General features: G+C 71.2%; 59 protein-coding genes and 2 tRNA genes (1 of these 61 only partly in view). 18 read left to right on the top strand and 43 right to left on the bottom strand.

Annotation, left to right across the window (positions count from 1 at the left end; all coding sequences use genetic code 11):
- Window positions 1-127: integrase core domain-containing protein (locus FHP06_RS03510; protein WP_147683896.1), on the top strand; the 127-nt coding region annotated here is incomplete at its 5' end.
- Here FHP06_RS03510 and FHP06_RS03515 read toward each other — a convergent pair.
- From FHP06_RS03515 to FHP06_RS03545, 7 genes are all read right to left on the bottom strand, one after another.
- Window positions 124-1,041, bottom strand: coding sequence for a V-type ATP synthase subunit I domain-containing protein (locus FHP06_RS03515; RefSeq protein WP_147683898.1), 918 nt, complete (start codon window positions 1,039-1,041; stop codon window positions 124-126). The two genes, FHP06_RS03510 and FHP06_RS03515, sit on opposite strands and share 4 nt — an antisense overlap.
- Before the next feature lie 75 nt (window positions 1,042-1,116).
- On the bottom strand, window positions 1,117-1,509 hold the full coding sequence (locus FHP06_RS03520) for a DUF1761 domain-containing protein (RefSeq protein ID WP_147683900.1): 393 nt from the start codon (window positions 1,507-1,509) through the stop codon (window positions 1,117-1,119).
- Between the two features lie 65 nt (window positions 1,510-1,574).
- A tRNA-Glu gene (locus FHP06_RS03525) sits at window positions 1,575-1,650 on the bottom strand.
- Between the two features lie 77 nt (window positions 1,651-1,727).
- Window positions 1,728-1,799, bottom strand: a tRNA-Gln gene (locus tag FHP06_RS03530).
- Between the two features lie 68 nt (window positions 1,800-1,867).
- Window positions 1,868-3,349, bottom strand: a complete 1,482-nt coding sequence (gltX, locus tag FHP06_RS03535; RefSeq protein WP_147683902.1) for a glutamate--tRNA ligase — start codon at window positions 3,347-3,349, stop codon at window positions 1,868-1,870.
- A complete protein-coding gene (locus FHP06_RS03540) occupies window positions 3,342-4,121 on the bottom strand; it encodes a fumarylacetoacetate hydrolase family protein (RefSeq protein WP_147683904.1) in 780 nt (259 codons plus the stop codon). Before FHP06_RS03540 ends, gltX begins: the two co-directional genes overlap by 8 nt.
- 46 nt (window positions 4,122-4,167) lie before the next feature.
- Window positions 4,168-4,998, bottom strand: a complete 831-nt coding sequence (locus FHP06_RS03545) for an NAD(P)/FAD-dependent oxidoreductase (protein WP_147683906.1) — start codon at window positions 4,996-4,998, stop codon at window positions 4,168-4,170.
- 54 nt (window positions 4,999-5,052) lie between these two features.
- On the opposite strand from FHP06_RS03545, the gene FHP06_RS03550 reads away from it, so the two are divergent.
- Entirely contained in the window at window positions 5,053-5,490 is a 438-nt protein-coding gene (locus FHP06_RS03550) for a MerR family transcriptional regulator (RefSeq protein ID WP_147683908.1), read from the top strand.
- Here the strand turns inward: FHP06_RS03550 and FHP06_RS03555 are convergent.
- On the bottom strand, window positions 5,475-6,242 hold the full coding sequence (locus FHP06_RS03555; RefSeq protein ID WP_147683910.1) for an isoprenyl transferase: 768 nt from the start codon (window positions 6,240-6,242) through the stop codon (window positions 5,475-5,477). The genes FHP06_RS03550 and FHP06_RS03555 overlap by 16 nt on opposite strands.
- On the bottom strand, window positions 6,242-6,970 hold the full coding sequence (gene recO / locus FHP06_RS03560) for a DNA repair protein RecO (RefSeq protein ID WP_147683912.1): 729 nt from the start codon (window positions 6,968-6,970) through the stop codon (window positions 6,242-6,244). The genes FHP06_RS03555 and recO overlap by 1 nt, the downstream gene beginning before the upstream one ends.
- Before the next feature lie 48 nt (window positions 6,971-7,018).
- Between recO and FHP06_RS03565 the strand changes: the two genes are divergently transcribed.
- Entirely contained in the window at window positions 7,019-7,417 is a 399-nt protein-coding gene (locus FHP06_RS03565; RefSeq protein ID WP_147683913.1) for a DUF3052 family protein, read from the top strand.
- Here the strand turns inward: FHP06_RS03565 and FHP06_RS03570 are convergent.
- The 9 genes from FHP06_RS03570 to FHP06_RS03610 form a co-directional block, all read right to left on the bottom strand.
- Window positions 7,414-7,851, bottom strand: a complete 438-nt coding sequence (locus FHP06_RS03570; RefSeq protein ID WP_147683915.1) for a VOC family protein — start codon at window positions 7,849-7,851, stop codon at window positions 7,414-7,416. The two genes, FHP06_RS03565 and FHP06_RS03570, sit on opposite strands and share 4 nt — an antisense overlap.
- A complete protein-coding gene (locus FHP06_RS03575) occupies window positions 7,848-10,016 on the bottom strand; it encodes a thiamine pyrophosphate-dependent enzyme (protein ID WP_147683917.1) in 2,169 nt (722 codons plus the stop codon). Before FHP06_RS03575 ends, FHP06_RS03570 begins: the two co-directional genes overlap by 4 nt.
- A gap of 9 nt (window positions 10,017-10,025) precedes the next feature.
- Complete coding sequence (gene amaB, locus FHP06_RS03580; protein WP_147683919.1) at window positions 10,026-11,567, bottom strand: L-piperidine-6-carboxylate dehydrogenase; 1,542 nt, start codon at window positions 11,565-11,567, stop codon at window positions 10,026-10,028.
- Window position 11,568: 1 nt separating this feature from the next.
- Complete coding sequence (locus FHP06_RS03585; RefSeq protein ID WP_147683921.1) at window positions 11,569-12,651, bottom strand: saccharopine dehydrogenase family protein; 1,083 nt, start codon at window positions 12,649-12,651, stop codon at window positions 11,569-11,571.
- A 95-nt stretch (window positions 12,652-12,746) separates the two neighbouring features.
- Window positions 12,747-14,483 (bottom strand): 2-isopropylmalate synthase, encoded by a 1,737-nt coding sequence (gene leuA, locus FHP06_RS03590; protein ID WP_147683923.1) that lies wholly within the window; start codon window positions 14,481-14,483, stop codon window positions 12,747-12,749.
- A 165-nt stretch (window positions 14,484-14,648) separates the two neighbouring features.
- On the bottom strand, window positions 14,649-15,215 hold the full coding sequence (locus FHP06_RS03595; RefSeq protein WP_147683924.1) for a GrpB family protein: 567 nt from the start codon (window positions 15,213-15,215) through the stop codon (window positions 14,649-14,651).
- Window positions 15,216-15,232: 17 nt separating this feature from the next.
- A complete protein-coding gene (locus FHP06_RS03600; protein ID WP_147683926.1) occupies window positions 15,233-17,440 on the bottom strand; it encodes a transglutaminase TgpA family protein in 2,208 nt (735 codons plus the stop codon).
- On the bottom strand, window positions 17,427-18,653 hold the full coding sequence (locus tag FHP06_RS03605) for a DUF58 domain-containing protein (protein WP_147683928.1): 1,227 nt from the start codon (window positions 18,651-18,653) through the stop codon (window positions 17,427-17,429). Before FHP06_RS03605 ends, FHP06_RS03600 begins: the two co-directional genes overlap by 14 nt.
- A 10-nt stretch (window positions 18,654-18,663) precedes the next feature.
- The gene (locus FHP06_RS03610) at window positions 18,664-19,593 is read right to left on the bottom strand and encodes an AAA family ATPase (RefSeq protein WP_230973395.1); all 930 of its coding nucleotides are present in this window, start codon (window positions 19,591-19,593) and stop codon (window positions 18,664-18,666) included.
- 28 nt (window positions 19,594-19,621) lie between these two features.
- Between FHP06_RS03610 and FHP06_RS03615 the strand changes: the two genes are divergently transcribed.
- Window positions 19,622-20,110, top strand: coding sequence for a flavodoxin family protein (locus FHP06_RS03615; RefSeq protein ID WP_147683932.1), 489 nt, complete (start codon window positions 19,622-19,624; stop codon window positions 20,108-20,110).
- A 2-nt stretch (window positions 20,111-20,112) separates the two neighbouring features.
- On the top strand, window positions 20,113-20,784 hold the full coding sequence (locus FHP06_RS03620) for a hypothetical protein (RefSeq protein ID WP_147683934.1): 672 nt from the start codon (window positions 20,113-20,115) through the stop codon (window positions 20,782-20,784).
- Here the strand turns inward: FHP06_RS03620 and FHP06_RS03625 are convergent.
- From FHP06_RS03625 to FHP06_RS15860, 3 genes are read right to left on the bottom strand one after another with little or no spacing between them, the layout of a single operon-like run.
- Window positions 20,781-22,124 carry a class I SAM-dependent methyltransferase gene (locus tag FHP06_RS03625; RefSeq protein WP_147683935.1) on the bottom strand — a complete coding sequence of 448 codons (1,344 nt, stop codon included), beginning with the start codon at window positions 22,122-22,124 and terminating at the stop codon, window positions 20,781-20,783. The genes FHP06_RS03620 and FHP06_RS03625 overlap by 4 nt on opposite strands.
- 49 nt (window positions 22,125-22,173) lie before the next feature.
- A complete protein-coding gene (locus FHP06_RS03630) occupies window positions 22,174-23,235 on the bottom strand; it encodes a PHP domain-containing protein (protein ID WP_230973424.1) in 1,062 nt (353 codons plus the stop codon).
- Window positions 23,190-23,681, bottom strand: coding sequence for a DUF2231 domain-containing protein (locus FHP06_RS15860; RefSeq protein ID WP_187271765.1), 492 nt, complete (start codon window positions 23,679-23,681; stop codon window positions 23,190-23,192). The genes FHP06_RS03630 and FHP06_RS15860 overlap by 46 nt, the downstream gene beginning before the upstream one ends.
- A 61-nt stretch (window positions 23,682-23,742) precedes the next feature.
- Here FHP06_RS15860 and FHP06_RS03635 point away from each other — a divergent pair, with 61 nt between their 5' ends.
- From FHP06_RS03635 to arfB, 4 genes are all read left to right on the top strand, one after another.
- A complete protein-coding gene (locus FHP06_RS03635) occupies window positions 23,743-24,672 on the top strand; it encodes an inositol monophosphatase family protein (RefSeq protein WP_147683937.1) in 930 nt (309 codons plus the stop codon).
- A 36-nt stretch (window positions 24,673-24,708) separates the two neighbouring features.
- Window positions 24,709-25,143, top strand: a complete 435-nt coding sequence (locus FHP06_RS03640; protein ID WP_147683939.1) for a CBS domain-containing protein — start codon at window positions 24,709-24,711, stop codon at window positions 25,141-25,143.
- Between the two features lie 83 nt (window positions 25,144-25,226).
- A complete protein-coding gene (locus FHP06_RS03645; protein WP_187271766.1) occupies window positions 25,227-25,820 on the top strand; it encodes a PadR family transcriptional regulator in 594 nt (197 codons plus the stop codon).
- 16 nt (window positions 25,821-25,836) lie between these two features.
- A complete protein-coding gene (arfB, locus tag FHP06_RS03650) occupies window positions 25,837-26,247 on the top strand; it encodes an alternative ribosome rescue aminoacyl-tRNA hydrolase ArfB (RefSeq protein WP_147683942.1) in 411 nt (136 codons plus the stop codon).
- Here the strand turns inward: arfB and FHP06_RS03655 are convergent.
- A complete protein-coding gene (locus FHP06_RS03655; protein WP_147683943.1) occupies window positions 26,244-26,600 on the bottom strand; it encodes a hypothetical protein in 357 nt (118 codons plus the stop codon). The two genes, arfB and FHP06_RS03655, sit on opposite strands and share 4 nt — an antisense overlap.
- 66 nt (window positions 26,601-26,666) lie before the next feature.
- On the opposite strand from FHP06_RS03655, the gene FHP06_RS03660 reads away from it, so the two are divergent.
- Window positions 26,667-26,933, top strand: coding sequence for an acylphosphatase (locus tag FHP06_RS03660; RefSeq protein ID WP_147683945.1), 267 nt, complete (start codon window positions 26,667-26,669; stop codon window positions 26,931-26,933).
- On the opposite strand, the gene era is transcribed toward FHP06_RS03660, so the two are convergent.
- The 8 genes from era to hrcA form a co-directional block, all read right to left on the bottom strand.
- On the bottom strand, window positions 26,930-27,847 hold the full coding sequence (gene era, locus FHP06_RS03665) for a GTPase Era (RefSeq protein ID WP_147683947.1): 918 nt from the start codon (window positions 27,845-27,847) through the stop codon (window positions 26,930-26,932). The genes FHP06_RS03660 and era overlap by 4 nt on opposite strands.
- A 13-nt stretch (window positions 27,848-27,860) precedes the next feature.
- Window positions 27,861-28,211 carry a cytidine/deoxycytidylate deaminase family protein gene (locus tag FHP06_RS03670; RefSeq protein WP_147683949.1) on the bottom strand — a complete coding sequence of 117 codons (351 nt, stop codon included), beginning with the start codon at window positions 28,209-28,211 and terminating at the stop codon, window positions 27,861-27,863.
- Window positions 28,183-29,499: a hemolysin family protein gene (locus FHP06_RS03675; RefSeq protein ID WP_147683950.1), complete on the bottom strand. Its 1,317-nt coding sequence runs from the start codon at window positions 29,497-29,499 to the stop codon at window positions 28,183-28,185. The genes FHP06_RS03670 and FHP06_RS03675 overlap by 29 nt, the downstream gene beginning before the upstream one ends.
- Complete coding sequence (ybeY, locus tag FHP06_RS03680) at window positions 29,496-29,972, bottom strand: rRNA maturation RNase YbeY (protein WP_147683952.1); 477 nt, start codon at window positions 29,970-29,972, stop codon at window positions 29,496-29,498. Before ybeY ends, FHP06_RS03675 begins: the two co-directional genes overlap by 4 nt.
- Window positions 29,950-30,942: a PhoH family protein gene (locus FHP06_RS03685; protein WP_147683954.1), complete on the bottom strand. Its 993-nt coding sequence runs from the start codon at window positions 30,940-30,942 to the stop codon at window positions 29,950-29,952. The genes ybeY and FHP06_RS03685 overlap by 23 nt, the downstream gene beginning before the upstream one ends.
- A 64-nt stretch (window positions 30,943-31,006) precedes the next feature.
- A complete protein-coding gene (locus FHP06_RS03690; RefSeq protein WP_147683956.1) occupies window positions 31,007-31,342 on the bottom strand; it encodes a histidine triad nucleotide-binding protein in 336 nt (111 codons plus the stop codon).
- Window positions 31,343-31,514: 172 nt separating this feature from the next.
- Entirely contained in the window at window positions 31,515-32,663 is a 1,149-nt protein-coding gene (dnaJ, locus tag FHP06_RS03695) for a molecular chaperone DnaJ (RefSeq protein ID WP_147683957.1), read from the bottom strand.
- A 15-nt stretch (window positions 32,664-32,678) separates the two neighbouring features.
- Window positions 32,679-33,695, bottom strand: coding sequence for a heat-inducible transcriptional repressor HrcA (gene hrcA, locus FHP06_RS03700; protein ID WP_147683959.1), 1,017 nt, complete (start codon window positions 33,693-33,695; stop codon window positions 32,679-32,681).
- Window positions 33,696-33,763: 68 nt separating this feature from the next.
- Between hrcA and FHP06_RS03705 the strand changes: the two genes are divergently transcribed.
- On the top strand, window positions 33,764-34,186 hold the full coding sequence (locus FHP06_RS03705; RefSeq protein WP_147683961.1) for a hypothetical protein: 423 nt from the start codon (window positions 33,764-33,766) through the stop codon (window positions 34,184-34,186).
- Window positions 34,179-35,012: a DUF3097 domain-containing protein gene (locus tag FHP06_RS03710; protein WP_147683963.1), complete on the top strand. Its 834-nt coding sequence runs from the start codon at window positions 34,179-34,181 to the stop codon at window positions 35,010-35,012. Before FHP06_RS03705 ends, FHP06_RS03710 begins: the two co-directional genes overlap by 8 nt.
- Window positions 35,013-35,016: 4 nt before the next feature.
- Here the strand turns inward: FHP06_RS03710 and hemW are convergent, their stop codons facing one another.
- From hemW to lepA, 4 genes are read right to left on the bottom strand one after another with little or no spacing between them, the layout of a single operon-like run.
- Entirely contained in the window at window positions 35,017-36,189 is a 1,173-nt protein-coding gene (gene hemW, locus FHP06_RS03715) for a radical SAM family heme chaperone HemW (RefSeq protein WP_147683965.1), read from the bottom strand.
- Window positions 36,182-38,035: an AMP-dependent synthetase/ligase gene (locus FHP06_RS03720; RefSeq protein ID WP_147683967.1), complete on the bottom strand. Its 1,854-nt coding sequence runs from the start codon at window positions 38,033-38,035 to the stop codon at window positions 36,182-36,184. Before FHP06_RS03720 ends, hemW begins: the two co-directional genes overlap by 8 nt.
- Before the next feature lie 45 nt (window positions 38,036-38,080).
- Complete coding sequence (locus FHP06_RS03725) at window positions 38,081-38,731, bottom strand: MOSC domain-containing protein (RefSeq protein WP_147683969.1); 651 nt, start codon at window positions 38,729-38,731, stop codon at window positions 38,081-38,083.
- Window positions 38,728-40,575 (bottom strand): translation elongation factor 4, encoded by a 1,848-nt coding sequence (gene lepA, locus FHP06_RS03730; RefSeq protein WP_147683971.1) that lies wholly within the window; start codon window positions 40,573-40,575, stop codon window positions 38,728-38,730. Before lepA ends, FHP06_RS03725 begins: the two co-directional genes overlap by 4 nt.
- Window positions 40,576-40,954: 379 nt before the next feature.
- Here lepA and rpsT point away from each other — a divergent pair, with 379 nt between their 5' ends.
- Window positions 40,955-41,215, top strand: a complete 261-nt coding sequence (gene rpsT / locus FHP06_RS03735; protein WP_147683973.1) for a 30S ribosomal protein S20 — start codon at window positions 40,955-40,957, stop codon at window positions 41,213-41,215.
- Between the two features lie 53 nt (window positions 41,216-41,268).
- On the opposite strand, the gene holA is transcribed toward rpsT, so the two are convergent.
- The 7 genes from holA to FHP06_RS03770 form a co-directional block, all read right to left on the bottom strand.
- On the bottom strand, window positions 41,269-42,237 hold the full coding sequence (gene holA, locus FHP06_RS03740) for a DNA polymerase III subunit delta (protein ID WP_230973396.1): 969 nt from the start codon (window positions 42,235-42,237) through the stop codon (window positions 41,269-41,271).
- A gap of 10 nt (window positions 42,238-42,247) precedes the next feature.
- Window positions 42,248-44,416: a DNA internalization-related competence protein ComEC/Rec2 gene (locus FHP06_RS03745; protein WP_147683977.1), complete on the bottom strand. Its 2,169-nt coding sequence runs from the start codon at window positions 44,414-44,416 to the stop codon at window positions 42,248-42,250.
- A 59-nt stretch (window positions 44,417-44,475) separates the two neighbouring features.
- Window positions 44,476-45,213, bottom strand: a complete 738-nt coding sequence (locus tag FHP06_RS03750) for a ComEA family DNA-binding protein (RefSeq protein WP_230973397.1) — start codon at window positions 45,211-45,213, stop codon at window positions 44,476-44,478.
- A gap of 88 nt (window positions 45,214-45,301) precedes the next feature.
- Window positions 45,302-46,144 (bottom strand): DegV family protein, encoded by an 843-nt coding sequence (locus FHP06_RS03755; RefSeq protein ID WP_147683979.1) that lies wholly within the window; start codon window positions 46,142-46,144, stop codon window positions 45,302-45,304.
- 17 nt (window positions 46,145-46,161) lie between these two features.
- Entirely contained in the window at window positions 46,162-48,654 is a 2,493-nt protein-coding gene (gene leuS / locus FHP06_RS03760) for a leucine--tRNA ligase (protein WP_147683980.1), read from the bottom strand.
- 37 nt (window positions 48,655-48,691) lie between these two features.
- Window positions 48,692-48,949, bottom strand: coding sequence for a hypothetical protein (locus tag FHP06_RS03765; protein WP_147683982.1), 258 nt, complete (start codon window positions 48,947-48,949; stop codon window positions 48,692-48,694).
- Between the two features lie 9 nt (window positions 48,950-48,958).
- Window positions 48,959-50,647 carry a sodium:solute symporter family protein gene (locus tag FHP06_RS03770; RefSeq protein WP_222706385.1) on the bottom strand — a complete coding sequence of 563 codons (1,689 nt, stop codon included), beginning with the start codon at window positions 50,645-50,647 and terminating at the stop codon, window positions 48,959-48,961.
- 184 nt (window positions 50,648-50,831) lie between these two features.
- Between FHP06_RS03770 and FHP06_RS03775 the strand changes: the two genes are divergently transcribed.
- The 5 genes from FHP06_RS03775 to FHP06_RS03795 all read left to right on the top strand — a co-directional run bounded on the left by FHP06_RS03775 (window position 50,832) and on the right by FHP06_RS03795 (window position 54,783).
- Window positions 50,832-51,968, top strand: coding sequence for a sensor histidine kinase (locus FHP06_RS03775; protein WP_147683986.1), 1,137 nt, complete (start codon window positions 50,832-50,834; stop codon window positions 51,966-51,968).
- A complete protein-coding gene (locus FHP06_RS03780) occupies window positions 51,965-52,633 on the top strand; it encodes a response regulator (RefSeq protein WP_147683988.1) in 669 nt (222 codons plus the stop codon). Before FHP06_RS03775 ends, FHP06_RS03780 begins: the two co-directional genes overlap by 4 nt.
- Window positions 52,634-52,745: 112 nt before the next feature.
- Window positions 52,746-53,012 (top strand): SHOCT domain-containing protein, encoded by a 267-nt coding sequence (locus FHP06_RS03785; protein WP_147683990.1) that lies wholly within the window; start codon window positions 52,746-52,748, stop codon window positions 53,010-53,012.
- Window positions 53,009-53,926, top strand: coding sequence for an ABC transporter ATP-binding protein (locus FHP06_RS03790; protein ID WP_147683992.1), 918 nt, complete (start codon window positions 53,009-53,011; stop codon window positions 53,924-53,926). The genes FHP06_RS03785 and FHP06_RS03790 overlap by 4 nt, the downstream gene beginning before the upstream one ends.
- Window positions 53,923-54,783 carry an ABC transporter permease gene (locus tag FHP06_RS03795; protein WP_147683994.1) on the top strand — a complete coding sequence of 287 codons (861 nt, stop codon included), beginning with the start codon at window positions 53,923-53,925 and terminating at the stop codon, window positions 54,781-54,783. Before FHP06_RS03790 ends, FHP06_RS03795 begins: the two co-directional genes overlap by 4 nt.
- Here FHP06_RS03795 and FHP06_RS03800 read toward each other — a convergent pair whose 3' ends face one another.
- Both FHP06_RS03800 and FHP06_RS03805 read right to left on the bottom strand, forming a co-directional pair.
- Window positions 54,784-55,422, bottom strand: a complete 639-nt coding sequence (locus FHP06_RS03800; RefSeq protein WP_230973398.1) for a potassium channel family protein — start codon at window positions 55,420-55,422, stop codon at window positions 54,784-54,786.
- Window positions 55,423-55,444: 22 nt separating this feature from the next.
- Window positions 55,445-55,800 carry the 3' portion of a TrkH family potassium uptake protein gene (locus FHP06_RS03805; protein ID WP_147683996.1) on the bottom strand. 991 nt of this gene lie beyond the right edge of the window, so 356 of the gene's 1,347 nt are visible here — the last part of the coding sequence; the start codon falls outside the window, past its right edge; it ends in the stop codon at window positions 55,445-55,447.

Genomic DNA, 55,800 nt, shown 5'->3' on the forward strand with positions numbered 1-55,800 from the left:
AGACGAAGCTCGCGCAGCAACCTACGGCGCCTGGATCCATCACTACAATCACCATCGACCCCACACCGCTATCGACGGCCTTGTCCCCGCAGCCCGCGTCCACAACCTCACGGGGAAGTACAGCTAGGCCGCGTCCTTCACGTCCTTGATCGCGTCGTTGAGGGTGTCGATCGCGCCGCCGCTCGGAGCGTTGTCGACGCCCGTCCAGTCCGGCGACGGCAGGACCTGCTCCTCGCTCTTGCCCTGCTGGACGTCGCGGATGGCGGCCACGATCTCGTCGACGTTGTTGGGCACCGCGCGGTTGCAGGCCTTCAGCTCCGACTCCAGCTTCAGCGTCAGGCGCGGCTTGCCCGCGGCGACTGCATCGGCCGTCTTGCCCGACTCGACGGTGCTGTCGGAGAGGTCGGGCACGTTGCCGCAGACGTGATAGACCTGACCGCCGCCGGCCCAGAAGACCTCGTCCTTGCCGAGCAGCTGGATCACGGCCTGCTTCTCCGCGGTGTACTTCTCCACCGACTCCGGGTTGAAGTCGATGCCCAGGACCACGGCGGCCAGCGCGACGACGATGCCGACCGCACCCGCGACCCCCTTCTGGGTCTTGTCCATGTTCTTGTTCAGGAAGATCAGGATGATGATCGGCAGGAACGCGATGATCGGGATGAACGCGCCCAGCTGGTTCTGCACGAAGAAGCGGACCGTGTCGGCCTTGGACGCCGGGTCGTACTCGTTGGCCTTCTTCCAGAGCATCGAGCCGATCACGACGAGGATGCCGTCGATCACGAGCAGGGCGATCAGCAGCGCGAACGCCCATGTCGGGAACCCGTTGGTGGACGTCAGGACGCCCTTGTCGTCGACGGTGGCCTTCTCGGTGAGGATCGAGTCGTTGAGCAGGAGGCCGAAGATCGCGCCGATCTCGACCGCGATGCCGGCCAGCCAGAGCACGATCGCGTAGATGCGCAGCTTCTTGGCCTTGTCCTTCGACTCGGCGGACGCCTTCCACGTCCCGGAGTCGCCCACCTCACCATCTCCCGGCTTCGTCATGGTGCTCTCCTCGAGGTCGACGACCGACGAGCATGGATGCTACTGCACCGTGCCGCTGTGTCCAGGGCCCCCGAGTCAGGCGCTGATGGCCCCCGCGATCAGTCCGACGACCACCGAGCCGACGAAGGCGTAGCCCGCGTTGATGATCCAGAGTCGGAGCGGCCGGGAGTCGTAGAGCGCGTTCTGACCCATCACCGCGGCGATCGCCGCGCCGACGCCGACGCCGGTCCAGAAGCCGCACGACGTGCCGCCGTCGTCGACGAGCGCCTCGATCACCCCCGAGAGCACGAGCGCCACGACGAACGAGCCGATCAGCAGCTGCGGGCCTGGCGACTGCGGCGGGCCCTCGGCCTGGATACCCATGTCGGCCATCCACGGCTTGCGGAACAGGAAGGTGTACCAGATCGCGCCGATGAAGAAGAACGCCATCGCCGCAATGATGACGGCGAGCCAGGAGAAGTCGTCCATGGCAGCACGGTAGACCGGTCCCCTGTTGAAACGACAGATCCCGGACCCTGAGGTCCGGGATCTGGTGGTAGCCCCGACGGGATTCGAACCCGCGCTACCGCCTTGAGAGGGCGGCGTGCTAGGCCGCTACACAACGGGGCCAGGTGGTCTGGAAGACCGGGTGAAACCGTACCAGAGCGCGTCAGGGAAACTGCTGCTGACCTGCTCGGAAGGCTTCGCTGGGGTACTAGGACTCGAACCTAGAATGGCGGTACCAGAAACCGCTGTGTTGCCAATTACACCATACCCCACAGGCTCCGGGCGTCCCCCGGACCGAGTGATGACTCTACCCGACGGGCCCCCGCCGCTCACAATCGGCTCAGGCCAGGACGGCGGCCAGACGGGCGAGGGTCGAGGGCCGCCCGAGCAGCTCCAGCGACTCGAACAGCGGCGGTGAGATCCGGCTGCCCGTCACAGCCACACGGACCGGGCCGAACGCCAGCCGCGGCTTGAGCCCGAGGCCCTCGACCAGGGCGAGGCGGAGGGCCTCCTCGATGGCCGGGGTGGTCCACTCCCCCACGTCGGCGAGGGCGTCGTGCGCCGCGCGGACGACGCCGAGACCGGCCTCGTCGAGCTGCTTCTCGCGGTCGGCCTCGTCGATCGTGAGCTCGTCGTCGGTGACGAACAGGAAGCGCAGCATGTCGACGGCCTCGGTGAGCAGGCCCATGCGCTCGTGCACCAGCGGCACGGCCGCGGCCAGGAGATCGGTCTGCTCCGCGGTGGGCTCGGCGTCGACGAGCCCGGCGGCCTGGAAGTACGGCACGAGGCGGCCCTGGAGGTCCTCGGCGCACAGCATGCGGACGTGATCGCCGTTGATCGCCTCGCACTTCTTCAGGTCGAAGCGGGCCGGGTTCGGGTTGACGCGGCCGATCTCGAACGCCTCCACCATCTCGGCGAGCGTGAAGACGTCACGGTCCTCCGCGATGGACCAGCCGAGCAGCGCGAGGTAGTTGAGCAGGCCCTCGGGCAGGAATCCCTGGTCGCGGTAGCCGAGCAGGTTCGACTCGGGATCGCGCTTGGACAACTTGCGGTTGCCGGCGCCCATCACGTACGGGAAGTGGCCGAACTCCGGCGTGGAGCCGTCGCCGACGCCGATCTCGGCGAACGCCTCGTACAGCGCGATCTGGCGCGGCGTGGAGCTGAGCAGGTCCTCGCCGCGCAGCACGTGGGTGATGCCCATCAGCGCGTCGTCGGTGGGGTTGGTCAGCGTGTAGAGCGGCTGCCCGTTGGCGCGGACGATCACGAAGTCCTGCACGTTCTCGGCGCCGAACGTGATGTCGCCGCGCACTAGGTCGGTGAACGTCCAGTCCTTCGCCGGCATCTTGAACCGGATGACGGGCTCACGACCCTCGGCCTCGTAGGCGGCCTGCTGCTCGGGCGTGAGGTCGCGGTGCAGGCCGTCGTACCCGCTCGGCCTGCCCGCGGCGCGTGCGGCGTTGCGACGCTCCTCGAGCTCCTCGGCGGTGTCGTAGGCCTTGTAGGCGAAGCCGGCGTCGAGGAGGCGCTGGGCGACGTCGGCGTAGATGTCCATCCGCTCGCTCTGGCGGTACGGGCCGTTGGGGCCGCCGACCTCGACGCCCTCGTCCCAGTCGAGGCCGAGCCAGCGCATGACGTCGACGAGCAGGTCGTACGACTCCTGGGAGTCGCGGCTGGCGTCGGTGTCCTCGATGCGGAACACGAACCGGCCGCCGTGGTGGCGGGCGAACGCCCAGCTGAACAGTGCGGTGCGCGCCATGCCGACGTGCGGGTTGCCCGTGGGGGACGGGCAGAAGCGGGCGACGACGGGCTTGGTGTCAGTCACGCGCCATCACCCGGTTGGTGAGCGTGCCGATGCCCTCGACGGTGACGCTGACGGTGTCGCCGACCTCCATCGGGCCGACGCCGTCGGGCGTGCCGGTGAGGATGACGTCGCCGGGCAGGAGCGTCATGAAGCTGGAGACGTAGGCGATGACGTCGGCGACGGAGAAGACCATGTCCGACGTGCGGCCGTCCTGCATAGTGTCACCGTTCAGCTCGGTCGTCACCCGGACGTTCGAGGTGTCGAGGTCCGTCTCGACCCACGGGCCGAGCGGGCAGAACGTGTCGAAGCCCTTGGCCCGCGCCCACTGACCGTCCTTGGCCTGCAGGTCACGCGCGGTGACGTCGTTGGCGACGGTGTAGCCGAAGATCACCTTGGGGGCGTCCTCGACCGAGATGTCGCGACAGATACGGCCGATGACGACGGCGAGCTCGCCCTCGTAGTGCACGTCCTCGCTCTGCTCGGGGTAGAAGATCGTCTCCTGCGGGCCGATGACGCTGGTGTTGGGCTTGAGGAAGATCAGCGGCTCCGCCGGCACCTCGCCACCCATCTCGGCGGCGTGCTTGGCGTAGTTCTTGCCGACGCAGACGACCTTGCTCCGCGGGATCACGGGAGCCAGCAGCCGCACGTCGTCGAGCGGGACCTTCTGGCCCGTCAGCTCAAACCCCGCGTAGAGCGGGTCGCCCTTCAGGACGGCGATCGTGGCCACTCCGTCGTCGTCGCCGATGACACCGAATCGGGGGTCGTCGTCCCCCGCGAACCTGGCTACACGCACGGTCCGAGACTATCCGGCACGTGAGTGGCCGGATGAGCCGGTGAGGTCACCGCGTGGCCAGCTCCATGTGGCACATCGCACCGGCGACCATGCCGGCGGCCGCGGCGGTCATGATCGAGGCCATCGGCGGCGACGCGGCGGCGTGAGCCATGTCGCCGGCCGCGAAGACTCCCGGCAGGCTGGTGTGGCCGGTCGCGTCAATCTCCACGGCCCCGGACGGCAGGAGGTCGAGGCCGAGCTGCTCGGCGAATGGCGCCGCCTGGGCGACCTGGGTCGCGACGAACATGCCGCCGGCCTCGATCACGGTCTCGTCGGCGCGGTGCACGCGCAGGCCCGGCGACGTGCGCTCGACACGAACGACGTCCTCCTGAGCCATCGTGACGAGCTCGCCCACGATGCCGGCCAGCAGACCGGACAGGTGCTCACTCTGCTGGCTCTCCCCCAGCAGGACGACGCGCTGGCCCGCGAACTCGTGTCCGTGGCAGAACGGGCAGTGCGCGATCTCGCGTCCCCAGGCCTCCTGGACGCCCGGGACGTCCGGCAGGGTGTCGCGGACGCCGGTGGCCAGCACGAGGGTCCGGGCCGAGACGTCCTCGGCGCCGAGGACGGCCTCGAAGCCCTCCTCCGTCTGACGCACGGTGTCGACCCGCCCTTCACGGAGCGACACGGTCGCGTACGCGGCGACGTCCTTGCGAGCGAGCGCCCGCAGCTCGGCCGGATCCCTGCCGTCGTGGGTGATGAAGTTCTGCAGGTGCTCCACCGTCGCGTTGCGGTACTCGCCGGAGTCGAGGAGCAGGACGTCGCGGTGCATGCGGCCCAGGGTGAGGGCGGCCTGCAGGCCGGCGGGCCCGCCGCCGATGACGAGGGTGTCGTGCATGAGGATCTCCTTCGCTGATTGCGTTCTGCGACCAGCGTGTGAGTTCATGTCGACATGAAGTCAAGTCTGCGCTCGATCGGCGACACCGCGGCTCGCTTCGGCCTGAAGACCAACGTGCTGCGCCACTGGGAGGACGTCGGGCTCCTGAAACCCGAGCGGGACGGCGCCGGCCGCCGCCGCTACGGCGACGACGATCTCGTGCGCATCGCCGTCATCCTGCGCAGCAAGGCCGCCGGGATGAGCCTGGAGCAGATCGCCGTGCTCCTCGACGACGACCACGGACCACAGCGCCACCGGGTCCTGCAGGAGCACATCGCCGAGCTCGACCGGCGGATGGAGGAGATGCGGCGCTCCCGTGCCATGACCCTTCACGCCTTCAAGTGCGAGGCGCACGACATCACACGCTGTCCGCACTTCCGCGCCATGGTCACCGACGTGCTCGACGGCAGCGGCACCTGGAGGTCGATGGAGCCGAGTCAGGCCTTGCCGTAGCGACGGGTGCGGCGGGCGTACTCCTCGATCGCGGCCCACAGCGCCAGGCGGTCGACGTCGGGCCAGGCGACGTCGGAGAACACCATCTCGGCGTACGCCGACTGCCACAGCAGGAAGTTGCTGGTGCGCTGCTCCCCCGACGTGCGCCAGAACAGGTCGACGTCGGGCATGTCGGGCTCGTCGAGGTACCGGGTGAACGTGCGCTCGGTGACCCGATCGGGGTCGACCCGGCCGGCCTTGACGTCGCGGGCCAGCGCCGCCGCCGCGTCGGCGATCTCGGCGCGGCCTCCGTAGTTGACGCACATCGTGAGGGTGAGGACGTCGTTGTGCCGGGTCATCTCCTCGGCGACCTCGAGCTCCTTGATGACGCTGCGCCACAGTCGCGGGCGCCGGCCGGCCCACCGGACCCGGACGCCGAGCTCGTGCATCTGGTCGCGGCGCCGGCGGATGACGTCACGGTTGAAGCCCATCAGGAACCGCACCTCGTCGGGCGAGCGCTTCCAGTTCTCGGTGGAGAACGCGTACGCCGACACCGCCTTCACGCCGACCTCGATGGCGCCCTCGACGACGTCGAACAGCGCCGCCTCGCCCATCTCGTGGCCGGCGGTGCGCGGCAGGCCACGCGCCTTGGCCCAGCGGCCGTTGCCATCCATGACAATGGCGACGTGCCCCGGCACGGCGTCGGCGGGCAGGCGCGGTGGCGTGGCGCCGCTGGGGTGCGGCGTGGGCCGGCGTGGGGTGCGACCAGCCATCAGCGGTCGACGTGGCTGAGCGAGCGCAGCCCGCGCTCGAGGTGCCAGGACAGGTAGGCGGCGACGATGCTGCCGGCCTCGCGACGGGACCGGTCGTCGGCGAGCGCGGCGTTCTCCCAGTCGCCGCTCAGCAGCGCGGCGAGCAGGGCCACCGTGGGCGGCGACGGGGCCGCCGAGCCGGGCATCCGGCAGGTGGAGCAGAGCATGCCGCCGGACGCGGCGTGGAAGTCGCGATGCGGGCCCTCGGCGCCACAGCGGGCGCAGGCGTCGAACGTGGGCGCGTAGCCGGCGATGGCCAGGGCGCGCAGCTGATACGAGTCGAGCAGCAGGCTCGGCGTCTGGCGCTGTTCCGACAGCGCGCGCAGGGCGCCGACGAGCAGCTGGAGCTGCTGGACGGCCGGCTCGCCGTCCTCGCTGACCATCCGCTCGGCGGTCTCGAGCATCGCGGTGCCGGCGGTGTAGGCGGCGTAGTCGCCGCCGAGGTCGCGCGCGAACGGGGCGATGGTCTCGACCTGCGTGATGACGTCCAGCGTCCGCCCCTCGGCGAGCTGGAGGTCGACGTACATGAACGGCTCGAGCCGTCCGCCGAACTTCGACGTGGTCTTGCGGATGCCCTTGGCGGCCGCGCGGACCAGCCCGCGCTCGCGGGTGAGCAGGGTGATGATGCGGTCGGCCTCGCCCAGCTTGTGGGTGCGCAGCACGACACCGCTGTCCCTGTAGAGGCTCACCCGACCATTCTGCCGCCTGCCACCCACGAACAGCCGTATCGTCGGCGCATGGCGGACGCCGGGTACTCAGGGACGCCGCAGCTGAAGAAGCTCGGCATCAAGGCCGGCATGCGGCTGTGCGTCCACGGCGCCGATCCGGACTGGCACTTCGACGGACCGCACGAGGCCACGCACGTGGCCGGTGGGCCGTGCGACGTCCTGGTGGTGTTCGTCCGCGCAGCATCGGAGCTCGACGCCATGCCCGGCTGGGGCGAGCAGATCTTTCCCGCCGGCGCCTGCTGGGTGGCGTGGCCGCGCAAGGCCGCGGGTCACGTCAGCGACGTCGACGAGAACGCCATCCGGGACGCCGCCCTCGAGCTCGGCATGGTGGACGTGAAGGTCGCCGCGATCGACGAGGACTGGTCCGGTCTCAAGATCGTCTGGCGCAAGGAGAACCGCGTCCGCTAGTCGAGGCAGAACTCGTTGCCCTCCGGGTCGTGCATCGTGATGAAGCCGGTCTCGAGCGGCGGGGCGGGCTCGATCCGGTAGGCGCGGGTGGCGCCGAGAGCCTCGAGGCGGGTGCACTCGGTCTCGAGGGCGGCCATCCGCTCGTCACCCTGGAGCCCGGGCGCAGCGCGGACGTCGAGGTGCACCCGGTTCTTGGCGGTCTTGCCCTCGGGGACGCGCTGGAAGAACACGCGCGGCCCGCCGCCGTCGGTGGGCAGGATCGCCGAGCGGCTGTTCCACTCCTCGCGCGGGACGCCGAACGCCTCGAGCGCGGCGTCCCAGGACTCGAAGTCGCCCGGCGGCGGCTGGAGGTGGTAACCGAGCACCTCCGCCCAGAACGCGGCCAGCGCGGCGGGATCGGCACAGTCGAAGGTCACCTGGATCTCTCGGGTCATGACCCCACCATGCCCCGGACCGCCGACACGATGTCGTCCTCGCCGAGCAGGACGGCGTCGGCCGCGGGGCCGAGCGGCACGAAGCTGTCGGCGCTCGTGACCCGGTCGACGTGCCCGCGGTACCCGCCGGTGACGAGGGCGGTCACGACGGACTCCGAGACTCCCCCGCTGGCGCGCGTCTCGTCGACCACGAGCACGCGGTCGTACCCGGACGCGACCTCGAGCAGCGCCGTGGTGGGCAGCGGCGACAGCCACTGCAGGTCCAGCACCGTCACGTCGACGTGCTCGGCAGCCAGCCGCAGCGCGGCGCGCAGGCTCATCGGCACCCCGTTGCCGAACGTCACGATCAGGCAGTCACGACCGTCGCCGCTGACGCCGACCTCGCCGACGTGCGCGCCGACGTCGTCGGTCCCGGCGGGCTCGTACGGCGCGGTCCAGACCGCGTCGCCCTCCTCGAACAGGTCGCGCCGGTGGTACAGCGCGATGGGCTCGACGAACACACAGACCCGGCCCTCGTCACGCGCGAGCCGGACGCACTCGCGCAACAACCGGGCGGCCCCGTGCGGGTGGCTCGGCACGGCGAGCCGCAGACCCGGGACGTCCCGCAGCACCGCGAGCGCGTTGTCGTTGTGGAAGTGGCCGCCGAAGCCCTTCTGGTAGGCGAGGCCGGCGACCCGCACGACCATCCCGTTCTCGTACTGCCCGTCGCTGAAGAACGGCAGCGTCGCCGCCTCGCCGCGCAGCTGGTCCTCGGCGTTGTGCACGTAGGCGAGGTACTGGATCTCCGGGATCGGAAGCCGGCCGGCGAGCGCGAGCCCCAGCGAGGTGCCGAGCACGGTCTGCTCGTCGAGCAGCGTGTCGAGGACGCGTTCACGGCCGAACACCTTGGACAGGCCGCGGGTGACGCCGTAGACGCCGCCCTTGCGGCCGACGTCCTCCCCCAGCACGACCGCCTCCGGGTGGGCTGCCAGGACGTCCTTGAGCGCGGCGTTGATGGTCTGTGCGAGGGTGAGCGGCCCGGCGTCCTCGGGCAGGCGGCCCTCGAACGCGGCCCGGCGCGCCTCGTCCTCGGCGACGACGACGTCCGAGGTGACGGAGCGGTCGAGTGGCGCGGTCACCGCCTCGGCCGTGGTGAGACGGGGCGAGCCGATGACCCGCTTGGTGGCCTCCTCGACCTCGACGCGCGCGCTCTCGTAGCGATCGAGCACGTCGGACGGTGACAGCGCACCGGTCTCGACGAGGCGACGCGCGGTGGCGAGCAGCGGGTCACGCTCGAGGTCGTCGGCGATCTCCCGCGACGTCCGGTACGCGACCTCGGCGTCGGACCCGGCGTGCCCCATGAACCGCACGGTGCGCAGGTGCAGCACGGCAGGCTGGCGCGTGGAGCGGACGTGCTGCGTGATCGCGGCCGTCGCCTCCAGGAGCTCGTCGGGACGGCTGCCGTCGACCGCGAGGTGCAGGAACCCCGGCAGGGCGGCCAGACGACGCTCGACCCAGCCGTGCGGGCTGGGCGTGCTGATCCCGAGGGCGTTGTCCTCGCACACCGCGAGCAGCGGCACGGGGACGCCCTGGTGGGCCAGGTAGCCGGCGGCGTTCAGCGCGCCCAGAGTCGTGGAGTGGTTGAGCGAGGCGTCGCCGAAGCTCGTGACCACGACGGCGTCGCCCGGCCACGCGGACCAGGTGCCGGCGTCGCGCCGCCCGAGGGCGTACGCCAGCCCGAACGCGCGCGGCAGGTGCGAGCCGATCGTCGACGTCTGCGGGATGATCGACAGCTCCTTGTTGCCGAACACCTTGTGCCGGCCGCCGGAGATCTGGTCCGCCGCGGCGGCGGCAACGCCGTTGAGGACGTCGGCGATCGGGTCGGTGCCGTCGACCTGCGCGGCCCGGGCGACGTAGAAGCCGCCGGAGCGGTAGTGCAGCAGCGCGGGATCGGTGGGCCGCAGTGCCATCGCGACGGCCGCGTTGGACTCGTGCCCCGACGACCCGATCGTGTAGAAGCCCTCGCCGACCGTCTGCAGCACGCGGGCGGCCAAGTCGAGGTGCCGGCTGACGACCTGGGCGTCGAACAGCGCCAGCAGCGGCGCCGGGTCAGCCGGTGCGGGACCGTCGCCGGGCAGCCAGGACGCGACCGTGGACCGGAAGTGGTCGTCGATCGCGTCGGTCACCGCACGGCCTCAGACGAACTCGACGCCCTGCGCGAGCGGCAGCTCGGTGGAGTAGTTCACCGTGTTGGTGGCGCGGCGCATGTAGGAGCGCCACGCGTCCGAGCCGGACTCGCGGCCGCCACCGGTGTCCTTCTCGCCGCCGAACGCTCCCCCGATCTCCGCACCCGACGGACCGATGTTCACGTTGGCGATGCCACAGTCGGAGCCGATCGCCGACACGAACGTCTCGGCCTCCCGCACGTCGAGCGTGAAGATCGACGACGACAGGCCCTGGGAAACGTCGTTGTGCAGCGCGATGGCCTCGTCGAGGTCGCGGTAGGTCAACACATAGAGGATCGGTGCGAACGTCTCGGCCTTCACGATGTCGGTCTGCTTGGGCATGTCGACGATCGCGGGCCGGACATACTGTCCCCCGGCCACGCCGTCCGCCTTCTCACCACCGGTGACCAGCGTGCCGCCGTCGGCCTGCGCCTGCTCGATCGCGGCGAGGAACGCCGACGTGGCGGACTCGTCGATCAGCGGGCCGACCAGCGTGGACGGCTCAAGCGGCGAGCCGATGGGCAGCGTCTCGTACGCGGCCTTGAGCTTCTCGACGAGCTCGTCGCGGACGGACTCGTGCGCGATGACGCGGCGCAGCGACGTGCACCGCTGGCCGGCCGTGCCGACGGCGGAGAACACGATGCCCCGCACGGCGAGGTCGAGGTCGGCGCTCGGCGCCACGATCGCCGCGTTGTTGCCGCCGAGCTCGAGCAGGCTGCGGCCGAGACGGGCGGCCACGCGCGGCGCGACCTGCTTGCCCATCCGGGTGGACCCGGTGGCCGAGACGAGCGGCACGCGCGGATCGTCGACCAGCGCCTCGCCCACCTCGCGCTCGCCGATGAGCACGGACGAGATCTGCTCCGGCGCGCCGACCCGACGAGCGGCCTCGGTGAGCAGCGCCTGGCAGGCCAGTGCGGTGAGCACGGTCTTCTCGGACGGCTTCCACACCACGGCGTCGCCGCAGACGAACGCGAGCGCGCTGTTCCACGACCACACCGCGACCGGGAAGTTGAACGCCGAGATGACACCCACGACACCCAGCGGGTGCCACTGCTCCATCATCCGGTGACCGGGACGCTCCGTGGCGATCGTGAGGCCGTGCAGCTGGCGCGACAGACCGACGGCCAGGTCGCAGATGTCGATCATCTCCTGCACCTCGCCGAGGCCCTCGGAGACGATCTTCCCGGCCTCGATGGACACGAGGGCGCCGAGGTCCTCCTTGTGCTCGCGCAGGAGCTCGCCGAGCTCACGCACGAGGGCCCCGCGGACCGGGGCCGGCACGGTCCGCCACTGCTCGAACGCGCCCTGGGCGCGGCCGATGACGTCGGCGACCTCCGCAGGCGTGTGCGGCGTCAGGCGGCCGATCTCCTGGCCGTCGATGGGCGAGCGGGAGACGATCACATCTGCCGCCCGCGGCCCGGCACCCCCGCCGGCCTCCCCGTCCGGGTCGAACGGGTCGCCGGCGCCGAGGCGCTCGAGGATCTCGCGGGCACGGGTGGCGGTGTCGGTCATGTCAGATCCTTCCTGACTCGTCGAGCAGTCGGCCGGCGTTGGTGGCGTGCAGGTCGGTGAGGGCGATGTCCTCCTGGCGGATGAACCCCGCGTGGGGCAGGCGGCCGTCCGCCACCAGCTCGACGACGGCGACCGCGGAGGCGGCCGTGGTCCAGGAGATGGCGCGCCAGATGCGTCCGCCGATCTCGATCGGCAGGTAGGCCCGGACGTGGTTCTCGCGGAACGGCTGGCCGTCCTTGCGGCCCTCGACCGCGGCGTGCAGGTAGACGACGTCGTCGTTGACCGGCGGCTTGGCGTCCACCAGCATCCGGCCCACGACGTCGCGCTGGTCGCGCAGGTTGAGCTCGTCGAACAGGAAGTGCATCTGGCGGAAGTGGCCGGGGTACCGCAAGGTCTTGTAGTCGAGCCGGTTGACCCGGCCCTCGTACGTGGAGCACATCGTGCCGAGGCCGCCGGACGTGAGCGCCGCCTCGAGCTCGGTGCCGGCGATGAAGACCCGCTCCTTCTCGGTCATGGCGGGCACCATCTGGCGCTTGCCGGACCGGAGCACCTCGCAGTCGTTGAGGTACTCGTTGACGACGCCCTCCGGCGACCAGTTGAACGCGTAGCCGAGCAGCCCCGTGGGGTTCTGCGGGAGCGCACCGACCTTGAGCTCGATGGACCGGATCTCGTCGAACCCGGCCGCGAGCGAGGCCCCGACGATCCCGATGAGCCCAGGGGCGAGCCCACACTGCGGCGCGAACGTGGCGTCCGGCTTGTCGGCCGACAGCTCCATCACGCGCTGCGTGGTGGGGACGTCCTCGGTGAGGTCGAAGTAGTGCACACCGGTGTCGTGCGCCGCCTCGGCGACGTCGACGTTCAGGTGGTACGGCAGGCAGGAGACGACGGCGTCGACGCCGCGCAGGGCCTCGCGCACGCCGGCCGCGTCCTTGACGTCGAGCGGGCGGGTCTCGAAGTCGAGACCCTCGCGAGGTGCGGCGTCGTGACCGACGACCTTGAACCCCGAGTCGGCCAGCAGGACGGCGACGAGCTCGCCGACCTTGCCCAGGCCGAACACGGCCACCTGGTTGATGATGCGCGCCACGAAACCTCCTCGCTCACGCCGGCCCGGGTGGGGGCCTCACGCGAATCGACAGACCTGCGCCGAAGGGTGATCGGCGTCACGTCGAGGGTATCGGGTCAGGGGCGCGGGTGGTTGATCGCATGGGCGCGGTTCGCGGCCGACACGATCGCGCGCAGCGACGCCATCACGATGTTCGCGTGGACGCCGACGCCCCACACCGTGGTGCCGGCGATCTCGCACTCCGTGTAGGCGGCCGCGAGCGCGTTCTCGCCCGACGACAGCGCGTGCTCGCTGTAGTCCAGCACGCGGATCTCGTCGGACCCCGCGGCGCGGGCGCCGGCGATGAACGCGTCGACCGGTCCGGTGCCCATGCCCTCGAGCGTCTCCGGCTTGCCGTTGATCAGCAGCTCCACGACCTGGCGCTGCTTGCCGTCGGAGTCGGTCTCCGAGCTGAACCCGACGAGCGAGAACGGCTCCTCACGGGTGAGGTACTCCTTCTCGAACGCCGACCAGATCTCGTCCGGCTCGACCTCGCCGGCCTCGCCCTCGGTCATCTCCTGCACGATCCGGCTGAACTCGATCTGCAGCCGGCGCGGGAGGTCGAGCTGGTGCTCCGCCTTCATGATGTACGCGACGCCGCCCTTGCCGGACTGGCTGTTCACGCGGATGACCGCCTCGTACGTGCGGCCGACGTCGAACGGGTCGATCGGCAGGTACGGCGCCTCCCAGGCGACCTCGCGCACCGAGACGCCCTCCTCGGCGGCCTTGCGCTCCAGGTCCTCCAGGCCCTTCTTGATGGCGTCCTGGTGGGAGCCGGAGAAGGCGGTGTAGACCAGGTCGCCCGCGTACGGGTGGCGCGGGTGGACCGGCAGGTTCGTGCAGTACTCCACCGTGCGACGGATCTCGTCGATGTCGCTGAAGTCGATCTGCGGGTCGATGCCCTGGCTGAACAGGTTCATGCCCAGCGTGACCAGGTCGACGTTGCCGGTGCGCTCGCCGTGGCCGAACAGGCAGCCCTCGACGCGGTCGGCGCCGGCCATCATCGCCAGCTCCGTGGCCGCGACGGCGGTGCCGCGGTCGTTGTGCGGGTGCAGCGAGATGGCGACGTGCTCGCGATGGTCGACGTTGCGGCCGAACCACTCGATCTGGTCGGCGTACGTGTTGGGCGTGGCCATCTCGACCGTGGCCGGCAGGTTCAGGATGATCTCGCGGCCGTCCTCGGGCTGCCACACGTCCATCACGGCGTTGCAGACCTCGACGGAGAAGTCGAGCTCGGTGCCGGTGAAGATCTCCGGGCTGTACTGGTAGCCGAACGCGGTGTCGGGCAGCAGCTCCTCGGCGTACTTCATCACCATCTCGGTGCCGCGGGTGGCGATGGCGCGGACGTCGTCGCGCGACGCGTTGAACACGACGCGGCGGAACAGCGGCGCCAGCGCGTTGTACAGGTGGACGTTGGCCCGCGGTGCGCCGACCAGCGACTGCACCGTGCGCTCGATCAGGTCCTCGCGAGCCTGGGTCAGCACCGAGATCGTGACGTTCTCAGGGATGACGTCCTCCTCGATCAGCGAGCGGACGAACGCGAAGTCGGTCTCGCTGGCCGACGGGAAGCCGACCTCGATCTCCTGGTAGCCCATGCGGACGAGCAGGTCGAACATCCGGCGCTTGCGGGCCGGCGTCATCGGGTCGATCAGGGCCTGGTTGCCGTCGCGGAGGTCGGTGGACAACCAGCGCGGCGCCTCGGTGATGCGGTTCGACGGCCAGGTGCGGTCGGGCAGGTCGATGGGGGTGAAGGATCGGTAGCGGCCGAACGGCATGGGCGACGGCTGCTGGGGCGATACGACGTTGTTCTCCATGGAAGGTCCTCGAGTCAGAACGGGGATTTCAGTGGTGGCGGTGCCTACGCACTGGGCGGCCGGTCATGACGAGAACCCGCGACGAGGAGTCCGACCTAGAGGACCTCGGCGCGGCAGCGAAGCAGGAGGTTCGCGTGACGCATGGTGCAACCAATGTAGCAGGCGCTATCCGTCCGTGGACGAGACCGACCAGCTCGTCTCCTCGGCCCACGCCTCCGCGCGAGCCATGATCGCCGCGACGACGTCGTCCTTCGCGTCGGCGTAGTCGTTCATGTCCGCCCAGGTCCGGGTGGCGAGCTCGCGCTTGACTCCTTCGTAGAGCGCGCGGTCGTCGGGGTGCCGGCGCAGGTGGTCGCGGAACAGCAGGTGGCGCCGTTCCCACTCGCTGCCCGCAGCGCAGACGTGCACGTGGACGTCGAGCTCGGGGGTGCGCACCATGCGGTGGCCGGGCTCGCGGACCCGCAGGACGTAGCCCGCGGCCTCCAGGTCGGGCACGTAGGCCGCCTCGTCCTCCACGTCCTCGACGCTCAGGTCGATGTCGACGATCGGCTTGGCGGCCAGGCCAGGGACGCTCGTGGAGCCCACGTGGTCGACGCGGACCGCGCGGGTCCCGAGCGCCTCGAGGATCCGGTCGCGCTCGGCCTCGAACCGGCGCGGCCAGGCCTCGTCGTAGTCGGCGATGACGATGTCGCGCGGCTGCCGCCCGCCGATCAGGACCCCCTCGTCGACCATGCCCCCAACCCTGCCACTCAGATGCCGAGCGGTTCCACCCGCGGCGCCGGCCGGGTCGCACGGGCCAAGGACCGCGGCAGCAGCGCGGCTCGGAGCCGGGCCCGACGGGTCGAGCCGTCGGCCAGCGACTGCAGGACGGCCTGTACGTCCGAGGATCCGCTGGCGCCCGAGCCGGAACCGGGCCGTGCGAAGCGGGTGGTCTCGATCGTGTCGAGCAGGCGGTGCAGGGCGTCGGTGTCGACGCCCGGGCGGGAGGAGAGCCGGCCCGCGAAGCCGCGTGGTGTGTCCGCCAGCGACGTCTCGACGCCGAGGTCGGCGGCCGAGGCCTCGAGCTCACGCCACCAGAGGTCGGGCGACCGCGAACGCAGCCGGTACCGGCGCAGCAGGAGCCGGACCGCGCCCGGCGCCAGGATCACCAGGAGGATCCCGGCACCTACGACGATGGCCGAGCGCGGTGCCGTCTGGTCCTGCGACGCGTTCGGGGCTGCGTCGACCCGGTCGTCCTGGCGCCCCTGCGGGTCGCCGCCGTTCGCCTGGGTCGGCGGGAGGGGCGTCTGGCTGGCGCTGCCCGGCTCGTCGAAGGACGCCGCGGAGCCGACGCCCGGGGTGGGATCGAACCGCGTCCAGCCGATCCCGGAGAAGTAGATCTCGGTCCAGGCGTGCAGGTCGTCGTTCGTGACGGCGTAGAGGTTCTGGCCGCGGGTCAGGCTGACCACCCGCCCCGGCGCGTAGCCGACGGCGATGCGGGCCGGGATGCCGAGCGAGCGGGCCATCACCGCCATCGCGGAGGAGAAGTGGACACAGTAGCCGCTGCGCTTCTGCAGGAAGACGGCCAGGACGTCGAGCCCGTTGCCGTCGTAGTCCTCGGCCACCGGGGCGGTCTCGGAGTAGGTGAACTGCCCGCCCCGCAGGTAGCTCTGCAGCGCCATCACGCGGTCGAAGTCGTTGGTGGCGCCGTCGGTGACCGCCTGCGCGGTGCGCGTGATGATCGACGGGATCTTGTCGGGCAGCGCGACGTAGGGCGCGAGCCGCGGTCCGATGAAGGTCGTGGCCTGGCGCATCTGCGCGGCGGTCGGCTCGATCAGGGTGCTGGTGGCGGTGTACCGCTGGCCGCGGGTGTCGTCGGTCGGCGACCGCCACGTCATGCCGGCGCGCTGCGCGTGCCACTCCCCCTTCAGCCCCGACACGTCCTGCGTCGGGTACGGCACCGGGAGCAGCGAGCTGCGCAGGTCGCGGATGCGGATCGTCGTCTTCTTGTCGCTGGTCTTGACGCCGTCGGCGAGGCCGACCCGGCCCTCGAACAGGTCGTTGTCGGTGGTGTTCTCGATCGGCCGCCAGGTCTTGCCGGTGAAGTCGCGCAGCGTCGCCACCTTCAGGTACGGCGCCTGCGGCAGGTTGGTCGTGTACTGCGCGGCCACCCGGGTGCTGTTGCGCCGCAGGTTCTGGCCGAGCTGGAGCATCGGGTTGATGCCGCGGCCGAACACGTCCGGCGCACCCTTGCCCCAACCGGACGCCACCGCGGTGACGTCGGGCAGCAGCGGCGGCAGGACGAGGCTGGTGAACAGCGCCGCCATGGCGACCAGCAGCGCGGGGATGCGCACCGGCCAGCCCGTGCGGCTCGCCTCACGGGTGCGGGAACGCAGCAGGACGAGCCAGAGGCCGGCCGGCACCGCGAAGAGGAGGAACGGCGGGGTCTCGCCGGAGATGAGCGGCGGCGTCGCGTAGACCGCGAGCAGGAGGATGCCGACCAGGACGGCGGCGCGACGGCGGCGCAGCAGGACGTCGGCGAACACCACGATCAGGCCGAAAGACCCGGCCAGCACGAGCACGACCGACTTCGCCTGGGCGACCGGGGGCAGCTCCTCGATGATGATCGTCTGGGCATGGTCGAGCAGGGACGTCAGCCCCGTGACCGAGGACCAGGTCGGCAGGAGGCCGCCGTACAAGGTCGACGGCACGAAGATCCAGGTCAGCGCGAGGAACTCGACGAGGATCGCGACCGGCGCGACCCAGCGGAAGCCGACGGCGCGCAGCACGGCGCAGGTGAGGCCCACCAGGGCGCACACCAGGAACGTCGTGAACCACCAGTCGGCGCCGCCGATCACCGTGGAGAAACCGGCGAGCAGCACGCCGAGCGCCGTCGCGAGCAGGGCGTGGTCGAGCCACGCGGCCGCAGGGCCCGCGTCGCGGACCGAGCGGAGCGTGGACGACTCAGCGCGCAGCATGCGACCGCGTCCCGTCCAGCTCGGACCACCGCTCGGCGACCTCGTCGTTGGGGTTGTACGTGATGCAGCGCCACCGCGCCGCAGAGAGGACGTCGAGTGCCTCCTCGGAGGTGCCGCGGCCGACGAACGCCAGCACGGTCGACGATGAGGACAGCGCCTGCGCCCACTCGCGGGCCCGGTCGACCGACGGGCGGCCGAGCACGACGAACGTCGTCCGCTCGCCGGTGTCGACGTCGAGGTCCGGCGCGTCGGCCGGCTCGATGGTCGCCAGGTCGATCAGCGCGTCCTCGACGGTGTCGTGCGCCTCCGAGACGTGCCGGTCGAGGGCCCCGCCAGGCGACCGGGCGACGACCACGTAGCCGACCCGGACCAGGTGGACGATCACGGACGCCGTGGCGGTCACCGCCCACTCGAACGCCGCCGAGTACTCCCACTCGCCCTGGCGGTCGCGCACCGTGCCGAACGAGAGGGCGTCCCGGTCCATGACCACGCCGGCGCGCGGGTTCACCTGCTGCTCCTCCTGCCGCACCATCAGCTCGCCCCGGTGGGCGGTGGCCTTCCAGTGCAGCCGCTTCATCGCGTCGCCGGGGAGGTAGGCCCGCGCGATGACGTCGTCGTCGCCGACGCCGACGTGCTGCGGCGCCGGGCGCGACGCGCCGTCGTTGTCGGCGCCGTGCGGCCTCAGGGGCCACAGCTGCACGCGCTTGGGCAGCACGATCAACGCGGCCGAGCCGCCGAACCGGTGCCGCCGGAAGACCAGACCGAACGGGTCGAGCACGTGCACCGACAGCGGGCCGATCCGGTGCCGCCCGCGCCGCAGGCCCTGCAGCCGGTAGGTGAAGCGCACCCGCGACGTGTGCCCGCGGCTGCCTCCGAGCGACGGGAGCGTGCCAGACGCCTCGGCGGACAGGCCGGGCGGCAGGGTGTCCTCCCAGTGCGACTCGAGGCACGGCAGGAGCGACAGGTTGCTGACGGTCACCGTCACCTGTGTGGACTGCCCCGGGTCGATCACCTCGGGGGCGAACGTGCGGTCGATGCGGATGCTCGAGTGGCCGACGAGCACGAAGACCGCCGAGAACACCACGAGGGCGAGCAGCAGGGCCGTCGCGGTCAGGAGCGCGGGCAGGTTCATCATCGGCGCCAGCACGAAGCAGACGAAGGCCGTCACGAGGAAGCCGACACCGCGTCGGGTGAGCACCATGCCCAGCGTCATGCGCACCGCGTCAGCTCGGCTCCACGGCGCCGGCCGGCACCGGCGTCTCGGCGAGGATGCGGCGCACCGTCTGCTCGGGCGTGTCCGCGCCGCGCATCGGGATGAGGCGGTGCGGGAGCACCACGGGAGCGAGGGCGTCGACGTCGTCGGGCAGCACGTAGTCGCGCCCGTGCACCGCGGCCCGGGCCTTGGCGGCGCGGACGAGGTGCAGCGTGGCGCGCGGGCTGGCGCCCAGGCGCAGCGCCGTGTCCGCCCGCGTGGCGCTGATCAGGTCGACGCAGTACTGCTCGACGGCCGGCGCGATGTAGACCGCCCGAGCCGCCGCGATCATCGAGCGGACGTCCTCGATCGAGACCACCGCGTCGAGCCGGTCGAGCGGGTTGTCGGCGTCGCGCTCGCGCACCATCGCGAGCTCCGCCGCGGTGTCCGGGTACCCCATGGAGATCCGGGCCATGAACCGGTCGCGCTGCGCCTCCGGAAGGGCGTACGTGCCCTCCATCTCGTACGGGTTCTGCGTGGCGATGACGGTGAACGGCGAGCCGAGCGCATACGTGGTGCCGTCGACGGTGACCTGTCGCTCCTCCATCGCCTCCAGCAGCGCCGACTGGGTCTTGGGGGACGCGCGGTTGATCTCGTCGCCGATGACGATGTTCGCGAACACCGCGCCCGGCTTGAACTCGAACTCGGCGGCCTGCTGGTTGTACGCGGAGACGCCGGTGATGTCGGACGGCAGGAGGTCGGGCGTGAACTGGATCCGGCGCACCGAACAGCTGACGGAACGGGCCAGCGCTCGGGCCAGGACGGTCTTTCCGACACCGGGGACGTCCTCGATGAGCAGGTGCCCCTCTGCGAGGAGCACCACGAGCGCCGTCTCGATGGCCTCGGGTTTTCCGTCGACCACGGTCTCGATGTTCGCCAGGACCTTGTGGGTGGAGTCCATACCGAACTGTAAACCGTAATGTGAGTCCATGGGGCGGCTGCTGATCGTTCACCACGCGCCGACGCCGACGGTCCGCAGGCTCGCCGACGCCGTCGTCGACGGAGCCAACGACGACGCGATCGAGGGCGTCGAGGTGGTGGTGCGCGAGGCCCTGGAGGCCCGCGCCGACGACGTCCTGGCCGCCGACGGCTACGTCCTCGGGACCACCGCGAACTTCGGCTACATGTCCGGGGCGTTGAAGCACTTCTTCGACACGATCTTCCTCGAGGCCGGCGGCGCTCTGACCGACGACGGGTCGGCCGGTGAGGGCGTGGAGGGTCCGAGACGGCCGTACGGACTGTGGGTGCACGGGCGCTACGACACGACCGGCGCCGTGCGGTCGGTGCAGAGCATCGTCCAGGCACTGCCGTGGAAGCAGTCGGCCGACCTCCTGGAGGTGCTCGGCGACGTGGGCGACGCGGAGCTCGCCGCCGCCTACGACCTCGGTGGCACACTGGCAGCGACCCTCATGGAGTGACGATGCCCGTTCCCGATTTCCTCCCCACCCTGTCCGCCGGAGCCCATGACGAGGACGCCGGCGAGGCCTGCGTCATGGAGTACGTCTCGCTGCTCGCCGGCGAGCCGTGGAGCGACCGCCCGGAGTGCACGCACCCGCTGCTCGCCCACGAGGCCCACACCGCTAACGACCTGCTCCTCGACGCCGACCGGCCGCGGCTCGTGCCGCTGATCGGCCGACTGTTCGGCACCACCGACGACTCCGACGAGATCCGCGCCCGGCTGCGGCTGCGGCAGGCCCGGCAGGTCGCGCAGCTCATCGCGCCCGATGCGCGCGGGCCCGTCCTCGCGATCATCGAGCGGGCCGAGGTCGGCGACCCCGGTCTGTCGTACCGGCCGGACGTCCCGCACGTGCTCGACCCCGAGCACCGCGCCGTCCACCAGCAGGGGGCACGGATCGGGTTCTTCGTCTCCCCTGACGCCGGACCCCGCGAGCGCTGGGCCCTGGCTGCCCTGGGGGCGGCGCATCTCGCCGCCGCCACGGAGTGCCGCGCCGACTGCGGCGACCCGAGTGCGCGGGCCCGCCGGATGGTCAAGGACCTCGCCGGACTCATCGACGAGTACGACGCCGTCACCGACCGCGTCCCGGCGGCGTTGACGGCCGCCCAGGTCGGAGAGCTGGCCGACGCCTTCTAGGGCAGGTATGCGGCGGCGACGGTGAACGACGCCGTCTGCCCCGGCGCCACCTCGGCCGTGACCTCGACGCGGTCGGCGTGCTCGAGCCGGTTCGCGCGCCCGGAGACGAAGTGTCCGCTGTTCTCGCCCGGCCGCATCGCCAGGCGTCGCTCCGGCTGCTCGATCTGGAACGGCTGCGGCTCCCAGGTCCAGCGGCAGGCCTCGCGACCACCGGCGAACGCCGTGACCACGAACCGCGTCACGTGCGTGACGTCGGTGAGTCCCAGCCGGAGACGCAGCGCCTCCAGCCCGTCGACCGCGAAGCTCACGCCGCCGAGGTCCCCCACCGGCGTCATCGCGTCGGCATCGACGTCCACGAAGTCCCGCGCCCGCGTCAGCGGCTGGGCCACCCGCACGGGCGGGCGGGAGCTCGCCGCCCGGACCCGTTGCGACGGCTCGGCGCTGCGCGAGGCGACGACGAGCGTCCACGTGTTCGCGAGCGGCTCGACGTGGTGGGCCACGAGGCCGGCACCGTCGAGCATCGACTTCAGCCGCGCGACGTCGAAGACGGAGAGGTGACCCCACACCGCCTCGAGGCGGCCGTGCAGCGGGACGGAGAAGAGCAGGTCCACGCCGTCGGGCAAGGCGTCGGCGAGGATCCGCAGCGCGGCCTCGGCGTCCGGCACGTGCTCCAGCACCTCGCAGCAGATCACGAACGTCGCGCCCGTGGCCTCGACCTGCTCGCGCGTGAGTGCCATCAGGTCGCCGAGCTCGACGGTGACCGAGGCGTCGGACAGCCCGTTGACCTCTAGGAGCTCCGACACCATCGGCACGAACTTCTCGACGACATCGATGCCGTGATAGCTCGCGACCCCGACGTCGCGGATGAGCAGCGAGGCGAGCTGACCGAGGCCGAAGCCGACGTCGAACACGCGGTCGCCGGGCCGGGCGAAGTCCATCGTGCGGCGGTAGCGCAGCAGGTTGTTACGGCCCTCCTGCATCGGGTACTCGCCGGACCACCCCGCCGGACGCAGCGGCTCGACGCTGCGCGCGGCGTACTCGTACCACGCAGCGAGCTCGGGCCCGAACACCTTCTCGGCGCCCTTGGTGCTGAGCCGCTCGTGCGCGTCCACCAGCATCCAGCCGGCCCGTACCGCGGCAGCCTCCGTCGGGTCGGCCGGGTCGGTGTCGAGCTCGGGAGCGAGCGGCTGACGCTCGGTGACGATGCGGATCCAGCGGCCGCGGTGGCCGTCGCCGGACGGGGCCTTCGGGCGTCTCGGGACGGCGGGCTGCGGGAGCTCGTGACCCCGGACCAGAGCCCTGATTCCACGCCGAAGTGCGCTGGAACGGGGGGATGACATGGACGGATCGTAATGACCGGAGGTGCCACCGGTCCGCCGTTCGCGAACATCAGCGTCCGGCGTGGCTCCAGGCGAGCAGACGGTCGACCGGCCACGTGGTCACGACGCGGTCGAGGGGGACGCCGAGCTCGGCCACCCGGGCGGCTCCGTGGTCGAGGAAGTCGAGCTGTCCGGGGGCGTGGGCGTCGGAGTCGATGCTGAACAGACAGCCCGCTTCGAGGGCGGTCTCGATCAGCGGATCCGGCGGGTCGCGGCGCTCCGGACGGGCGTTGATCTCGACGGCGACGTCGTGCTCGGCGCAGGCCGCGAAGACCCGCTTCGCGTCGAACTGCGACTCCGGGCGCTTGCCACGAGAGCCTTCGATCAGCCGTCCGGTGCAGTGCCCGAGCACGTTGGTGTGCGGGTCGGCGACGGCCTTCAGCATGCGCCGGGTCATCGGTCCGCGGTCCATGCGCAGCTTGGAGTGGACGCTGGCCACGACGACGTCGAGCCGGTCGAGCATCTCCGGGGTCTGGTCGAGCGACCCGTCCTCGTGGATGTCGACCTCAATGCCCGAGAGCAGCCGGAAGTCGTCGATGCCGGCGTCCACCTCGGACACGACGTCGAGCTGCTCGGCGAGTCGCTCCGCGCTCAGGCCGTTGGCGACCGTCAGGCGGGGCGAGTGGTCGGTCAGCACCATGTACTCATGGCCGCGCCAGGCCGCCGTCCGGGCCATCACGTCGATCGGCGAGCCGCCGTCGGACCAGTCGGAGTGGGTGTGCAGGTCGCCGCGCAGCGCGGCCCGTACCTCCTCGCCACCGGCAACGAGCGGCTCGGTGTTGCGCTCGCGCAGGTCGGCGAGGTAGCCGGGGACCTCGCCGTCGAGAGCCTGCTCGATGACCTCGGCCGTACGGGCCCCGATGCCGGCGATGCGCTGCAGCCCGCCCTGCTCGCGCCGCTTCCTCAGGTCGTCGACGCCCAGGCCGGCGATCGCCGCGGCGGCCTTCCGGAACGCCTGGACCTTGTAGGTGACCGCCCGCTCACGCTCGAGCCAGAACCCGATCTCCCCCAGCGCGTCGGCGGGGTTCAGCGCGCCTCCCCGGAGTAGTCGAAGGAGCCGTCGGGGTTCCAGCGGGCCTTCGACCCCTCGTCGCCCACGCGGGCGACCATGACGATGACGATCACGGCGAGCGCGGCCACGACGATGGCCAGCGCGCCGCCGGCGAGCGGGTTCCCGAGCCTCGGCAGCACCAGCGCGACGACGAGGACGACCGCGAGCATCACGAGCAGCCAGACCTGCAGCTGGTTGGCGAGCTCCTCGTGGTGGTCGACGACCTTGCCCGTGACGTTGCCCTCGATCTGGTCGCCCAGGGCGGTCTTGAGCCGCTCGCCGCTCTCCCGGGCCACGAAGACAGTGGCCGTGGCGATGGCCGTGGCCGCGACGATCCACCAGCGCAACGTCATCCGCCAGGACGGACGCAGGAAGGCGAGCGCGAGGAGCGCGGAGGCCGGGACGAAGATGACGGCCGCGTGCACCACCAACGCATGCACCGGCAGGTCGTTGAACGATCCGAACACGAGAGTCCTCCGGGGGTCCAATGTCGACGGGTGCCGCCGATTTCACCGTACCCTGAGCCGCATGGCCCACTCCTGGAACGACGACGTGCGGCTCGCCCACGTGTTGGCCGACGTCGCCGACAACCTGTCGATGGACCGGTTCGGCGCGATCGACCTCGAGGTGTCCACGAAACCGGACATGTCGTACGTGACCGAGTCCGACGAGGCTGTCGAGGAGGCCATCCGCCGGCAGCTCAAGACCGCCCGCACACGTGACGTCGTGCTCGGCGAGGAGCAGGGCGAGGTCGAGGGCTCCACGGGCTCGCACGAGCGCCGCTGGATCATCGACCCGATCGACGGCACCGCCAACTTCGTGCGCGGTGTCCCGGTGTGGGCCACGCTGATCGGCCTGGAGGAGGCCGGCGAGATCGTCGTCGGCTGCGTCTCCGCCCCCGCCCTCGGCCGCCGCTGGTGGGCCTCGAAGGGCGGCGGCGCGTTCACCGGCAAGTCGTTCATGCAGGCCCGCGAGATCCGGGTGTCCCGGGTCGCCGATCTCGAGGCCGCGTCCTTCTCGTACAGCTCGCTCGGCGGCTGGGACGACATCGACAAGGCCGACGCCCTGCGCGCCCTGATGCGACGCTGCTGGCGCACGCGCGCGTACGGCGACTTCTGGTCCTACATGATGCTCGCCGAGGGTGCCGTCGACATCGCGGCCGAGCCGGAGCTCAAGCTCTGGGACATGGCGGCGCTCGACGTGATCGTCACCGAGGCCGGCGGCCGCTTCACCAGCCTCGCAGGACAGCCGGGGCCCTGGGGTCCGGACGCCCTGGCCACCAACGGACGGCTGCACGACGCCGCGATGGCGTACCTCGGCCACTTCCCCGACGACGGTCCCCACGACGAGCTCTGGGGCGACGAGCCGGAGGGCGACGACCCGCCTGAGCAGCCCCCTGACGACAACGTCCGGACGCTGGACTTCTCTCGTTCTTGGGGCGACCCCGACGCGCCCTGAGGGTTACGCTGCCAGCACTCGACCAAGGAGGCTGACATGCGCGTGAGCGACGTCCTGACGTCCAAGGGTTCCGACACCGTCTTCACCATCCGTCCCGACGCCACCATGAACGAGCTGTTGGACTCGTTGGCGGAGCACAACATCGGCGCGATGGTCGTGAGTGACGACGGGCAGGGCATCCTCGGCATCGTCTCCGAGCGGGACGTCGTGCGGAAGCTGCGCGGCTTCGACGCCCCCCGCGAGGAGGTCACGGTCGCGCAGATCATGACCACGGACGTGCAGGTCTGCGCCCCGGAGGACTCGTTCGGCGAGCTCATGAGCGTCATGACCGCACACCGGGTGCGCCACGTGCCCGTGCTCGAGGAGGGCCGCTTGGTCGGCGTGCTCAGCATCGGCGACGCCGTGAAGTACCGGATGGACCAGCTGGAGTTCGAGCGCGACCAGCTCAACAACTACGTGTCGGGCGGCTGATCGAGAAGAACATCTGTCGTCTCTCTTGTCGACGATACGTTTCCGATATATCGTTTACGTATCGACTAGAGGGAGGATGCCTTGTGCGCAACCCAGATTTCACTTCTCACCGTCCACGTCGCCCGGAGGACCGCCTCCGATCCCGCCTGGACGACGCCCGCAACCTCGGCTGGGACCCCAGCCTCGGCCCGGCGTTCGGCTATCCCGGACGCCGACGCGGCCGGCGACGTGGTGGCCGCGGCGGCGACGTCCGCGCCGCAGCCCTGCTGATCCTGTCCGAGCACGCCGCTCACGGCTACCAGCTGATCCAGGAGATCGGCGAGCGCAGCGAGGGCGCCTGGACGCCGAGCCCCGGCTCCATCTACCCCGTGCTGCAGCAGCTCGAGGACGAAGGACTCGTCGAGTTCGAGCGCGTCGACGGCCGCAAGACCGCGACGCTCACGACCGACGGCCGCGAGTACGTCGAGGAGAACCGCGAGCAGCTCGGCTCCCCGTGGGACGACGCCCGCGGGCCCGAGGGCGACCCTGGCCGCGAGGCGGGGGCGGCCCTCAAGGGGTTCGTCCTGGCGTGGCGCCAGGTCATGCACACCGGCACGCCGGAGCAGCAGGCCAAGGCGACCGCGACGCTCGAGGACGCCCGCAAGGCGATGTACCGGATCCTCGCCGAAGAGGACTGACTGCGATGCTGGCTCCATGAGCCAGCACGGACGTCTCCACCTGCCGGAGCGCGAGCTGAGCTGGCGGTTCAGCCGCTCCTCCGGCGCCGGTGGACAGCACGTCAACACCACGGACACCCGGGTGGAGCTCACCTGGTCGCTGACCGACACCGCCGTCCTGTCCGAGGCGCAGCGGGCCCGCGTGGCCGAGAAGCTGCGTTCCCGGATCGTCGACGGCACCATCACGGTCGTCTCGTCGCGCTACCGCTCGCAGCACCGGAACCGTGAGGCCGCTCGCGTGCGCCTGGAGGAACTGATCACCGACGCGATCGTGCCGCCGCGGCCGCGAAGGCCCACGAAGCCGACCCGCGCCTCGAAGGAGCGCCGCCTCGACGCCAAGAAGCGCCGCAGCGACGTGAAGCGCTCACGCCGCGGCGGATGGGACTAGGCCGGTTCGGCCGGCTTGGTCGGCGCGCCGATGTCGTCGGCGGGGTCGTCGCCGGAGGTCGCGGACGACTCCTCGTCCGACGAGCCCTCGTCCGACGACTCGTCGCCCTCGGTCTGGTCGGTCTCGGCCATTCCCTCGGTGGTGTCGTCGTCGTCCTCGCCGGGATCCGCGCCCTCGACACCCTCGGTGCCCTCAGGCTGGTCGGTGGTCGGGTTGACCGGGACGTCGGGCGACTCGGTGCTGCTGGAGTCCTCCGGCACGTCGGGTCCTGCGGGGTCGTCGGGCACCCCCGCGTCGTCGGGGCGGACCTCGTCGCCGGCGCTGGTCTCGGGCTCAGGTGTGCTCTCGCTCATGTCCCCATCGTGCGGGCGGAGCTCGCACCCCGCCATTCGGCAGCCGGGGACGCCTAGGCTGAGGCCGTGGTCCGGCGTCGCGTCGTGGTGAGTGGGCACGTCCAGGGAGTCTTCTTCCGGGCGAGCTGCGCCGCGGCCGCGCAGGCCTCCGGCGTCGCCGGGTGGGTCGCCAACCAGCCCGACGGCACCGTCGAGGCGGTCTTCGAGGGCACCCCGGAGTCCGTGGACCACCTGATCGCCTGGTGCCGGAAGGGCCCGCCGCGGGCGAACGTCCAGCGCGTCGAGGTCACGAAGGAGGAGCCGCGCGGCGAGTCCGGGTTCGAGACGCGCTAGAAGCCCAGCTTCCGCAGCTGCTTGGGATCGCGCTGCCAGTCCTTCGCGACCTTGACGTGCAGGTCGAGGAAGACCGGTGTGCCGAGGATCCGCTCGATCTGCGCGCGTGACGCCGTGCCGATCTCGCGGAGCCGCTCGCCGCGGTGACCGATGATGATGCCCTTCTGGCTGTCGCGCTCGACGAAGACGTTCGCGCGGACGTCGACGAGCGGCCGGTCCGGCGACCGGCCCTCACGCGGCAGCATCTCCTCCACGACGACGGCGAGCGAGTGCGGGAGCTCGTCACGCACGCCCTCGAGCGCGGCCTCGCGGATCACCTCGGCGACGAGCGTCTCCTCCGGCTCGTCGGTGAGGCGGCCCTCCGGGTAGAGCGGCGGCCCCTCGGGCAGGGTCGCGACGAGCAGGTCGGCCAACAGCTGCACCTGGTCGCCGGCCACGGCGGACACCGGCACGACGTCGCGCCACTCGAGGCCGGCCTCGTCGCCGGCCCCCTGGATCGCCATCAGGTGCTCGGCCAGTCGCGACGGCGAGACCAGGTCGGTCTTGGTGGCGACCGCCAGCACCGGCTTGCGGCGCAGGGCGGCGATCTCGCGGATCAGGAACCGGTCGCCCGGACCGATGCACTCGTCGGCGGGCAGGCACAGGCCGATGGTGTCGACCTCCGACCACGTGGTCCGCACGAGGTCGTTGAGTCGCTGACCCAGCACCGTGCGCGGCTTGTGCAGGCCCGGGGTGTCGACGAGGACGAGCTGCGCGTCGTCGCGATGCACGAGGCCGCGGATGGCGTGCCGCGTGGTCTGCGGCTTCGACGACGTGATCGCGATCTTGTCGCCGACCAAGGCGTTGGTCAGCGTGGACTTGCCCGCGTTCGGTCGCCCGACGAAGCAGGCGAACCCGGAGCGGAACGTGGTCACGCCGGTCGCCCCCTCACGTCGAGCGCACAGAGTGCGGCGTGCCGTCCGGGTCGGCCACGACGACCGGCACGTCGGCCCCGGCGAACTCGCGCAGCGCGCTGAGGTCGACGATCCGTTGCGCGTCGACGTCCGTGACGATCGCGCCCGCCTCCAGGCCCGTGGCGCCGGACGAGACGGCCATGGCCACGGCGAGGTCGAGGGCGTCCAGCTGCAGCGACGGCAGCTTCACGCGCGCTGCGGTGTACGTGCGTCCGTCGAGGTCACGGACCGCCGCCCCGTCCGAGGCCTGCGTCCGCGCCCGGGAGGCCCGCGCCAGCGTGACGAGCTTGGCGTCCTCAGGACTCAGCGACATGTCCGGCTCCATGGGGTGAGGGTACTGACTCCTCCGCGGCCGGCCCGGCGACCCGGCTGACCTTGACCCGGCCGATGCGGTTGCGGCGGCCGGCGGGCTCCTCGGCCTCCAGCCGGAGACCGGCCACCTCGACGACGCTGCCGGGGATCGGCACCTTGCCCAGGTGCTTGGCGAGCAGGCCGCCGACCGAGTCGACGTCGTCGTCGTCGATGCGCACGGAGAACAGCTCGGCGAGGTCGTCGACGTCGAGCCGGGCGCTCATCCGGTACGCACCGTCGGCCAGGGTCTCGACCTCGGCCGGCTCGGTGTCGTACTCGTCGGCGATCTCGCCCACGATCTCCTCGAGGATGTCCTCGATCGTGACCATGCCGGCCGTGCCGCCGTACTCGTCGACGACGATCGCGACGTGGGTGCGCTGCTCCTGCATCTCGCGGAGCAGGTCGTCGACCGGCTTGGTGTCAGGGACGAACAGGCACGGTCGCATGATCGACTCGACGCGCTCGGTCGACTCAGCCACGTGGTTGTCGAACACCCGCTTCGTGAGGTCCTTGAGGTACGCCATGCCGAGGATCTCGTCGAGGTTGTCGTCGATGACCGGCACCCGGGAGAACCCGCTGCGCAGGCACAGCGACATCGCCTGGCGCAGCGTCTTGTGCTGCTCGATGTAGACGAGGTCGGGGCGGGGCACCATCACCTCGCGGACGACGGTGTCGCCCAGCTCGAAGACCGACTGGATCATCTTCGACTCGTCGGTCTCGATGACCGCGCTGGCCGCGGCGAGGTCGACGAGCTCCCGGACCTCGACCTCCGAGGCGAACGGACCCTCACGGAACCCCTTGCCCGGCGTGATCGCGTTACCGACGACGATGAGCAGCCGGGTCAGCGGACCGAGCAGCCGGGTGGCGCCGATGACCGGCACCACCGATCCCAGCGCGACGCGCTCGGCGTTCTGGCGGCCGAGCGTGCGCGGGCCGACGCCGATCAGGACGTAGCTGACCACCACCATCACCGCGACGGCGAGCAGGGTGCGGGGCCAGAACCCGTCGAGCTCGTCGGCGACGACGAACGCGACGAGCACGACGCTGGCCGTCTCGCACAGCACGCGCAGCAGCAGGACGGAGCTCAGGTACGGCGCCGGGTCGTCGAGGATGCGCACCAGGCGGCCCGCTCCCCCACGTCCTTCCTCGGCCAGCTCCTCCGCCCGCGCCTTGGAGAACGACGAGAGCGCCGCGTCCATGCTGGCGAGCACGCCGGCCGCCACGGCGAGGACCACCGACGAGACGAGCGGCACCCAGGTCATTCGGGGTCGCCGCCCTGCTGCCACTCCAGCAGGAGGCGGCCCTGCACCCCGAACATCTCCTGGTGCTCGTCCGGCGAGGCGTGGTCGTAGCCGAGCAGGTGCAGGATGCCGTGCACGGTCAGCAGGTCGATCTCGTCGGCCGCGGAGTGGCCGGCGGCCGGGGCCTGCTGGGCGGCGACCTGGGGGCACAGCGCGATGTCGCCGAGGTAGCCGTTGTCCTCCTCGGCGGCGGCCTCGTGGCCGGGGGTCAGCTCGTCCATCGGGAACGACAGGACGTCGGTGGGGCCCTTCTTGCCCATCCACTGCTCGTTCAGCGTGGCCATCGTGTCGGCGTCGACCAGCCGGACGGTCATCTCCGTGGACGGGTGCAGGCGCATCCGTCGCATGACGAAGCGGCAGAGCCTCGTCAGCGCGACGACGTCGACGCCGAGCTCGGCGCCGAGGCCGGACTCATCGAGAACGTCGACGTTCACCGGAGCCCTCACCGGCCTCATAGGTGTCGTACGCGGCGACGATCCGGCCGACGAGCTTGTGCCGCACGACGTCGTGCGACGTCAGGGTGCTGAAGTGCACGTCGTGCACGCCGTCGAGGATGTCGCGCACGACGCGGAGGCCGCTGGTGGCGCCACCCGGCAGGTCGACCTGCGTGACGTCGCCGGTGACGACCATCTTCGAGCCGAACCCCAGGCGCGTGAGGAACATCTTCATTTGCTCCTGCGTGGTGTTCTGCGCCTCGTCGAGGATGATGAACGCGTCGTTGAGCGTGCGGCCGCGCATGAAGGCCAGCGGGGCGACCTCGATGGTGCCGTTGGTGAGGAGCTTGGGGATCGAGTCGGGATCGATCATGTCGTGCAGCGCGTCGTAGAGCGGCCGCAGGTACGGGTCGATCTTCTCCGAGAGCGTGCCGGGCAGGTAGCCGAGCCGCTCGCCGGCCTCGACCGCGGGACGCGTCAGGATGATGCGGGTGATCTCCTTGGCCTGCAGGGCCTGGACGGCCTTGGCCATCGCGAGGTAGGTCTTGCCGGTGCCCGCCGGGCCGATGCCGAACACGACCGTGTGCTTGTCGATGGCGTCGACGTAGCGCTTCTGGTTGAGCGTCTTGGGCCGGATCGTGCGGCCGCGGTTGGACAGGATGTTGAGGCTCAGCACCTCGGCCGGCCGCTCCTGGGTCTCCGTCCGCAGCATCGAGATGCTCCGCTCGACCGTCTCGCGGGTGAGCGCCTGGCCCGTGCGCACGATGGCGACGAGCTCGTCGAGCAGCCGCTCGACCATCGCCGCCTCGGCCGGCGTCCCGTCGACCGTGATGACGTTTCCGCGCGCGTGGATGCGCGCCTCGAAGGACGACTCGATGAGGCGGAGGAACTCGTCGGCCGGCCCGAACAGGGCGACGGCGTCGATGCTGGCCGGCACGGTGAACGTGTGCGGCGCGGGGTGATCTGACATTTGACTCAATCGTACGGTTCGGTCGTTGAGCCTGTCGAAACGTCCTTTCGACAAGCTCAAGGACCTACCCCGGGGGCCAGCCCAGCTCTCGGCCGGCGAGGACGTGCGCGTGGCAGTGGAAGACCGTCTGGTGGGCGTCGGCACCGGTGTTGAAGACCAGCCGGTAGGACCCGCCGACGTCGTCGGCGATCTTCTTGGCGAGGCGCAGCAGGTCGACCGTGGCCTCGGGCTCGGCCTCGGCCAGGCTCCCGATGTCGGGCTGGTGCACGCGCGGGATGACGAGCACGTGGGTGGGCGCCTGCGGGTTGACGTCGCGGAACGCCACGGCGTGCTCGGACTCGGCGACCCCGTCGGACGGGATCTCGCCGCTGACGATCTTGCAGAACAGGCAGTCGTCCATGACTCAGTTGTACCAACGGTTCGGTGGTCGAGTAGCGGAGGCCGCCCGCGGCCGACGCGTATCGAGACCACGTCCTGCACTAGCGCGGACCGCCTGGTGGTTTCGCACCCGGCGGCTTCGCCGCAGAACGCTCAACCCGCATCGACGCGCGCTCGCAGGGCTCGCAGTGGTTTCAGCGCAGCGCGTCGCGGATGCGACCGAACACGCTCTTGTGCGACGACCCGAGGCGGGCCTCGGGGCGCTGCTCGTCGCGCAGCTCGGCGAGCTGGTGGAGCAGCTCGCGCTGCTCGTCGTCGAGGTGGTGCGGCGTCTCGACGACGACCTGCACCCGGAGGTCGCCGCGACCGGCGCCGCGCAGACGCGGCACGCCCTGGCCTCGGACCGTGATGACGTCGCCGGACTGCGTGGCCGGCGGGACCTCGACGTCGACGGTGTCCGGGCCCTCGTGGTCCGGGAGGTCGGACTCGAGGGTCGGCAGGTCGAGGTGGGTGCCGAGCGCCGCCGCGGTCATCGGCAGGGTGACCTGGCAGAGCAGCTGGTCGCCCTTGCGCGCGTAGACGGCGTGCCGGTTGACGTCGATCTCGACGTAGAGGTCGCCGGGCGGGCCGCCGCCCGGGCCGACCTCGCCCTCGCCGCTGAGCTGGATGCGGGTGCCCTGGTCGACCCCGGCCGGGATGGTGACGGAGATGGAGCGGCGCGAGCGGACGCGGCCGTCGCCGCCGCACTCCGGGCACGGGTCCGGGATGATCGTGCCGTAGCCCTGGCAGGCCGGGCAGGGACGCGACGTGCGGATGTCACCGAGCAGCGAGCGCTGCACGTGCTGGACGTCGCCGTTGCCGTGGCACGTGCCGCAGGTGACGGGCTGCGAGCCGGCGTGCGCCCCGCTGCCCTGGCACGTGGAGCAGACGACCGCGGTGTCGACCTTCAGCTCGTGCGTGACGCCGAACGCCGCCTCGGCGAGGTCGATCGTGAGCCGGAGCAGCGCGTCCTGGCCGCGCTGCGTGCGCGAGCGCGGGCCGCGTCCGCGGCCGCCGGTGGCCTGGCCGAAGAACGCGTCCATGATGTCGTCGAAGCTGAACCCCTGGCCGAAGCCGTGGCCGGCGCCACCGAGCGGGTTGCCGCCGCGGTCGTACACCGAGCGCTTCTGCGGGTCCGACAGCACCTCGTAGGCCGTCGTGACCTCCTTGAAGCGGTCGGAGGCGTCCGGGGCGTCGTTCACGTCCGGGTGCAGCTGACGGGCAAGACGGCGGTACGCCTTCTTGATGTCGTCAGGCCCGGCGTCGCGGGAGACGCCCAGCAGCTCGTAGTAGTCCTGTGCCATGTGTCCTCTGGTTCGTCAGCCGTCCGCCAGCAGTCGTCCGACGTATCGGGCGACCGCGCCGACGGAGGCCATGGTTCCGGGGTAGTCCATGCGACTGGGACCCAGCGTGCCCATCGTCGCGAGCGCCTGCTCGTCGGCGCCGTAGGGGGTGGAGACGACGGCGGTGCCGGCCAGGCTCTCGTTGCCGGTCTCCGCGCCGATGCTGACGTGCATGCCCGCCGTGGCCTCGCCGAGCAGGCGAAGGAGGACGACCTGCTCCTCCAGCGTCTCGAGCACCGGCCGGATGGCCGTGTCGAAGTCGCTGCCGAAGCGCGCGAGGTTGGCCGTGCCGCCCACGGCGATGCGCTCGTCGGACCGCTCGTTGGAGAAGACGTGCGTGAGCGTGGTGACGATCGACGTGACGATCGGCCGGTCGGCCGGGGCGAACGAGCCCATCAGGTCGGCCATGCGCAGCGACGCCTCGGGCAGGCGCTCGCCGACCGTGGCCCCGACGATCCGGGTGCGCAGCTGGCTGACGAGCTCCTCGGACGGTGCCTCGGCGAGCTCCACGATGCGCTGCTCCACACGTCCGGAGCTGGTGATGACGACGAGCAGGACGCGGCTGTGGTCCAGCGGCACGATCTCGATGTGCCGCACCGTGGACCGGGTCAGCGTCGGGTACTGGACGATGGCGACCTGGTTGGTGAGCTGCGCCAGGATCCGCACGCTGCGCTGCACGACGTCGTCGAGGTCGACGGCGCCGGTGAGGAACGTCTCGATGGCGCGTCGCTCCGCCGGCGACAGCGCCTTCACCGTGGCGAGCCGGTCGACGAACATCCGGTAGCCCTTGTCGGTGGGGACGCGGCCGGCGCTGGTGTGCGGCTGGTGGATCAGGCCCTCGTCCTCGAGCACGGCCATGTCGTTGCGGATGGTGGCCGACGAGACGCCGAGGTGGTGGCGCTCGACGAGCGCGCGCGAGCCGACCGGTTCCTGCGTGGCCACGTAGTCCTCGACGATCGCGCGGAGGACCTCGAGTCGACGGTCGTCGGACATTTCACTCCTCTGGACTCGATCCTGCGTGTCGCTTAGCACTCGACCCTGCCAAGTGCCAGTCTATCGAGGTGGAGGGAATCGTTGCGGACGGTGACAGCGTCGTCGTGACCGGGGCGGAGCGCACGCTCACGTATCGGCCACGTCGCGTCACGGTGTCCGACGGCACGTTCGTCATGCACACCTCGCGCGGCGGCGGCATGAGCTCGGTCTGGTTCACCGACCTGGGCGACTGCTTCGTCGAGGTCGTGCACCTCGGCGCCGGCCCCGAGGGCGGCGAGCTGGTGCTGGTCGTGCCCGGGCGCGACACGGTCGCGATCGGCGACCTGTACGTCCGGAAGCCGCGCAGCGCCGGTCCGTCCTGGCCTCGTGCGGTGGAGCTGGCCGTGGGCCTGACCACTCCGGCCACCCGCATCCTGACCAGCCGCGGCGAGATCAGCCGCGACGAGCTGGAGGACTTCCACCAACGGCTCCTCGGGCTCATCCATGGCTGACCGGTACGGCCAGGACGTGCTCTCCACCGACTGGCGGAAGCCGCCTCGCGGCCGGTCCGAGCCGGCCGTCGCGGAGCGCGGGCTCGTCGTCGAGGAGGCCGAGACCGGCTTCTGCGGCGAGATCATGCGCGTCGACCGCGACCTCCACACCGTCGAGCTCGAGGACCGGCACCTGAAGCGCCGCACGTTCCCGCTGGGCCCGGGCTTCCTCCTGGAGGGCCGGCCGGTCGTTCTCGAGGCACCCGGCCCGGCCGCGCCGCAGCAGTCCACCCGCACGGCGTCGGGCTCAACGCGCGTCGAGAACACCCGGGCCAAGGTCGCACTGCCGAGCCGCATCTGGGTCGAGGGCCGGCACGACGCCGAGCTCGTCGAGAAGGTCTGGGGTGATGACCTTCGCGTCGAGGGCGTGGCCGTCGAGCACCTCGGCGGCATCGACGACCTCGTGGCCGCCGTCGACGACTTCTCCCCTGGCCCGGACCGGCGTCTCGGCGTCCTCGTCGACCACCTGGTGCCCGGCTCCAAGGAGACCCGCATCGCCGACCAGCTCGCCGGGCGCGCGCACGTGCTGGTCGTCGGCCACCCGTTCGTCGACGTCTGGCAGTCGGTCAAGCCGGCGCGGCTGGGGGTCGACGCCTGGCCGGTCGTGCCGCGCGGCACCGACTGGAAGCACGGCATCTGCGCCGCCTTCGGCTGGCCGCACGACGACCAGGCCGACATCGCCCGGGCGTGGAAGCACATCCTCGGCCGGGTCGACTCCTACGCCGACCTCGAGCCGTCGTTCCTCGGCCGGGTCGAGGAGCTCATCGACTTCGTCACGGTGCCCTGACGCGTCAGTCCACGAGGTCGCGGACCACGGCGTCGGCGAGCAGCCGGCCCTGCAGCGAGAGCGTGAGGCGCTCGTCGTCCGTCACGACCAGTCCGCGGTCGACGAGTGCGGGCACGACGGCCCGGCCGGCGGGGTGCAGCTCGGCGAGCGGGAGGCCGTCGCGCAGCCGGGTCTGCAGCATCACGCGCTCGAGGTGCGCAGTGTCCGCGTCGATCGTCTCCCCGTCCTGCCGCGGCGACTCCCCCGCCGCCAGCCGCTGCGCGTAGGCCGCGGGATGCTTCACGTTCCACCAGCGGTGCCCCACCAGCCGCCCACGGCCCGGCACCCCCGCCGAGGCGTGGAGGTACGAGTGGGCACCCGGACCGATGCCCCACCACTGTCCGCCGCGCCAGTAGAGGAGGTTGTGGCGGCACTGCGCCGCCTCGTCGCGGGCCCAGTTGGACAGCTCGTACCAGCCGAGGCCGGCGGACTCGAGCAGCTCGTCGGCAAGCAGGTACTTGTCGGCGGTCTTGTCGTCGTCCGGCATGACGACCTCGCCGCGGGCGACCTTCCGCGCGAACGCCGTGCCCTGCTCGACGATCAGGGCGTAGGCGCTGACGTGATCCGGATCGAGGGCGAGAGCGGACTCGACGCTGCGGCGCCAGTCGTCCATCGACTCCCCGGGCGTCCCGTAGATCAGGTCGAGGCTGAGCTGCTCGAATCCCGCCTCGCGCGCCCACCGGACCGCCTCGGGGACCCGCGCGGGGTCGTGGGTGCGGTCGAGCGTCGCCAGGACGTGCGGCACCGCCGACTGCATCCCGAAGGAGATCCGCGTGAATCCACCCTCGCGCAGCTCGGCGAGGGACTCGGGCGTGACGGAATCAGGGTTGGCCTCGGTGGTCACCTCCGCGCCGGGGGCCACGCCGAACCGCTCGCGCGCGGCCCCGAGCATCCGCACCAGGTCGGCGGACGGCAGCTGGGTCGGCGTGCCTCCGCCGACGAAGACGGTGTCCACCTGGGGCACGGCGTCGCCGAACGACCGCGCTGCCAAGTCGATCTCGGCGATCGCCGTGTCGGCGTAGGACGCGCGCGTGGCGCCCTCGCCGAGCTCGTCGGCCGTGTACGTGTTGAAGTCGCAGTACCCGCACCGGACTGAGCAGAACGGGACGTGCAGGTACAGCCCGAAGGCGTCAGTCAGCGTAGAGACCCTCGATGACGTCGCGGTAGTTGTCCTCGACGACCTTGCGCTTGAGCTTCAGGCTCGGCGTGAGCTCGCCGGACTCCACGGTCAGGTCGTGGTCGAGGATCGCGAACTTCTTGATCGTCTCCCAGCGGTTGAGCTTGGAGTTCAGCTCGTCGACGTCCTGGCTGATGGTCTCGCGCATCGCGTCGGACGAGACGATCTCGGAGTACGACTTGCCCGCCATGCCGTGGCCCTCGGCCCAGCCGGCGACCGCGTCGGGGTCGAGCGTGATGAGCGCGACGCAGTAGTTCTTCTCGTTGCCGTGCACCACCATCTGGCTGGCCAGCGGGCAGACGCCCTTGAAGGTGCCCTCGATGTACGACGGCGCGATGTACTTGCCGCCGGACGTCTTGAACAGGTCCTTCTTGCGGTCGGTGATGCGCAGGAAGCCCTCGGAGTCGATCTCGCCGATGTCGCCGGTGGCGAACCAGCCGTCCTCCAGCAGCGCGGACGCGCTCTCGCCCTCGAGGTTGTGGTAGCCGCGCATGATGTTCGGGCCCTTGAGCAGCACCTCGCCGTCCTCAGCGATCTTCGCCTCGGTGCCCGGGAAGGGCAGGCCGACCGTGCCGAGCTTGTAGGCGTCGGGGCGGTTCACGAACGCGCCGGCCGACGTCTCGGTGAGGCCGTAGCCCTCGAGGATCAGGACACCGGCGCCGTGGAACCACTCGGCGATGTCGCGCGACAGCGCTGCAGCACCGGAGATGAAGAACCGCACCCGGCCGCCGAACCGGTCGCGGACCTTGGTGAACACGAGCTTGTCGGCCACGGCGTGCTTGGCCTTCAGGATCGGGGAGATCGGCTTGCCGGACTGCTGGGCGCGCGACCACTCGCGGCCCACGCCCTCGGCCCAGCGGAAGATCTTGAGCTTCGCTCCGCCCTCCTCCTCCACCATGCCGACGATGCGGCCGTAGGCCTTCTCGAAGATGCGCGGGGCGGCGCCCATGAACGTCGGCTTCACGACGGCGAGGTTGTCGACGATCTTCGGGACGCGACCGTCGATCGCGCAGGCGAAGCCGACCGCGAGCTGACCGGTCAGGAGCACCTTGCCGAACGAGTGCGCCATGGGGAGCCAGCGGAACTCGAGGTCGTCCTCGTTGATGAAGCCGCCCGCCAGCAGGGTGGCGCCCTCGAACGTCCAGCCGTCGTGGCTCAGGCGGACACCCTTGGGGCGGCCCGTGGTGCCGGACGTGTAGATGAGGGTGGCGAGGTCGTCGGGCTTGATGGCGGCGACGCGCTGCTCGATGACGTCGGGCTGCTTCTCCAGCAGCTCGGCGCCGAGCTGCTCGAGCTCGCCGAAGCCGATGACCCAGTCCCCTTCTCCACCTGCACTGTCCGTCTGGCCGTCGAACGTGACGACCTTGACGACGTCGGGCAGCTCGGAGCGCTTCTCGACGAGCTTCTTGATCTGCTCGTCGTCCTCGGCGAACACGATGCGGCTCCCGGAGTCGGCGAGGATGTACGCCTCGTCGTCAGCGCCCGTGGACGGGTAGACGGTGGTGGTGGCGGCGCCGGCGGCGTTGATGGCCAGGTCGGCGGCGATCCACTCGTACCGGGTGCCCGACGCGATCGCGACGCGCTCCTCGGCCTCGATGCCCAGCGCCACGAGGCCGGCCGCGAGCTTGGTGACCTGCTCGCCGGTCTCGCCCCAAGTCAGGGAGTGCCAGACCTCGTCCTCGTCGGGGAACCGGTAGGCCTCGCGGTTCCGCGACGCCTCGACGCGGTCGTAGAACATGCGAGCCACGCTCTGCGAGCGGTTCTCGATGATCTCGAGCTGTTCGGGGGTGGCGACGGTGACACTCATGAAGGACCCTTCACGCGGTGGAACAGGGGGTTTGGTGCCGTCACCCTAACGCAACGAGGTTCGATCGGACCTGGGGTTCCGGTGCCGATCGATCCTCTCCCGCACGCGCGAACCGATCCGCGGCTCGTCCAGCAGGCGCTCCTCCAGATGGCGCTCCGTGGTGAGCGCGCGCAGGGCGAAGCCGACGGTGAGGTCGTGGTCGCGGCGCTCGACGACGTCGATCGCGTCGCCGGCCGCCAGCTCGCCCTCCTCGAGGACGCGCAGGTAGGCGCCGGGCACGCCGTGCTCGACGAACCGGCGGACCCACTGGCTCTCGCCGACGAAGCCCTCGAAGACCGAGCAGGGGATGCGGACCCCGCAGACCTCGAGCAGGACGGTGCCGATCCGCCACCGGTCGCCGAGCCGCGCGCCCTGCACGTCGAGCCCGACGGTGGTGAGGTTCTCGCCGAACTCGCCGGCCCGCAGCGGGCGGCCGAGCTCGAGCGACCAGACCTCGAGGTCCTCGCGCGCGTAGGCGTAGACGGCCTGGTCCGGACCACCGTGGTCGTCGTGGTCGCCGATCTCGTCGTCGCCGACCCCGAGTCGGTGCACGCGGACTGATCCGCTGACGGGGCGCTTGTCGATCGCGGACCACTTCTTCCGGCCCCACGGGACCGCGACGGCCGGCCCGGCGTTGACCGACTCCAGGTGGCTCACGAGGAGGACCCGGTGTCGCCCGTCGACAGCGCGGCGATGAAGGCCTCCTGGGGCACCTCGACGCGGCCCACCATCTTCATCCGCTTCTTGCCCTCCTTCTGCTTCTCCAGCAGCTTGCGCTTGCGGCTGATGTCGCCGCCGTAGCACTTGGCGAGGACGTCCTTGCGCAGCGCGCGGATGTTCTCGCGGGCGATGACGCGGGCACCGATGGCGGCCTGGATGGGCACTTCGAACTGCTGGCGCGGGATGAGCTCCTTGAGGCGCCCGGCCAGGGCGACGCCGTAGGCGTAGGCGCTGTCGCGGTGCACGATCGCGCTGAACGCGTCGACGACCTCGCCCTGCAGCAGGATGTCGACCTTGACCAGGTCGGCCTCCTGCTCGCCGGTGGGCTCGTAGTCGAGCGACGCGTACCCCTTGGTGCGGCTCTTCAGGGCGTCGAAGAAGTCGAACATGATCTCGCCCATGGGGAGCGTGTAGCGGATCTCGACGCGGTCCTCGGAGAGGTAGTCCATGCCCTGCAGCTGGCCGCGGCGCGACTGGCAGAGCTCCATGATGGCGCCGATGTATTCCGCCGGGCTGAGCACCGTGGCCTTGGTGACCGGCTCGTGCACGGTGGCGATCTTGCCGGTCGGGTACTCGCTGGGGTTCGTGACCGTCACCTCGCTGCCGTCCTCCATGACGACGCGGTAGACGACGTTCGGGGCCGTGCTGATGAGGTCGAGGTTGAACTCGCGCTCCAGCCGCTCGCGCACGATCTCCAGGTGCAGCAGGCCGAGGAACCCGATGCGGAACCCGAAGCCGAGGGCGCCGGACGACTCCGGCTCGTACGACAGCGCGGCGTCGTTGAGCTGGAGCTTCTCGAGCGCGTCACGCAGGGTCGGGTAGTCGTCTCCGTCGATCGGGTAGAGGCCCGAGTAGACCATCGGGTTGGGGTGACGGTAGCCGCCGAGCGGCTCGGTGGCCCCATGGACGTTCGACGTCACCGTGTCGCCGACGCGGCTCTGCCGGACCTCCTTCACGCCGGTGATGAGGTAGCCGACCTCGCCGACGCCGATCTCCCCGGCCTTGACCGGCTCGGGCGAGATGACGCCGACCTCGAGCATCTCGTGCACCGCCCCCGTGGACATCATCTTGATCCGGTCGCGGTGGGTGAGCTTGCCGTCGACGACGCGGACGTAGGTGACGACGCCGCGATAGGTGTCGTAGACCGAGTCGAAGATCAGGGCGCGCGGCGGGGCGTCGGCGTCACCGACCGGCGCGGGCACCTCGTCGACGATGGCGTTGAGCAGCGACTCGACGCCCTCGCCGGTCTTGGCCGAGACGCGGAGGACGTCGTCGGGATCGCCGCCCAGGATGTGCGCGATCTCCGCGGCGTACTTCTCCGGCTGCGCGCCCGGCAGGTCGATCTTGTTGAGCACGGGGATGACGTGCAGGTCGGCGTCGATCGCGAGGTACAGGTTGGCGAGCGTCTGCGCCTCGATGCCCTGCGCGGCGTCGACCAGGAGCACCGCGCCCTCGCAGGCCTCGAGGCTGCGGCTCACCTCGTAGGTGAAGTCGACGTGGCCGGGGGTGTCGATGAGGTTCAGCACGTAGGTGGTGCCCGCGTCGTCGCCGGTGGACTTGGTGAACGGCAGCCGCACCGCCTGGCTCTTGATGGTGATGCCGCGCTCACGCTCGATGTCCATGCGGTCCAGGTACTGCGCGCGCATGGCCCGGGCGTCCACGACACCGGTGTGCTGCAGCATCCGGTCGGCGAGCGTCGACTTGCCGTGGTCGATGTGCGCGATGATGCAGAAGTTGCGCAGCAGGGAGGGCGGCGTCGCGCCGGGCTGGGGAACCGTCATGGTGCGGTCATTCTGTCATCGACGACCTCACCGATCACCGGTGGTCGAGTGGCCTGCTGGTGCCAAAACGGGAGTCGGTGGTCGAGTGCGGCCGCGATCGCCAGCGAGCTGGCCGTGTATCGAGACCACCCTTGGCAGCAGCGAGCCTGACTGCTCACCAGGTCTCGTCACCCTGACGCCTTCGGCGTGCTGAGAGGCTTCGACATGCGGGCGGCTTCGCCGCAGATCGCTCAGCCTCCTCGGACGTTCGGTCGCTGGCGCTCCCTCAGTCCTCGGATTGGACCCTGCCGCGGCGTCGCTGGTATCGTGGGCGATTGCGTGCTCGGGCACGCACTTCTTCTTGCAGCACCCCGACCCTGGAAAGACAAGGTTCAGTCACGTGGCGAACATCAAGTCGCAGATCAAGCGCAACCGTCAGAACGAGGCGGCTCGTGAGCGCAACAAGTCCGTGCGCTCGGCGCTGAAGACGGCCGTCCGTCGTTTCCACGAGGCCGCCGACGCCGGCAACGCCGACGAGGCCAAGAAGCTGGCCGTCGATGCGGGCACCAAGCTCGACAAGGCCGCCTCCAAGGGCGTCATCCACAAGAACCAGGCCGCGAACCGCAAGTCGGCCATCGCGAAGAAGGCCGCCTCGCTCTGAGCGACCCCTTCTGACGCCGAACGCCCCGGGACCTCCCGGGGCGTTTCTCGTTCTCAGGCCGTACGGGCGGCCGCGACCTGCAGCACCATGCGCTCGACCGCGAAGGCCGGGTCGGCGGCACCGCCCTTGACGTCGATGTCGGCGCGAGCCACGGCGTCGAGCGCCGAGGCGAGAGATCGGGTGTCCCAGCCCTGCAGCTGACGGCGCAGGATGCGGATCTTGAACGGCGGCGCGCCGACGTGGCGGGCGAGGTCGGCCTCCGACAGACCGGGTGGCGCGTCGGCCAGGCGGGCCAGGGATCGCAGGCCGCTCGCCAGCGCCCCGGTGATGAGGACGGACTCGACCTTCGCGGCGGCGGCCCAGCGCACCTGCTCGAGCGCGACGTGGATCCGGCCGTCGATCGTGGCGTCGGCGATGTCGAAGCCGCGGACGTCGGCCCGGCCGCCGAAGTACCTCCGCACGAGGTCGGCGGTGATCGCGCCGTCCGTGACCGTGGCGGCGAGCTGGTCGGCTGCGCCCGCGAGAGCCCGCAGGTCCTGGCCGACGGCGGCCACCAGCAGCGAGGCGGCCTCCTCGTCGATGCGGGTGTTGAGCTCGCGCAGCTCGGTGCGCACCCAGCGGGTGAAGTCGCGCTCGTACTTGGGCGCCTCGTGCTTGACCTCGGTGACGCTCGCCTGACCGCGCAGCTGGTCGAGCAGCTTCTTGCCCTTCTGCCCCGCGCCGCCGTGGACCAGCACCATCGCGATGTCCGGGGACGGCGACTGGGCGTAGGCCAGCAGCTCCTCCTGGGCGGCCTCGGGGAGGTCCTGCAGCTCGGTGAGCACCAGGGCGCTCGCGGCGCTGAACAGCGACGGGCTGGCGAGGCCGGCGATCTCCCCGGGACCGAGCCCGGCGGCGGTGGCGGTGGTGATCTCGCACTCCGGCTGCTCGGCGGTGATCGTCGAGACGGCCCGGGCCCGGGTGCGCTCGGCCAGCAGCTCCGCGTTGCCCGTGATGAGCAGGATGGAGCCGAAGACTGTCACGGGAACCACCCTAGTGCTGGGTGACGACTCTCAGATGGCCCGCACGCCGCACGATCGCGACGTCGCCGTCGGTGTCCGTGCGCCACCACGCGACCCCGTGCTCGCGCAGCAGATGGAGGGCCGCGGCTGCCGGGTGACCGTAGTCGTTGCCCTCCCCCGCGCTGATCGTGGCGATCCGGGCGCCGACCGCGTCGAAGAACCCGTCGGACTGCCGGCTGCTGCCGTGGTGCGGCATCTTCATGACGTCGGCCGCCACGTCTGGGTGAAGGCGCAGGAGCTCGTCCTGGGCGTCCGGTTCGAGGTCTCCGGACAGGAGCAGGCGGGTCGCTCCGACCGTGACGCGCAGGACCACGCTGGCGTCGTTCATCGCGGACCCGTCCGACCGGTCCGGCGGGGCGGCGCCCGCGGGCGGCCACAGCACCTCGACGTCCAGCCGTCCCACCGCGAAGCCGTCGCCCGTCGAGACGGCGCTGACGACCCCGTGCCACCCGCGAGGTCCACCGCTCGGACCGACCAGCACCCGGCCGACCGGTCGGTCGTCGACCAGGCCGGACCAGCCGCCGGCGTGGTCGGCGTGCGCGTGCGTGACCACGGCGACCGGGATGCGCTTCACGTGCAGCCGGTCCAGGCACCGATCGACCGGCGCCGGGTCCGGGCCGGCGTCGACGACCAGAGCCGCTCCCCCGCCGGCGTCGATCACCGTGGCGTCGCCCTGGCCCACGTCGCAAGCAACCATGAGCCACCCCTCGGGCGGCCAGCCGACCTGCGGCGGCCGCCACATCCCGACGGCGAGACCCAGCATCAGCCCGAGGACGACCGCGGGCCGAGCAGACAGCCGCCAGACCAGCACGAACACGACCGGGACGACGAGGAGCAGCAGCCACCACGGACCGCGCCAGGCGATCGAGGCACCGGCCAGCGCCGCGGCGTGGTGAGCGATCGCGACGATCGCCGCCGCGCACCAGCCGGCAACGGTTCCCGGCACGCGGGCCAGTGGCGGGCTGACGACGTCGAGCAGGCCACCGGCAAGGCCGGCGACGGTGGCCGGCGCGACGAGCGGCCCGGCCAGCACGTTCGCCGGCACCGCGACGAGCGAGACCTGGCCCGAGATGGCCGCGAGCGCCGGCGTGCAGGCGAGCTGGGCCGCGATCGGCACGGCGACGGCGAGGGCGCACCACCGCGGCATCCACCGCCCCAGGCGTCCGGCGAGCGGCCGCGTGCCGACCAGGATGCCCGCCGTCGCACACACCGACAGCACGAAGCCGACCGAGCGCGAGAGCGTGGGGTCGACCACGAGCAGCGCGATGATCGCCACCGCCAGAGCCCGCAGACCACCGCGGCTGCCGAGGCCCAGTGCGGCGAGCCCCACCACGCCCATTCCGGCGGCGCGGACGACGCTCGGGTCCGGCCGGGCCAGCAGGACGAAGGCGACGACGGCGAGGCCACCGAGCACGATCAGCCCGGCCCGTCGCACCCCCGCCGACCGCGCCAGCACCAACACGACCGCGAGGACGATCGTCAGGTTCGTGCCCGAGACCGCCATCAGGTGGGTCAGCCCGCTGCGCCGGAAGTCCTCGCGCATCCGGTCACTGACCGCCGCGTCGTCGCCGTCCACCAGCGCCGGGACCAGGGCCGCGGGGTCCCGTCCGGTGTGCGCGACCGCGTGCCGGACTCCGGTGCGGACACGCTGCGACGCCTCCCACCACCACGCCGCACCACGGACGGACGAGCGCCGGACGACGTCGATGGTGGCCACCTCCGTGGTGCTCTCCGCCGACGCGAGGCGGCCGACCATCGTCAGCCGGCGGCCCACGACCAAGTCGCGGGCCGACCCGTCGACGAACGCCGTGGCGGCGTCGCCGACCCCGTAGGAGCGGCCGTCGACGGTGGCTCGGAGCACCCGGACGCCCACTGCAGCACTGTCGCTCCCGAACCGGGTGAACACGCGGGCGTCGCGCGTGACACGGACGTCGAGCGCCGCCGTCCGGTGGTGCGCTGCGGCGTCGCGCAGCGGGGACGCTCCGGAGTCGGCGAGCCGCCAGGCGCACGACGCGGCCACCAGTCCGACGCACACCGCGACGACCGCGACCCGCGGCCACCGGCCCACGCACGCTCCGGCCAGGGCGATCGCCACCAAGGCCACCGCCACTGCCAGCACGGAGGACGTCGCGACCAGCACGGCCGCGACCGCCCAGGCGAGGCCGGCTGCGGGGACCAGCCGGAGGTCGTGGCTCGACCTCAGGGGATCACCTGGTCGCGCAGGTCGTCGAGCGTGGCCTGGCCGATGCCCTTCACGTCCATGAGGTCGTCGACGGAGCGGAACGGTCCGTGCTCGGAGCGGTAGTCGAGGATCGCCTGGGCCGTGACGGGCCCGATGCCCGGGAGCGTGTCGAGCTGCTCGAGCGTCGCCGATCCGAGACTGATCCTCCCGGCCGGCCCACCGGCTGCCCCGCCGCTCGCCGCCGCGACCGGTTCGACACCCACCAGGATCTGCTCACCGTCGACGAGGACGCGCGCCATGTTCACGCCGGTGGCGTCGACCGTGCCCCGGAGCCCGCCCGCCTTCTCCACCGCGTCGTGGACACGAGACCCCGCCGGCAGCGTGACGATGCCTGGCCGCTTCACCTTCCCCTCCACGTCCACGACCACCTCGCTGCCGGACGGAGACGCGGACGGGCGGCCCGACGGCTGGGACGACGTCAGGGCGACCGGCTCGTCCGGCGATGCCGTGCGCGGGCGCTCGGCGAGCAGCCACCAGGTCAGCAGGACGCCGGCGGCCACCGCGAGGGTGACGATGACGCGCACGTGCGCGGGATCGATCCGCCGGGCCGGAGCGACGGCCGGGGTGGCCGGAGACGCCGGGGTCTCCTCGTCCGGCGGAGCACTCGCCTCGAAGGCGGCGATGAGCTCGGCAAGGCGCCGGCGGGCGATCTCGGCCCGCGTCTCACCGGTCTCCGTCACGCCCTGAGGTCTCACGGCTCGACGCTACGAACGCCCACCGCTGCGCAGAAGACGTCGGACGTCCGTTGTGGACAGTCCTGGAGAGTCGAGCGGGTGTGGACGCCTACGCCGGCGTGACGACGACCGCGACCATGCCTGGCCCGACGTGCGCCCCGATCGCAGCGCCGACCTCGTCGACCGGCACGGAGTCACGCCCCAGCTCGGCGGCGAGACGACCCGCCACCGCGTCGGCAGTGGTGGGGTTGGCCAGGTGCTGCACGCCGATGTCGAAGCCGTCGTCGCACGCCCGGCACGCCTCGAGCGCGATGGCCTCCAGCCGGGCGAGCGCCTTCGACGCCGTGCGGACCCGCTCCAGCGGCACGACCGAGCCGTCCTTGAACCCGAGCAGCGGCTTGACCGCGAGGGCCGACCCGATGAGGGCTGCCGCGGCGCCGACCCGCCCGCCCCGCTTGAGGTACTCCAGCGTGTCGACGTAGAGCAGCGTCGTGGACGACTCCCCCGCCTTGCGCGCCGCGTCGGCCACGGCCAGGGCGTCGCCGCCGGCGTCACGCACCTGCGCGGCCCGGCCGGCAGCGAACCCGGTGGCGATGCCGACGTGCCGCGTGTCGACGCAGGTCACCGGCACGGACGCCTGCTTGGCGGCGAGCTCGGCGGAGTCGAGCGTGCCGGACATCTTCGCGCTCAGGTGCACGGACACGATCTCCGTGGCGCCCTCGGACGCCAGCCGCTCGTACACGGTCAGGAAGTCGTCGGGCGTGGGACGCGACGTGCTGACCGGCACGTAGGCCGCCAACGCCTCGGCGATCATGTCGGCCGTGACGTCGACGCCCTCGGTGTGCACCTCGGCCCCGATGATGACCTGCAGCGGGACGACCTCGATGCGCTCGCGCGCGGCGTCGACGGGGTCGAGCGAGGCCGTGGAGTCGGTGACGATCGCGACGGCCATGAGCCGAATGTAGCCGCTCAGACCACGACGTTGACGAGCTTGGGCGCTCGGACGATGACGCGTCGCACCTCGGCGCCGTCGATCGCACGCTGCACGTTCGGCTCGGCCAGCGCGAGCTCGGTGAGCTGCTCGTCCGTGGCGTCCGGGGAGACCTCGAGCGTCGCGCGCACCTTGCCCTGGACCTGGACGACGCACGTGACCGTGTCCTCGACCAGCAACGACTCGTCGACCTCGGGCCAGGACGCCGACGCGACCGACGGCTCGTGCCCCAGTCGCTCCCACATCTCCTCGGCCGTGTACGGCGCGACGAGCGACAGCAGCCGCGCGACGACCTCGGCGGCCTCGCGCACCGCCGGGTCTGCGCCGCCGGGGCCGGAGTCGATGGCCTTGCGGGTGGCGTTCACCAGCTCCATGGTGCGCGCGACGACCACGTTGAAGCGGTACGCCTCGACGAGCTGCTCGGCCTCGCGCACCGTGCGGTGCGTGACCTTGCGGAGTGCGGCGTCGCCGGCGGCCGGGTCGGCGCCCGGCGCGGACTCGACGTCGCCGGACAGGCGCCACGCGCGCTGCAGGAAGCGCAGCGAGCCGGCGGGCGACATGTCGGCCCAGTCGATGTTGTCCTCCGGGGGACTGGCGAACACCAGCGTCAGGCGGACGGCGTCGACGCCGAACTCGTCCAGCTGGGCGCCCAGGTCGACGCCGTTGCCGAGCGACTTGCTCATCTTCCGGCCGTTGTTGATGACCTTGCCCTGCGACAGGTAGGCCGCGAACGGCTCGTCCCAGGTGATCAGCCCGGCGTCGCGCAGCACCTTCGTGAAGAAGCGCGCGTACAGCAGGTGGAGCACGGCGTGCTCGTCGCCGCCGATGTACAGGTCGATCGGGCCCCACGCCTCAGCGAGGGCGGAGTCGAAGGCCTGCGTGTCGTCGTGCGGCGACAGGTAGCGGAAGAAGTACCAGGACGAGTCGACGAAGGTGTCCATCGTGTCGGTGTCCCGCTTGGCCGGACCACCGCACGTGGGGCACGTGACGTTGACCCACTCCTCGGCGGCGCCCAGCGGCGACGTGCCCTTGGGCTTCAGGTCGGCGCCGCGCAGCTCGGGCAGCTCGACGGGCAGCTGGTCCTCCGGGACCGGCACCTCGCCGTCGACCGGGCAGTGGATGACCGGGATCGGCGCGCCCCAGTAGCGCTGGCGGGACAACAACCAGTCGCGCAGCCGGAAGTTCACGGTTCCCTCGCCGTGGCCGATCGACTCCAGGTGGGCGATGGTGGCCGCCTTGGCCTCGGCGACGGACAGGCCGTTGATGTCGAGCGCGGACGTCACGCCGTCGGCCGGCGAGTTGATGGCCGGGCCCTCGCCGTTGAACGCCTCGCCGTCCCAGTCGGCCGGCGGCTCGGTGGTGCGGACGATCGGGAGGTCCATCGTCGTGGCGAACTCCCAGTCGCGCTGGTCGCCACCGGGGACGCCCATCACGGCGCCGGTGCCGTAGTCGGCCAGCACGTAGTCGGTGGCCCACACCGGGATCCGCTCGCCGGTCAGCGGGTTGGTGGCGTGCACGCCCAGGAACACGCCGGTCTTGGGCCGGTCGGTGGCCAGCCGGTCGATGTCGCTGGCCTTGCGGATCTCGTCGCGGTACGTCTCGAACTCGGCGCGCTGCTCGTCGGTGACCAGCTCCTCGGCCAGCTTCGCGTCGACGGCGACCACCATGAACGTGGTGCCGAACAGCGTGTCGGGACGCGTGGTGAAGACCGTGATCGGGTCGTGGCCGTCGACGTCGAACGTGACGTGCGCGCCCTCGGAGCGTCCGATCCAGCTGCGCTGGGCGTTGACGACCTTGCCGATCCAGCTGTCCTGCAGGTCGTCCAGGCAGTCATAGAGCTCCTGCGCGTAGGCCGTGGTGCGGAAGAACCACTGAGTCAGCTCCCGCTTGGTGACCTCGGCGCCGCAGCGCTCGCACGTGCCGTCGGCCAGCACCTGCTCGTTCGCCAGCACGGTCTGGTCGCGCGGGCACCAGTTGACCGGCGAGTTCTTCCGGTACGCCATGCCCTGCTCGCGGAGCTTCAGGAACAGCCACTGCGTCCACCGGTAGTACTCCGGGTCGGACGTGTGCAGGCGGCGCGACCAGTCGACGCTGGTGGCGTAGCGCTTCATCGAGTGGAACTGGGTGTCGATGTTCGCGTAGGTGTACGTGGCCGGGTGCTCGTCGTTGCGGATGGCGGCGTTCTCGGCCGGCAGGCCGAACGAGTCCCAGCCCATCGGGTTGAGCACCTCGTACCCGCGGAACCGCCAATAGCGCGCGATGACGTCGTGCAGCGCGAACACCTCGGCGTGACCCATGTGGAGATCGCCGCTCGGGTACGGGAACATCGTGAGCGCGTAGCGCTTCTCGCGCTCACCGGAGACGACGGCGTCGTCCGACGCGCGGAACGGGTCGAGCCGCTCCCACACGGGGAGCCACTTGGCCTCCACCGCGTGGACGTCGTAGCTCGTCTGACCCTCTCGCTCGCTCACCGGAGAATCCTATCGACGCGCCGAGCGGCGCCGACCGTCAGGACGCCGGATCGGAGGGCACCACGATCGGGCGCAGCCGCGCCCAGACGACGAACGCGACGCCCGCGGCCACCAGGCCGATGCCGGACCAGAGGTTGATGTTCAGCCCGTCGGCCTTGTCGAGCTCGGCGTCGCTGGCGTTGAACAGGCCCATCCCCAGCAGGATCAGGCCGAACACGCCGAGCAGCGCCCCGATGATGACGCGGATGTCGAACGCACCAGCGGTGTGGCGGGTCTCGGGTGTCTGGTCGTTCATGGCTGCCTCCTACCAGAAGATCACGTTGAGGACGATGACGAGCACGAGCCCGATGCCGGCCAGCTTCGTCGGCGACTGGTACCAGGGCAGCGTGCCCTCGTCCGGATCGGTCAGGGACTCCTTGGGCGTGAGCGAGTAGACGAGCCCCTTCAGCTCCGACTCCACCCGTGGCCGGGTCCGCGTCGAGACCACGACGCTCACCAGGACGTCGACCACGAACGCGGCCCCGGCCGCGACGAAGCTGGCGCCCTGCCCGGAGATGCCGAGGACGCCGACGCTGGCGCCGCCGAGCGCGTCCTCGCTGAGGATCGCCACGACGATCGCGGCCGCGGTGCCGGAGACCAGGCCGGTCCAGCCGGCGGCGGCCGTCATCCGCTTCCAGAACATGCCGAGGATGAACGTGGCGAACAACGGGGCGTTGAAGAACCCGAACAGCACCTGCAGGTAGTTCATCAGGTTGTCGTACTGCGACGCGATGCCCGCGGTGCCGATGGCGACGACGGTGGCGCCGACCGTCGCGATGCGGCCGATCCACGTGTAGTAGCCGTCCTCGCGGTCCATGACGACGTACTGCTGCCAGAGGTCGTAGCTGAAGACCGTGTTGAACGCGGAGATGTTGGCGGCCATGCCGGCCATGAAGGACGCCATCAGGCCGGCGATCGCGACGCCGAGCATGCCGTTGGGCAGCAGGTCGCGCATCAGCAGCAGGATCGCGTCGTTGTACGTGACGCCGTCGCCCTTGCCGCCGCCCTTCAGGTCGGCCAGCTCGGGGATGATGATCGCCGCGATGACGCCCGGGACGATGACGATGAACGGCACGAACATCTTCGGGAACGCGCCGATGATGGGCGCCCGGCGCGCGGCGGAGATCGACGACGACGCCATGGCGCGCTGCACCTCGACGAAGTTCGTCGTCCAGTAGCCGAACGACAGCACGAAGCCCAGGCCGAAGACGATGCCGATGACCGACAGCACCGGGTTGTCGATGCCGGTCAGGTCGGTGCCCGGCCACGAGGACAGCTGCTCGCCGTCGGGCTTGACCTTGTCCTGGATGCCCTGCCAGCCGCCGACCTTGTTCAGGGCGACGATCGTCAGCGGCAGGAGGGCCGCGACGATCACGAAGAACTGCAGCACCTCGTTGTAGATGGCCGCGGACAGGCCGCCCAGCGCGGTGTAGCTGAGCACGATGGCCGCGGCGACGACCAGAGACACCCACAGTGGCCAGCCCAGGAGCCGGTTGACGATGGTGGCCAGCAGGTAGAGGTTGATGCCCGCGATGAGGAGCTGGGCGATCGCGAAGCTCAGGGCGTTGACGAGGTGGGCGCCGGTGCCGAAGCGCTTGCGCATGAACTCCGGGACGCTGCGCACCTTGGAGCCGTAGTAGAACGGCATCATCACGATGCCGAGGAACAGCATCGCCGGCACGGCACCGATCCAGAAGTAGTGCACGGTGGCCATGCCGAACTCCGCGCCGTTGGCGGACATGCCCATGATCTCGACGGCGCCGAGGTTCGCGGAGATGAAGGCCAGGCCGGTCACCCACGCAGGCAACGAGCGCCCGGACAGGAAGAAGTCGATGCTCGACGACACCTGACGCCTGGCCAGCAGGCCGATCCCGAGCACCACCGCGAAGTACAGAGCCACGATCGTGTAGTCGACGACATCGGCGTCCAGCCGGAACGTGTCGTCGCTCGCCATCGCCATCAAGGACACGCTGCTCCCCCGTCCTCAGGTCGGCCGCGCCCCCCTGGCGCGGCTCCATCGGGCACGCTACGCCCGCTCGCGGACTTCGGCCCGTCGAGCGGAGTACGCCCCCGGGAGTACGCCACAGTGCGCCGCGAGGGCGACGACGACGGCGCCCGGCTCCCCTAGGTTTGACGACGTGACGTCGCGACACGAGCCGTTCCGCTCCGGCCCATGGATCGTCGGGCCGCTCGTGCTCGCGTTCATCCAGGTCGTCGGCACGTTCGGGGCCGCCCGGAACCAGCCCGAGGCCCGCGACCCCGACATCCTGGCGGTGGCCATCGCCCTGGCCGGCCCCGCCTCGCTCTACCTCCTCCGGCGCCGGTCCCGCGAGGTGCTCCTGATCGTCACCGCCATCACGTTCCTGTACGTCTCGCTCGGGTACCCGTACGGCCCGGTGTTCGCGTCGTTCGTCATCGCGGTCGTGCTGAACGTCGTGCGGGGCTACCGGTGGCTCGCCTGGACCGCGATCGGCGGCGCACTCGTGCTCTCGGTCGTCGCCCGGCTCGTCATCCTCGACGACGGGTGGTCCTGGAGCTGGTTCGCCGGCATCCTCGCCTGGTCGCTCCTGGTGCTCGCCGCGGGCGAGCTCGTCCGCCTCAACCGGGCCCGCATCGGGGAGATGCGGCGCGCCCGCCTCGAGGAGCGTCGCCGTGAGGCCGGCGAGGAACGCCTCCGGATCGCCCGCGAGCTCCACGACACCGTGGCCCACCACATGTCGCTCATCCACGTGCAATCAGGCGTCGCGCTGCACCTCGTCGACAAGAACCCGGATCAGGTCGAGACCGCGCTGGCCACCATCAAGGACGCGAGCAAGGAGGCGCTCACCGAGCTGCGTGCCCTCATCGGCGTGCTGCGGGCCGAGGGCGAGGAGGCGCCTCGAGCACCCATCGCCCGGCTCGACGGGCTGAGCGACGTCGCGGAGCGGGCGACGCAGGCCGGCATCGCCACCGACCTCGACGTCACCGGCGACGTCGACGCGGTGCCCACCGCCGTCGCCGCCGCCGGGTTCCGCATCGTCCAGGAGGCGGTCACGAACGTCGTGCGGCACAGCGGGGCCCGGAACGCCACGATCCGCGTCGTCGTCGGTGACGAGCGGCTCGACGTCGAGGTCACCGACGACGGCCGCGGTCTCGACGACGCCTCTCCCGGGGGCACCGGTCTGCGCGGGATGCAGGAGCGCGCGTCCGCACTCGGTGGATCCGTCGCGCTCGCGGCGGCCCCTGGCGGCGGCGCCCGCCTCTCGGCGACACTGCCGTTCGGGGGTCAGTCATGACACGAGTCGCACTGGTGGACGACCAGGCCCTGCTGCGCGCAGGCTTCAAGGCGCTGATCGACGCCGAGGACGACCTGGAGGTCGTCGGCGAGGCCGGCGACGGCGAGGAGGCCGTCGCACTCGTCCGCCGCACCCAGCCCGACGTCGTGCTCATGGACGTCCGCATGCCCGGCGTCGACGGACTCGAGGCCACCCGCCGCATCACCGCCGAGCCGAGCCTGAGCGACGTCCGCGTCGTCATCCTCACGACCTTCGAGCTCGACGAGTACGTCTTCGAGGCGCTGCGCAACGGCGCCAGCGGCTTCCTGCTCAAGGACACCGAGCCGGTCGACCTCCTGGCCGGCATCCGCGCCGTCGCGAGCGGCGACGCGCTGCTGTCCCCCAGCGTCACCCGGCGGCTCATCTCCGAGTTCGCGACGCGCAGCCGGCCGACGGCGCCCACCGGAGCGCTCGACGTGCTCACCGAGCGCGAGCGCGAGATCGTCGCGCTCGTCGGCGAGGGGCTGAGCAACGACGAGATCGCCGAACGGCTCGTGGTCAGCCCAGCGACCGCGAAGACGCACGTCAGCCGGGCGATGATCAAGCTCCACGCCCGCGACCGCGCCCAGCTCGTCGTGCTCGCGTACGAGACCGGCCTGGTCAAGCCCGGCTGGACAGGACAGTAGGGCCCTTTCTACTCCGTCGGGCGTAGCCGAGGTGTCTCCCTCTGGGCGACGACCCCGCGGCTGATCCTCGCGACGATCGAGTCATCACTCGAATCGCTGAAGGAGCAATCCCATGAACACCTTTCTCACGACCCTGGCCTCGGACCAGATCGTCGTCCACGACCGGCCGGAATGGTGGCCGATCTTTCCCATCCTGTGGTTCCTGTTCATCGCCACCGTGATCGTCGTGGCCTTCCGGGTCCGTCGTCGCCGCTGGGGCGCCTGCGGCCCGCAGCGCAGCGGCCACGCCAGGCTGGCCGAGCGGTTCGCCGCCGGGGAGATCGACGCCGACGAGTACCGCGCCCGCAAGGCCGTCCTCGACGAGGCGAACGACCGATGACCGCCGCCCGAGAAGCCGTCATCGAGGCCCGGGGGCTCGTGAAGACCTACGGCCCGAACGTCGCCGTCGACCACGTCGACCTGACGGTCCGGCCGGGAGAGGTCTACGGCTTCCTCGGGCCCAACGGGGCCGGCAAGACGACGACGCTCCGGATGCTGCTGGGCCTCGTCCGGCCGACGTCGGGCACCGCCACGGTGCTCGGCGTCCCGGCCGGGTCGCCCTCAGCACTCGAGCGCACCGGATCGATGATCGAGGGCCCCGCGTTCTACCCGTACCTCTCCGGCCGCGACAACCTCCGGTTCGTCGCCCGTCTGGCGGGGGTGCCGGCAGGACGGGTCGACGAGGTCCTCGAGACCGTCCACCTCGCCGACCGCGGCGGCGACACGTTCGCGCAGTACTCGCTCGGCATGAAGCAGCGGCTCGGCGTCGCCGCGGCGCTGCTCAAGGACCCGGAGGTCGTCGTCCTCGACGAGCCGACCAACGGTCTCGACCCGGCGGGCATGCGTGACATGCGTGCGCTCGTCGTGGAGCTCGGCCGGCAGGGCCGCACCGTGATCCTGTCCAGCCACCTGATGGGCGAGGTCCAGGAGGTCTGCGACCGCGTCGCCGTCATCAGCAACGGCCGGATCGTCGCGGAGTCGACGGTCGAGGAGCTGCGCGGCGGCACCAGCCTGCTCGTGACGGCCGAGCCCGTCGAGCGTGCCGTCGACGTCCTCGTCGCGTCCGGTCTGCCCGAGTCCGTCCGTCGCGACGGACCGGACCTCCGCATCACCGCCGAGCCGCGCGACACCGCGGAGATCGTCCGCACCCTGGTGACCGCCGGGGTCGACGTGACCCGGGTGCAGCGCGACGAACGTCAGCTCGAGGACGTGTTCTTCGAGATCACCGACCACCCGCAAGGAGTCGCATCATGAACGCCACCCACGTGCTCGACGTGACGCGCGCCCAGCTGTTCGCCCTGGTCCGCCGCCCGGCGGCGTGGACCATCGTGGCCGCGCTGGCCGTCCTCAACCAGGTCTTCAGCTTCCTGATCCCGTACATCTCGTACCGGTCGTCGGACCCGAGCGGGTTCGACGCGGGCGCCACCCCGGAGGAGCTCCTCCGCGGCACGCTGCCGGCCGAGATCGTGCCGAACACGCTCGGCGGGTTCCCGGTGTTCGCCGGTGCCCTGACCCTGGCGTTCGGCGCCATCCTGCTCGGCAGCGAGTACGGCTGGGGAACGTTCAAGACGATCGCGACCCAGCGCCCGTCACGGATGTCGATCCTCGCTGGTCAGGTGCTGACCATCGTGACCGCCGTCGCGGCGATCGTCGCCCTGCTGTTCGTGCTCAGCGCCGTGACCTCGACGGCCATCGCGTTGGGCGAGGACCGCTCGACCGCGCTGCCGTCCGTCGGCCACCTGGCCAACGGGTACCTCGGCGGCGTGCTGATCCTGTCGGTCTGGGCCCTGGTCGGCGGCGTGCTGGCCGTGGCGCTGCGGAGCGTCGCGCTCCCGGTCGGCCTGGGCATCGTGTGGGCTCTCGGCATCGAGAACCTGGTCTCGGCGATGGCCGACTCCGTGCTCGACGCACTGCAGCCCGTGCGCGACGTGTTCCCCGGGGTGAACGCCGGGTCCTTGGTCGCGGCCCTCACGCCCGAGCAGATCGGCACCCCGCCACCCGGGGTGTCCGACGCGGTGAGCGGCGGACGCGCGGTCGCCACGCTCGTGGCGTACCTCGTCGTCGCCGTGCTCGCCGGCGCGTGGTTCCACCGCCACCGGGACGTCAGCTAGCTAGGGCAGCGCGCAGAAGGTCTCGACCTTCTTGGTGGGGCCGGAGACGATCAGCTCGTCCGTGGTGACGATCGACGTCTCCGGCCTCGCGTACGTGAAGTCCTCGCCGCGACGCTTCACACCGACGACGGTGACGCCGTACTTGGACCGCAGGCCCGACTGCTCCAGCGTCTTGCCGCACGCCACCTGCGGGGTGCGCGTGCGGGCGATGGCGAAGCCGTCGTCGAACTCGATGTAGTCGATCATCGCGCCCGTGACCATGTGGGCGACGCGCTCGCCCATGGCGGACTCCGGTCGGATGACGTGCGAGGCACCGACCCGGTCGAGGATCCGGGCGTGCTTGGCGTTGATCGCCTTCGCCCAGACCTCGCCGATGCCGAGCTCGACCAGGCTCAGGACGGTGAGCACGCTCGCCTCGATGTCGGTGCCGATGCCGACGACGGCCCGGTCGAACTGGTCGGCGCCGATCTGGCGCAGCGCCTCGGTGTCGGTGGTGTCGGCGGAGACGACGTGCGTGAAGTCGCTGGCGTAGCGCTGGACGATCTCCGGCCGCTCGTCGACGGCCAGCACGTCGTGCCCCAGACGCGAGAGCGATCGAGCGACCGACGCGCCGAAGCGACCGAGTCCGATCACGAGCACGGGGGCGTTGGTCGCTTCGGTCCTAGCCAATGATCGGTTGCTCCTCCGGGAGGTGGTACCGCGGCATGCGGCGGCGCAGCACGAAGGCGGACGCCGCTGCAATGGTGCCGACTCGGCCGATGAACATCAAGACGACGAGCACCATCTGCGCGTCGACCGGCAGGCGCGGCGTGAGCCCGGTGGTGAGACCGACGGTGCCGAACGCCGACGCGCACTCGAACAGGACGTCGCTGAACGCGAAGTCCGTCATGGTCATGATGATCAACGTGGTGCCCGCCACGAGCATCACGGCGAGGAGCGCGATGCTGACGGCCGTCCGAATGACGGCTGGTCCGATGGAGCGACGGCCCACGACCACCTCGGGGTCGCCGCGCAGCT

The sequence above is a fragment of the Aeromicrobium terrae genome, assembly GCF_008039565.1.
GTDB classification, from domain to species: Bacteria; Actinomycetota; Actinomycetes; order Propionibacteriales; family Nocardioidaceae; genus Aeromicrobium; species Aeromicrobium terrae.

Excerpts from the sequence above, each read along its gene's own strand:
- dnaJ (WP_147683957.1), bottom strand. The coding sequence starts at position 32,663 with ATGGCACAGGACTACTACGAGCTGCTGGGCGTCTCCCGCGACGCCGGG.
- hrcA (WP_147683959.1), bottom strand. The coding sequence starts at position 33,695 with ATGTCCGACGACCGTCGACTCGAGGTCCTCCGCGCGATCGTCGAGGAC.
- FHP06_RS03765 (WP_147683982.1), bottom strand. The coding sequence starts at position 48,949 with ATGAACGACCAGACACCCGAGACCCGCCACACCGCTGGTGCGTTCGAC.
- FHP06_RS03670 (WP_147683949.1), bottom strand. The coding sequence starts at position 28,211 with ATGGAGCCGGACATGTCGCTGAGTCCTGAGGACGCCAAGCTCGTCACG.
- FHP06_RS03690 (WP_147683956.1), bottom strand. The coding sequence starts at position 31,342 with ATGGACGACTGCCTGTTCTGCAAGATCGTCAGCGGCGAGATCCCGTCC.
- FHP06_RS03555 (WP_147683910.1), bottom strand. The coding sequence starts at position 6,242 with ATGGCTGGTCGCACCCCACGCCGGCCCACGCCGCACCCCAGCGGCGCC.
- FHP06_RS03570 (WP_147683915.1), bottom strand. The coding sequence starts at position 7,851 with ATGACCCGAGAGATCCAGGTGACCTTCGACTGTGCCGATCCCGCCGCG.
- FHP06_RS03545 (WP_147683906.1), bottom strand. The coding sequence starts at position 4,998 with ATGCACGACACCCTCGTCATCGGCGGCGGGCCCGCCGGCCTGCAGGCC.
- FHP06_RS03620 (WP_147683934.1), top strand. The coding sequence starts at position 20,113 with ATGCCCGTTCCCGATTTCCTCCCCACCCTGTCCGCCGGAGCCCATGAC.
- leuA (WP_147683923.1), bottom strand. The coding sequence starts at position 14,483 with ATGGAGAACAACGTCGTATCGCCCCAGCAGCCGTCGCCCATGCCGTTC.
- FHP06_RS03685 (WP_147683954.1), bottom strand. The coding sequence starts at position 30,942 with ATGTCAGATCACCCCGCGCCGCACACGTTCACCGTGCCGGCCAGCATC.
- amaB (WP_147683919.1), bottom strand. The coding sequence starts at position 11,567 with ATGACCGACACCGCCACCCGTGCCCGCGAGATCCTCGAGCGCCTCGGC.
- FHP06_RS03600 (WP_147683926.1), bottom strand. The coding sequence starts at position 17,440 with ATGCTGCGCGCTGAGTCGTCCACGCTCCGCTCGGTCCGCGACGCGGGC.
- FHP06_RS03550 (WP_147683908.1), top strand. The coding sequence starts at position 5,053 with ATGAAGTCAAGTCTGCGCTCGATCGGCGACACCGCGGCTCGCTTCGGC.
- FHP06_RS03595 (WP_147683924.1), bottom strand. The coding sequence starts at position 15,215 with ATGGTCGACGAGGGGGTCCTGATCGGCGGGCGGCAGCCGCGCGACATC.
- FHP06_RS03610 (WP_230973395.1), bottom strand. The coding sequence starts at position 19,593 with ATGGACTCCACCCACAAGGTCCTGGCGAACATCGAGACCGTGGTCGAC.
- FHP06_RS03565 (WP_147683913.1), top strand. The coding sequence starts at position 7,019 with ATGGCGGACGCCGGGTACTCAGGGACGCCGCAGCTGAAGAAGCTCGGC.
- FHP06_RS03515 (WP_147683898.1), bottom strand. The coding sequence starts at position 1,041 with ATGACGAAGCCGGGAGATGGTGAGGTGGGCGACTCCGGGACGTGGAAG.
- FHP06_RS03640 (WP_147683939.1), top strand. The coding sequence starts at position 24,709 with ATGCGCGTGAGCGACGTCCTGACGTCCAAGGGTTCCGACACCGTCTTC.
- FHP06_RS03790 (WP_147683992.1), top strand. The coding sequence starts at position 53,009 with ATGACCGCCGCCCGAGAAGCCGTCATCGAGGCCCGGGGGCTCGTGAAG.
- FHP06_RS03615 (WP_147683932.1), top strand. The coding sequence starts at position 19,622 with ATGGGGCGGCTGCTGATCGTTCACCACGCGCCGACGCCGACGGTCCGC.
- FHP06_RS03785 (WP_147683990.1), top strand. The coding sequence starts at position 52,746 with ATGAACACCTTTCTCACGACCCTGGCCTCGGACCAGATCGTCGTCCAC.
- arfB (WP_147683942.1), top strand. The coding sequence starts at position 25,837 with ATGAGCCAGCACGGACGTCTCCACCTGCCGGAGCGCGAGCTGAGCTGG.
- FHP06_RS03605 (WP_147683928.1), bottom strand. The coding sequence starts at position 18,653 with ATGACGCTGGGCATGGTGCTCACCCGACGCGGTGTCGGCTTCCTCGTG.
- FHP06_RS03755 (WP_147683979.1), bottom strand. The coding sequence starts at position 46,144 with ATGGCCGTCGCGATCGTCACCGACTCCACGGCCTCGCTCGACCCCGTC.
- FHP06_RS03795 (WP_147683994.1), top strand. The coding sequence starts at position 53,923 with ATGAACGCCACCCACGTGCTCGACGTGACGCGCGCCCAGCTGTTCGCC.
- FHP06_RS03770 (WP_222706385.1), bottom strand. The coding sequence starts at position 50,647 with ATGGCGAGCGACGACACGTTCCGGCTGGACGCCGATGTCGTCGACTAC.
- FHP06_RS03675 (WP_147683950.1), bottom strand. The coding sequence starts at position 29,499 with ATGACCTGGGTGCCGCTCGTCTCGTCGGTGGTCCTCGCCGTGGCGGCC.
- FHP06_RS03710 (WP_147683963.1), top strand. The coding sequence starts at position 34,179 with ATGGCTGACCGGTACGGCCAGGACGTGCTCTCCACCGACTGGCGGAAG.
- FHP06_RS03625 (WP_147683935.1), bottom strand. The coding sequence starts at position 22,124 with ATGTCATCCCCCCGTTCCAGCGCACTTCGGCGTGGAATCAGGGCTCTG.
- FHP06_RS03720 (WP_147683967.1), bottom strand. The coding sequence starts at position 38,035 with ATGAGTGTCACCGTCGCCACCCCCGAACAGCTCGAGATCATCGAGAAC.
- FHP06_RS03780 (WP_147683988.1), top strand. The coding sequence starts at position 51,965 with ATGACACGAGTCGCACTGGTGGACGACCAGGCCCTGCTGCGCGCAGGC.
- FHP06_RS03635 (WP_147683937.1), top strand. The coding sequence starts at position 23,743 with ATGGCCCACTCCTGGAACGACGACGTGCGGCTCGCCCACGTGTTGGCC.
- lepA (WP_147683971.1), bottom strand. The coding sequence starts at position 40,575 with ATGACGGTTCCCCAGCCCGGCGCGACGCCGCCCTCCCTGCTGCGCAAC.
- FHP06_RS03520 (WP_147683900.1), bottom strand. The coding sequence starts at position 1,509 with ATGGACGACTTCTCCTGGCTCGCCGTCATCATTGCGGCGATGGCGTTC.
- FHP06_RS03655 (WP_147683943.1), bottom strand. The coding sequence starts at position 26,600 with ATGAGCGAGAGCACACCTGAGCCCGAGACCAGCGCCGGCGACGAGGTC.